Annotated in this window: 56 protein-coding genes (1 of these 56 running past the window's edge); 36 read left to right on the forward strand and 20 right to left on the reverse strand. The window is 64.5% G+C overall.

What is annotated here, in order from left to right:
• The coding region (locus KTQ37_RS06025) for a hypothetical protein (RefSeq protein WP_218629596.1) at window positions 1-246 on the forward strand (246 nt) is incomplete at its 5' end.
• A gap of 91 nt (window positions 247-337) precedes the next feature.
• On the opposite strand, the gene KTQ37_RS06030 is transcribed toward KTQ37_RS06025, so the two are convergent.
• Both KTQ37_RS06030 and KTQ37_RS06035 read right to left on the reverse strand, forming a co-directional pair.
• Complete coding sequence (locus tag KTQ37_RS06030; RefSeq protein WP_218629597.1) at window positions 338-946, reverse strand: transglutaminase-like cysteine peptidase; 609 nt, start codon at window positions 944-946, stop codon at window positions 338-340.
• A 189-nt stretch (window positions 947-1135) separates the two neighbouring features.
• Window positions 1136-2572: a tetratricopeptide repeat protein gene (locus KTQ37_RS06035; RefSeq protein WP_218629598.1), complete on the reverse strand. Its 1437-nt coding sequence runs from the start codon at window positions 2570-2572 to the stop codon at window positions 1136-1138.
• A 142-nt stretch (window positions 2573-2714) separates the two neighbouring features.
• Here KTQ37_RS06035 and KTQ37_RS06040 point away from each other — a divergent pair, with 142 nt between their 5' ends.
• From KTQ37_RS06040 to KTQ37_RS06070, 7 genes are all read left to right on the forward strand, one after another.
• Window positions 2715-3704: a TraB/GumN family protein gene (locus tag KTQ37_RS06040; RefSeq protein ID WP_218629599.1), complete on the forward strand. Its 990-nt coding sequence runs from the start codon at window positions 2715-2717 to the stop codon at window positions 3702-3704.
• 78 nt (window positions 3705-3782) lie between these two features.
• Entirely contained in the window at window positions 3783-4703 is a 921-nt protein-coding gene (locus KTQ37_RS06045) for a manganese-dependent inorganic pyrophosphatase (protein ID WP_218629600.1), read from the forward strand.
• 171 nt (window positions 4704-4874) lie between these two features.
• A complete protein-coding gene (locus KTQ37_RS06050) occupies window positions 4875-5753 on the forward strand; it encodes a TIGR01459 family HAD-type hydrolase (RefSeq protein ID WP_218629601.1) in 879 nt (292 codons plus the stop codon).
• 123 nt (window positions 5754-5876) lie between these two features.
• Window positions 5877-6323 carry a MaoC family dehydratase gene (locus tag KTQ37_RS06055; RefSeq protein WP_218629602.1) on the forward strand — a complete coding sequence of 149 codons (447 nt, stop codon included), beginning with the start codon at window positions 5877-5879 and terminating at the stop codon, window positions 6321-6323.
• 29 nt (window positions 6324-6352) lie between these two features.
• Window positions 6353-7276 carry a bifunctional riboflavin kinase/FAD synthetase gene (locus KTQ37_RS06060; protein WP_218629603.1) on the forward strand — a complete coding sequence of 308 codons (924 nt, stop codon included), beginning with the start codon at window positions 6353-6355 and terminating at the stop codon, window positions 7274-7276.
• 46 nt (window positions 7277-7322) lie between these two features.
• Entirely contained in the window at window positions 7323-7772 is a 450-nt protein-coding gene (locus tag KTQ37_RS06065; RefSeq protein ID WP_218629604.1) for a YcgN family cysteine cluster protein, read from the forward strand.
• A complete protein-coding gene (locus KTQ37_RS06070) occupies window positions 7769-8818 on the forward strand; it encodes a threonine aldolase family protein (protein WP_218629605.1) in 1050 nt (349 codons plus the stop codon). Before KTQ37_RS06065 ends, KTQ37_RS06070 begins: the two co-directional genes overlap by 4 nt.
• A gap of 52 nt (window positions 8819-8870) precedes the next feature.
• Here the strand turns inward: KTQ37_RS06070 and KTQ37_RS06075 are convergent, their stop codons facing one another.
• The gene (locus tag KTQ37_RS06075; RefSeq protein ID WP_218629606.1) at window positions 8871-10073 is read right to left on the reverse strand and encodes a pyridoxal phosphate-dependent aminotransferase; all 1203 of its coding nucleotides are present in this window, start codon (window positions 10071-10073) and stop codon (window positions 8871-8873) included.
• A gap of 80 nt (window positions 10074-10153) precedes the next feature.
• On the opposite strand from KTQ37_RS06075, the gene KTQ37_RS06080 reads away from it, so the two are divergent.
• The 5 genes from KTQ37_RS06080 to KTQ37_RS06100 all read left to right on the forward strand — a co-directional run bounded on the left by KTQ37_RS06080 (window position 10154) and on the right by KTQ37_RS06100 (window position 13053).
• Window positions 10154-10534, forward strand: a complete 381-nt coding sequence (locus tag KTQ37_RS06080) for a helix-turn-helix domain-containing protein (protein ID WP_218629607.1) — start codon at window positions 10154-10156, stop codon at window positions 10532-10534.
• Window positions 10531-10812 carry an FAD assembly factor SdhE gene (locus KTQ37_RS06085; RefSeq protein WP_218629608.1) on the forward strand — a complete coding sequence of 94 codons (282 nt, stop codon included), beginning with the start codon at window positions 10531-10533 and terminating at the stop codon, window positions 10810-10812. The genes KTQ37_RS06080 and KTQ37_RS06085 overlap by 4 nt, the downstream gene beginning before the upstream one ends.
• A 60-nt stretch (window positions 10813-10872) precedes the next feature.
• Window positions 10873-11364, forward strand: coding sequence for a MarR family winged helix-turn-helix transcriptional regulator (locus KTQ37_RS06090; RefSeq protein WP_218629609.1), 492 nt, complete (start codon window positions 10873-10875; stop codon window positions 11362-11364).
• An 81-nt stretch (window positions 11365-11445) separates the two neighbouring features.
• Entirely contained in the window at window positions 11446-12606 is a 1161-nt protein-coding gene (locus KTQ37_RS06095) for a serine hydrolase domain-containing protein (RefSeq protein WP_218629610.1), read from the forward strand.
• 63 nt (window positions 12607-12669) lie between these two features.
• Window positions 12670-13053, forward strand: coding sequence for a DUF2237 family protein (locus KTQ37_RS06100; RefSeq protein ID WP_218629611.1), 384 nt, complete (start codon window positions 12670-12672; stop codon window positions 13051-13053).
• Here the strand turns inward: KTQ37_RS06100 and epmA are convergent.
• On the reverse strand, window positions 13026-14090 hold the full coding sequence (gene epmA / locus KTQ37_RS06105; RefSeq protein ID WP_218629612.1) for an EF-P lysine aminoacylase EpmA: 1065 nt from the start codon (window positions 14088-14090) through the stop codon (window positions 13026-13028). The two genes, KTQ37_RS06100 and epmA, sit on opposite strands and share 28 nt — an antisense overlap.
• 97 nt (window positions 14091-14187) lie before the next feature.
• Between epmA and efp the strand changes: the two genes are divergently transcribed.
• On the forward strand, window positions 14188-14757 hold the full coding sequence (gene efp / locus KTQ37_RS06110; protein WP_218629613.1) for an elongation factor P: 570 nt from the start codon (window positions 14188-14190) through the stop codon (window positions 14755-14757).
• 72 nt (window positions 14758-14829) lie between these two features.
• Here efp and irrA read toward each other — a convergent pair whose 3' ends face one another.
• The gene (gene irrA / locus KTQ37_RS06115; RefSeq protein WP_236021103.1) at window positions 14830-15255 is read right to left on the reverse strand and encodes an iron response transcriptional regulator IrrA; all 426 of its coding nucleotides are present in this window, start codon (window positions 15253-15255) and stop codon (window positions 14830-14832) included.
• A gap of 150 nt (window positions 15256-15405) precedes the next feature.
• Here irrA and fabA point away from each other — a divergent pair, with 150 nt between their 5' ends.
• From fabA to KTQ37_RS06135, 4 genes are all read left to right on the forward strand, one after another.
• Complete coding sequence (fabA, locus tag KTQ37_RS06120) at window positions 15406-15915, forward strand: bifunctional 3-hydroxydecanoyl-ACP dehydratase/trans-2-decenoyl-ACP isomerase (RefSeq protein ID WP_218629614.1); 510 nt, start codon at window positions 15406-15408, stop codon at window positions 15913-15915.
• Window positions 15916-15942: 27 nt separating this feature from the next.
• The gene (gene fabB / locus KTQ37_RS06125) at window positions 15943-17172 is read left to right on the forward strand and encodes a beta-ketoacyl-ACP synthase I (RefSeq protein ID WP_218629615.1); all 1230 of its coding nucleotides are present in this window, start codon (window positions 15943-15945) and stop codon (window positions 17170-17172) included.
• Window positions 17173-17176: 4 nt separating this feature from the next.
• Window positions 17177-17965 carry an enoyl-ACP reductase FabI gene (locus KTQ37_RS06130; RefSeq protein ID WP_218629616.1) on the forward strand — a complete coding sequence of 263 codons (789 nt, stop codon included), beginning with the start codon at window positions 17177-17179 and terminating at the stop codon, window positions 17963-17965.
• Between the two features lie 78 nt (window positions 17966-18043).
• Window positions 18044-18727, forward strand: coding sequence for a haloacid dehalogenase type II (locus KTQ37_RS06135; protein ID WP_218629617.1), 684 nt, complete (start codon window positions 18044-18046; stop codon window positions 18725-18727).
• Here the strand turns inward: KTQ37_RS06135 and KTQ37_RS06140 are convergent.
• Window positions 18711-19307: a hypothetical protein gene (locus KTQ37_RS06140; RefSeq protein WP_218629618.1), complete on the reverse strand. Its 597-nt coding sequence runs from the start codon at window positions 19305-19307 to the stop codon at window positions 18711-18713. The genes KTQ37_RS06135 and KTQ37_RS06140 overlap by 17 nt on opposite strands.
• A gap of 59 nt (window positions 19308-19366) precedes the next feature.
• Here KTQ37_RS06140 and KTQ37_RS06145 point away from each other — a divergent pair, with 59 nt between their 5' ends.
• Complete coding sequence (locus KTQ37_RS06145; RefSeq protein WP_218629619.1) at window positions 19367-20203, forward strand: alpha/beta fold hydrolase; 837 nt, start codon at window positions 19367-19369, stop codon at window positions 20201-20203.
• Window positions 20204-20211: 8 nt separating this feature from the next.
• Here the strand turns inward: KTQ37_RS06145 and KTQ37_RS06150 are convergent, their stop codons facing one another.
• From KTQ37_RS06150 to thyX, 3 genes are all read right to left on the reverse strand, one after another.
• Window positions 20212-20640, reverse strand: coding sequence for a DUF1810 domain-containing protein (locus KTQ37_RS06150; protein WP_218629620.1), 429 nt, complete (start codon window positions 20638-20640; stop codon window positions 20212-20214).
• A gap of 259 nt (window positions 20641-20899) precedes the next feature.
• Window positions 20900-21454, reverse strand: coding sequence for a hypothetical protein (locus tag KTQ37_RS06155; protein ID WP_218629621.1), 555 nt, complete (start codon window positions 21452-21454; stop codon window positions 20900-20902).
• A gap of 1 nt (window position 21455) precedes the next feature.
• On the reverse strand, window positions 21456-22370 hold the full coding sequence (gene thyX, locus KTQ37_RS06160) for an FAD-dependent thymidylate synthase (RefSeq protein WP_218629622.1): 915 nt from the start codon (window positions 22368-22370) through the stop codon (window positions 21456-21458).
• A gap of 44 nt (window positions 22371-22414) precedes the next feature.
• On the opposite strand from thyX, the gene KTQ37_RS06165 reads away from it, so the two are divergent.
• The 3 genes from KTQ37_RS06165 (at window position 22415) to KTQ37_RS06175 (ending at window position 25423) form a co-directional block, all read left to right on the forward strand.
• A complete protein-coding gene (locus KTQ37_RS06165; protein ID WP_218629623.1) occupies window positions 22415-23506 on the forward strand; it encodes a hypothetical protein in 1092 nt (363 codons plus the stop codon).
• A gap of 168 nt (window positions 23507-23674) precedes the next feature.
• On the forward strand, window positions 23675-24940 hold the full coding sequence (locus KTQ37_RS06170; RefSeq protein WP_218629624.1) for a tetratricopeptide repeat protein: 1266 nt from the start codon (window positions 23675-23677) through the stop codon (window positions 24938-24940).
• Between the two features lie 54 nt (window positions 24941-24994).
• The gene (locus KTQ37_RS06175) at window positions 24995-25423 is read left to right on the forward strand and encodes a VOC family protein (protein WP_218629625.1); all 429 of its coding nucleotides are present in this window, start codon (window positions 24995-24997) and stop codon (window positions 25421-25423) included.
• On the opposite strand, the gene pth is transcribed toward KTQ37_RS06175, so the two are convergent.
• Window positions 25424-26104, reverse strand: a complete 681-nt coding sequence (pth, locus tag KTQ37_RS06180) for an aminoacyl-tRNA hydrolase (RefSeq protein ID WP_218629626.1) — start codon at window positions 26102-26104, stop codon at window positions 25424-25426.
• A 111-nt stretch (window positions 26105-26215) separates the two neighbouring features.
• Window positions 26216-27223, reverse strand: coding sequence for a transcriptional regulator FtrA (gene ftrA / locus KTQ37_RS06185; protein WP_218629627.1), 1008 nt, complete (start codon window positions 27221-27223; stop codon window positions 26216-26218).
• Between the two features lie 65 nt (window positions 27224-27288).
• Between ftrA and KTQ37_RS06190 the strand changes: the two genes are divergently transcribed.
• Complete coding sequence (locus tag KTQ37_RS06190; RefSeq protein WP_218629628.1) at window positions 27289-27690, forward strand: rhodanese-like domain-containing protein; 402 nt, start codon at window positions 27289-27291, stop codon at window positions 27688-27690.
• 66 nt (window positions 27691-27756) lie between these two features.
• On the opposite strand, the gene KTQ37_RS06195 is transcribed toward KTQ37_RS06190, so the two are convergent.
• Window positions 27757-28368 carry a 50S ribosomal protein L25/general stress protein Ctc gene (locus tag KTQ37_RS06195; RefSeq protein ID WP_218629629.1) on the reverse strand — a complete coding sequence of 204 codons (612 nt, stop codon included), beginning with the start codon at window positions 28366-28368 and terminating at the stop codon, window positions 27757-27759.
• Window positions 28369-28605: 237 nt separating this feature from the next.
• Between KTQ37_RS06195 and KTQ37_RS06200 the strand changes: the two genes are divergently transcribed.
• Window positions 28606-29787 carry an MFS transporter gene (locus KTQ37_RS06200; RefSeq protein ID WP_218629630.1) on the forward strand — a complete coding sequence of 394 codons (1182 nt, stop codon included), beginning with the start codon at window positions 28606-28608 and terminating at the stop codon, window positions 29785-29787.
• On the opposite strand, the gene KTQ37_RS06205 is transcribed toward KTQ37_RS06200, so the two are convergent.
• Window positions 29778-30941, reverse strand: coding sequence for an alpha-hydroxy acid oxidase (locus KTQ37_RS06205; RefSeq protein ID WP_218629631.1), 1164 nt, complete (start codon window positions 30939-30941; stop codon window positions 29778-29780). The genes KTQ37_RS06200 and KTQ37_RS06205 overlap by 10 nt on opposite strands.
• 120 nt (window positions 30942-31061) lie before the next feature.
• On the opposite strand from KTQ37_RS06205, the gene KTQ37_RS06210 reads away from it, so the two are divergent.
• On the forward strand, window positions 31062-31832 hold the full coding sequence (locus tag KTQ37_RS06210) for a ZIP family metal transporter (protein WP_218629632.1): 771 nt from the start codon (window positions 31062-31064) through the stop codon (window positions 31830-31832).
• Between the two features lie 49 nt (window positions 31833-31881).
• Here KTQ37_RS06210 and gatB read toward each other — a convergent pair whose 3' ends face one another.
• Both gatB and pepN read right to left on the reverse strand, forming a co-directional pair.
• Complete coding sequence (gatB, locus tag KTQ37_RS06215) at window positions 31882-33399, reverse strand: Asp-tRNA(Asn)/Glu-tRNA(Gln) amidotransferase subunit GatB (protein ID WP_218629633.1); 1518 nt, start codon at window positions 33397-33399, stop codon at window positions 31882-31884.
• Between the two features lie 233 nt (window positions 33400-33632).
• Window positions 33633-36179 (reverse strand): aminopeptidase N, encoded by a 2547-nt coding sequence (gene pepN / locus KTQ37_RS06220; protein ID WP_218629634.1) that lies wholly within the window; start codon window positions 36177-36179, stop codon window positions 33633-33635.
• A 259-nt stretch (window positions 36180-36438) separates the two neighbouring features.
• Here pepN and KTQ37_RS06225 point away from each other — a divergent pair, with 259 nt between their 5' ends.
• The 3 genes from KTQ37_RS06225 to KTQ37_RS06235 all read left to right on the forward strand — a co-directional run bounded on the left by KTQ37_RS06225 (window position 36439) and on the right by KTQ37_RS06235 (window position 40145).
• Complete coding sequence (locus KTQ37_RS06225) at window positions 36439-38595, forward strand: malate synthase G (protein ID WP_218629635.1); 2157 nt, start codon at window positions 36439-36441, stop codon at window positions 38593-38595.
• Between the two features lie 103 nt (window positions 38596-38698).
• Window positions 38699-39457 (forward strand): gamma-glutamyl-gamma-aminobutyrate hydrolase family protein, encoded by a 759-nt coding sequence (locus tag KTQ37_RS06230; RefSeq protein WP_218629636.1) that lies wholly within the window; start codon window positions 38699-38701, stop codon window positions 39455-39457.
• A gap of 1 nt (window position 39458) precedes the next feature.
• On the forward strand, window positions 39459-40145 hold the full coding sequence (locus KTQ37_RS06235; protein WP_218629637.1) for a D-lyxose/D-mannose family sugar isomerase: 687 nt from the start codon (window positions 39459-39461) through the stop codon (window positions 40143-40145).
• Here KTQ37_RS06235 and KTQ37_RS06240 read toward each other — a convergent pair.
• From KTQ37_RS06240 to glmU, 3 genes are read right to left on the reverse strand one after another with little or no spacing between them, the layout of a single operon-like run.
• Complete coding sequence (locus KTQ37_RS06240; RefSeq protein ID WP_218629638.1) at window positions 40124-40975, reverse strand: DNA alkylation repair protein; 852 nt, start codon at window positions 40973-40975, stop codon at window positions 40124-40126. The genes KTQ37_RS06235 and KTQ37_RS06240 overlap by 22 nt on opposite strands.
• Entirely contained in the window at window positions 40975-42789 is a 1815-nt protein-coding gene (glmS, locus tag KTQ37_RS06245) for a glutamine--fructose-6-phosphate transaminase (isomerizing) (RefSeq protein ID WP_218629639.1), read from the reverse strand. Before glmS ends, KTQ37_RS06240 begins: the two co-directional genes overlap by 1 nt.
• Window positions 42790-44136, reverse strand: coding sequence for a bifunctional UDP-N-acetylglucosamine diphosphorylase/glucosamine-1-phosphate N-acetyltransferase GlmU (gene glmU, locus KTQ37_RS06250; protein WP_218629640.1), 1347 nt, complete (start codon window positions 44134-44136; stop codon window positions 42790-42792). It abuts the gene before it with no gap.
• Window positions 44137-44239: 103 nt separating this feature from the next.
• Between glmU and KTQ37_RS06255 the strand changes: the two genes are divergently transcribed.
• A complete protein-coding gene (locus KTQ37_RS06255; protein ID WP_218629641.1) occupies window positions 44240-44908 on the forward strand; it encodes an HAD family hydrolase in 669 nt (222 codons plus the stop codon).
• 21 nt (window positions 44909-44929) lie between these two features.
• Window positions 44930-46147, forward strand: coding sequence for a TCR/Tet family MFS transporter (locus KTQ37_RS06260; RefSeq protein ID WP_218629642.1), 1218 nt, complete (start codon window positions 44930-44932; stop codon window positions 46145-46147).
• Here KTQ37_RS06260 and KTQ37_RS06265 read toward each other — a convergent pair.
• Together KTQ37_RS06265 and KTQ37_RS06270 are read right to left on the reverse strand one after the other, a co-directional pair.
• Entirely contained in the window at window positions 46144-46749 is a 606-nt protein-coding gene (locus KTQ37_RS06265) for a DNA-3-methyladenine glycosylase I (protein ID WP_218629643.1), read from the reverse strand. The two genes, KTQ37_RS06260 and KTQ37_RS06265, sit on opposite strands and share 4 nt — an antisense overlap.
• A 57-nt stretch (window positions 46750-46806) precedes the next feature.
• Window positions 46807-47265 (reverse strand): CreA family protein, encoded by a 459-nt coding sequence (locus KTQ37_RS06270; protein ID WP_218629644.1) that lies wholly within the window; start codon window positions 47263-47265, stop codon window positions 46807-46809.
• Between the two features lie 133 nt (window positions 47266-47398).
• Between KTQ37_RS06270 and KTQ37_RS06275 the strand changes: the two genes are divergently transcribed.
• From KTQ37_RS06275 to KTQ37_RS06300, 6 genes are all read left to right on the forward strand, one after another.
• On the forward strand, window positions 47399-48559 hold the full coding sequence (locus KTQ37_RS06275; protein WP_218629645.1) for an acyl-CoA dehydrogenase family protein: 1161 nt from the start codon (window positions 47399-47401) through the stop codon (window positions 48557-48559).
• Window positions 48559-49065, forward strand: coding sequence for a lysozyme inhibitor LprI family protein (locus tag KTQ37_RS06280; RefSeq protein WP_218629646.1), 507 nt, complete (start codon window positions 48559-48561; stop codon window positions 49063-49065). Before KTQ37_RS06275 ends, KTQ37_RS06280 begins: the two co-directional genes overlap by 1 nt.
• 16 nt (window positions 49066-49081) lie before the next feature.
• Window positions 49082-50686, forward strand: coding sequence for a carboxyl transferase domain-containing protein (locus KTQ37_RS06285; protein ID WP_218629647.1), 1605 nt, complete (start codon window positions 49082-49084; stop codon window positions 50684-50686).
• Window positions 50687-50815: 129 nt separating this feature from the next.
• Entirely contained in the window at window positions 50816-52741 is a 1926-nt protein-coding gene (locus KTQ37_RS06290) for an acetyl/propionyl/methylcrotonyl-CoA carboxylase subunit alpha (RefSeq protein ID WP_218629648.1), read from the forward strand.
• Entirely contained in the window at window positions 52738-53388 is a 651-nt protein-coding gene (locus KTQ37_RS06295) for a glutathione S-transferase family protein (RefSeq protein WP_218629649.1), read from the forward strand. Before KTQ37_RS06290 ends, KTQ37_RS06295 begins: the two co-directional genes overlap by 4 nt.
• Window positions 53381-53966, forward strand: partial view of a hydroxymethylglutaryl-CoA lyase gene (locus KTQ37_RS06300; protein ID WP_218629650.1) — the 5' portion only. It continues 278 nt past the right edge of the window; the window shows 586 of its 864 coding nt (coding positions 1-586); its start codon is at window positions 53381-53383; its stop codon lies beyond the right edge, outside the window. Before KTQ37_RS06295 ends, KTQ37_RS06300 begins: the two co-directional genes overlap by 8 nt.

Here is a 53966-nt window from a genome sequence, read left to right on the forward strand (position 1 = left end):
CCGACCGATCCGACCGATCCGACCGATCCGACCGATCCGACCGATCCGACCGATCCGACCGATCCGACCGATCCGACCGATCCGACTGATCCGACCGATCCGACTGATCCGACCGATCCGACTGATCCGACCGATCCGACTGATCCCCCGAAGGGCAAATGCGACAACGGCCACGGCAACGGCGGCGACGGTTGTACGCCCGGTAGGAAAGATAATCCCCGGAAGCGTCGGGATCAGGACGGCTAAAAACTGCAGAGTGTCAAGCGCCTTCGTGCCAATCCGCTTGCAAGCCGAAAGAACAAAGAAGCGCGCCGGATCGGCGCGCTTTTTCTTTGGCTTAGGCTCCGCGGAAGACGTTCATCCAGCGCGAGGGTTTGGCCGGGTCTTGCATGCGCAGGAAGAAGTAGCGCGTGCTTTTCCACGTCTTGACCTGGCTCGTGAGGTTGTCGAGCACGTAGTCGCCCTGATCCGAGCGATAGATCAGCACAGCGTGAGGGTTGCGCTTGCGGTCGAGGGCCGTGGCGATCAGCAACCGCTGCGGATCGATGCCGCGACGGATCAGCTCGTATTTCTTCAGCAGCGCGAAATCTTCGCAATCCCCGCCGCGCTTGGTGGGCAGCGCCCAGTTCTCGGCCACGCCATATTGCCGCTTATCATCGATCGAGCGGACTGCGCGGTTGACCTGGCTGTTCACCGCCTTGATCAGCCGAAACTCATCGGCGACGCGCTGCACGGGGGCCTGGCTCGTGGCGCAGGCCCAATCGTATTGCTGGCACAGTGCGCGGGCACCGGACGGGGCAGGGGCCGCGCCCCTCGATTGGAGGAAGGCGGTGCTCATGATGGCGTCGGCGCTTTGCGGTGTCAGCAGCAGCCCGAAACCCAGGCCAGCAAGGATCGCGCCCGACAGGGCTCGTCTAAGGTTCGCGCGGAAACTGGTGTCGGTCATTTTGCGCCTACTGATTATGCTCTGACAGGCGCGTAGCGGTAAACCCGGAAGGGTCGCACCGGCACGGCACGGGCAGAGCGGCCTGTCAGTCAGGCTGCGGGCCAAAATGGGCAAAACGGCGGCATGATCTGGGTAAGAGTCGGGTCATCCTGTGCCAAGGGGCGCGTTCTGCGCCCCAAGGCGGCGGGGTCAGCGCGCGAGCAGTTCGCCGATGACCTTCGGCTGCATCACGTCATTGGCGCAATCGGTGAAGTGGCGCGTCGCCTCGCAGGCGCGCCAGAGGGCGTTGATCGTGCGGCGGGTTGCCATCCCGTCGATCTTGCCTGAATAGCTTCCGTCCGCCGTCATCGCGCCTTGCAGCAGGTAGATCGCGAAGTTCGGGTTGGCTTTGTAGAGCTGCTCGCCGAACCAGTTCGATTTCAGTTCCGGACGGGCGAGGAAACGATCGCGCAGGGCAGGGTAGGCCGAGACGATGCGTACCTTCGCGGCGTCGATGCTCAGGGTGTATTGCGCGATCTCATCGGCGCTGAGAAGGGCCGCATAGCGTTCAAGATAACCCCGCGCGCGTTCGGGCTCCTTGCGGATGTTCAGGTGGTTGCCGTCGCGCACGAGCGGGATCAGGAAATGCAACGCGTCCTTGTTGCCCTCGTCCGCCGCCGCTTCCAGACCGGCTAACGTGGCCGGCCCGCTTGCGCGCATGCTGATGCCCCACATCTGACGTTCGGCTTGCAAGACAGCGATCCGGGTTTCGCCCGCCTCGACGGCCTTCTCGGCGAAATCGTCAAACTTGGCGCGCGAGCGGCCCGCGAGGTAGCCATACATCGCGCCTTCCGCCAGAGCGCTCCAAGCCGCACCCTCACCGAGTTCGCCCGCGCGTTTGAGGATGGTCTCCGAGCCCGCGCGGTCGCGCAGGCTCCACATCAGCATCGTGCCATAGTCCTTCAGCCCCGCGCCATTGCCGGTTTCGGCGGCACTTTCCGACAGCATCAGGGCACGCGCCCGGTCGCGGGGCACGCCGATACCATAGAGATAGAACGAGGCGAGGGTGACCTGCGCCTTGTCGTCGCCCTCGGCGATGGCCTCTTCCAGCAGCGCAAGACCCTGATCGACGTCGCGCTCCAGCGCCCAACCGGCAATGAGCTGTTCCCCAAGGATGCGCCGCGCGTCCGGATCACCCGCTTCGTGTGCAGTCGTCAAAAGCGACTTGGCGCGCGCGGGGTCGGCCTCGTGGCGGAACCCCCACAGGAGCGCCTCGGCCAGGGTAATCTGGGCATGGGTGCTGCCCGCTTCGGAGGCTGCTTCCAGCAGGGCAAAGGCGCGCTCAGGCTCCGGAGGGATGTAATAGCCATCAAGCAGAACCTTGCCGAGCGTGGCCTGTGCGGAGACATCGCCCGCCTCCGCGGCCTGACGCAACAAGGCGATGCCCGCGGGAATATCCTGCTTGGCACCTGAAATGCCGTATAGAAGCGCCTCGCCCAAGGTTCGGCCAGCCTCGGCATTGCCAGCCGTGGCCTCTGTGCGAAGAGCTTCCAGATCGAGGTCTTCCGCCTGCGCTATCCCGGCGGCGACCCCCAGAACTGCGGCTATGAATAGTGTCCGCAAAGGGCTGTTGCCACGGCGTCTCATCCGATCCTCCCGGTGATCAGTTCGCGCTATCCCTATTGTGCGCCCCGCGCGGGCTTGAGGCAATGACCCTGTGACATTACGTCTTGGACTTGAAGATGGCGCGTGGCACCCTCACGCCAATGATTTGATTGAAGGATGGTTCATGCGCTCCCTTGGCCTTTTTGCGTTCGTGGTTTCAACCTTTTGCGCCGGGGCGGCGGTGCAGGCGGCCTGCACCGGGCAAGACCTTTTCGCCGCCATGCCCGAGGCACGCCAGAATGCGATGCGCGAGGCTGCCCATGCTGCGCCCCACGCCCAGGGGCTTTTGTTCCGCGCGACGCGGGGCGACGAGACGGTGACCCTGCTGGGAACCTATCACCTTCCCGATCCGCGCCACGAGCCGCTGCTGGCCGAGGTGCGGCCAGCGCTCGATACCGCCGCGGCGGTTCTGGTTGAGGCCGGGCCCGTCGAGGAGGAAGCCCTGCAGGCCGAGATGGTGCGCAACCCGATGCTGATGTTCTCGGACGGCCCGACCCTGCCCGAGGTGCTGCCCGAGGAGCTGTGGCAAGAGGTGATGGCGCTTGGCTCCAGCCGCGGGGTGCCTTCGGTCCTGCTGGCCAAGATGCGGCCCGCCTTCCTTGCGACGACGCTGGCGATGCCGCCTTGCGCGACCGCCGAGATTGCTGCGGGTAAGCTTGGCCTCGACAAACAACTGATCGCCGAGGCCGAGGCGCGCAATGTCCCGGTGCAGGCGCTCGAGCCGTTCGACACGATCTTCCGCATCTTCGACCAGATCCCCGACAGCGAGACGGTCGATCTGCTGCGAAGCGCCGTCATCGGCGCCGAGCAGGCCGACGCGACCGCCGTGACCATGGGAGAGCTTTATTTCGCCCGCGAGCCGCGCCTGATCTGGGAGTTCTCGCGCGAGTTGTCGTTGCAAGGCGGCATGAGCGCGGAAACCATCGCCCGCCAGCTTGAAATGTCCGAGCGCCTGCTGATCACGCAGCGCAACCAGAACTGGGTGCCGGTGATCGAGGAGGCCCTTGCAAAAGGCCCCGTGATCGCTGCGGTCGGCGCGATGCACCTGTCAGGCGAACATGGCGTCTTGCATCTGCTTGAGGAGCGCGGCTTCACCGTCGAGCGTCTCGACTAGGCGTTAGCGCCAACTTGATGACAAGCATTGCTGCACCGCATATAAGGCGCGCGAAACCGTTCATACCCGAGGGATTCCATGACCACCAAGGTTTTCGGCCACAAGGCCCCCGACACCGACTCGACCGGCTCGCCCATCATCTGGGCCTGGTATCTGAACGAAGTCAAAGGCATCGCCGCCGAGCCGGTGCTTTTGGGGGAACCCAACACCGAGGCGGCCTTCGTGCTCAAGCACTGGGATCTGCCGAAGCCCGCGATCATCGAAAGCGTGGCCGAGGGCGAGAAAGTCGTCATCGTTGACACCAACAACCCCGCCGAACTGCCCGAGGGCATCAACAAGGCCGACATCACCGCGATCATCGACCACCACAAGCTGGTTGGCGGCCTGGAGACCAAGGGTCCGATCGACATCACGATCCGCCCGCTCGCCTGCACCGCGACCATCATGCATGACCTGATCGGCGACGATCTGGCCAAGGCGCCCCGCGGGATCAAGGGCGCGATGCTGTCGTGCATCCTGTCGGACACGCTCGAGTTCCGCTCGCCGACCACCACGGCGCATGACAAGGCCGTCTGCGAGGCGCTGGCCGCCGATCTGGGCGTCAGCATGAACGAACTGGCTACCGCGATGTTCGAAGCCAAGTCGGACGTCTCGGCCTTCTCGGATGCCGCGCTGCTGCGCATGGATTCCAAGGAATACAACGTCGATGGCACCGAACTGCGCGTCTCGGTTCTGGAAACCACCGCGCCCAAGCTGATCCTCGATCGCAAGGACAGCCTGATGGCCTCGATGGTCGATGTGGCCGAGGAAGACGGCGCCGATCAGGTGCTGCTCTTCGTCATCGATATCCTGAAGGAAGAGGCGACGTTGCTGGTCCCGAACGATCTGGTCAAGAAGATCGCCGAGGCTTCGTTCGGCTGCACGGTCTCGGGTGACAGCGTCGTTCTGCCCGGCGTCATGTCGCGCAAGAAGCAGATCATCCCCGCGCTCAAGGTCTAAGATCGCTGAAACCGGATTGAAAAGGCGGGGAATTTCCCCGCCTTTTTCATTGCGCGAAGGGGCAGGGCGCGGGCTTTGCCTTTCGTTGCCCGCGTGTCATATAACGCGGGTAGGAAACATGGCGCGGAGTTCCGCTTGGAACCACCGCCAATTCAAGAACTTGAGGCCCAGATGACCCGGATCGTCCAATCGCTTGCCGAAATCTCGGCATCCTATGATGCGTTGTTTTGTGATCTGTGGGGGTGTCTGCACAATGGCGTGGCGCCTTTCCCTGAGGCCGTCGCGGCGCTTCAGGCGTTTCGCGCCAAGGGCGGCAAGGTCGTGCTGCTGACCAACGCGCCGCGCCCGGCGAAATACGTTATCGCGACGCTTGATCGCATGGGTGTGCCCAAGGATGCCTACGATCTGGTCGTGAGTTCGGGCGATGCGGCGCAGGACGCGATGTTCGCCGGTGCCGTGGGCAGCAAGGTCTGGCAGCTCGGCCCCGAGAAGGACGACGGCTTTTTCACCGAGGTTCCGCCGGAATGGCAGGGACAGAGCAGCATCGAGCGCGTGCCCTTCGAAGAGGCCGAAGGCATCGTCTGCACGGGCCCCTTCGATGAACTGAACGAGGTGCCCGAGGACTACCGCCCGAAATTCCTGTTGGCCAAGATGCGCGGCCTGCCGATGCTCTGCGCCAACCCCGATATTGTCGTCGATCTGGGCGAACAGCGGATCTACTGCGCCGGCGCGCTTGCCGCGCTCTATGAAGAGATGGGTGGCACGGCGCTTTACTTCGGCAAGCCGCATCCGCCGATCTATGACCTTGCGCGGCGCAAGCTGGCCGCCGTTGGTCTGCCCGAAGACGCTGGCATCCTGGCGATCGGCGACGGGATCAATACCGATGTCATGGGGGCGGCAGGCGAGGGGATCGACGCGCTGTTCGTGACGGGCGGCCTTGCGGTCGATCAGTTCGGCCCCGATCGCCGCAACCCGTCGCCTGAACTGCTGACCGCCTGGCTTGCGGCGCGCCAGCAGGACCCGACATACACTATCAGCACCCTGCGCTGAGGTCGTCCGGCAACATTCTTTCGAATGACGCGCCGAATGGGCAAATAAGTTGCGTGAGCGCTTGTGTTTCGTGCTGAGCCCGTGCTATGCCGCAGTGCAACATTTCTTCTGAGGGCAGGACCGATGAGCACCGAAACCATCACCCGCGGCACGATCTATCTTGAGGATCTGGAAATCGGGATGACCCGCACGGTGTGCAAGGTCATCACCGACCGCGACATCGAGATGTTCGCCGAGGTCTCGACCGACCACAACCCGGTTCACCTGAATGACGAATATGCCGACGCGACCATGTTCAAGGGCCGGATCGCGCATGGGATGCTCAGCGCGGGCCTGATCTCGGCGGTGATCGGCGAGCAGCTTCCGGGCCATGGCACGATCTATCTGGGCCAGTCGCTCAAGTTCACCGCGCCGGTGCGTCCGGGCGAAGAGGTCTGCGCCGAGGTCAAGGTGGTCTCGATTGATCACGCTCGGCGTCGGGTGACCCTTGAAACCCGGTGTCTGGTGGGCGATACGGTGGTCATCAAGGGCGAGGCGCTGGTTCTGGCACCCTCGCGCGGCAACGACTGACCGGCGACCTCGCCGGAGAGGCGGGGACGATGCAGAAATACACCCACTGGACGGGTTTGCCGGAAACGGCCCGTGGCGCCTCTGTCGCCATGGGCAATTTCGATGGCGTCCATCTGGGGCATCAGTCGGTGATCGACCTCGCGCGCGGCAAGGGCCCGCTTGGCGTCGTGACCTTCGAACCCCATCCGCGTGAATTCTTCGCCCCCGACGCGCCGCCCTTCCGGCTGATGAATGCCGAGGCGCGCGGGCACCGCCTGCAAAAACTTGGCGTCGAGCGGCTGTTCGAACTGCCATTCCTGGGTGAGCTGTCGGGGATGGAGGCCGATGTCTTCGTGCGCGACGTGCTGGTCTCGGGTCTGGGTGTGGCCCATGTCGCGGTTGGCGGCGATTTCCGCTTCGGCAAGGGCCGCAAGGGCGATGCGCGGATGCTGGACGATCTGGGCCGCGAACACGGGTTCGATGTGACCATCGCACCACTGTTGCATATCGACGGGCTCGAGGTGTCCTCGACCGCGATCCGCAAGGCGCTGGCCGAGGGGCGCCCGGGTGACGCCGCCGCCATGCTGGGCCACCTGCACCGGATCGAGGGCGAGGTGATCCACGGCGAAAAGCGCGGTCGCGCGCTTGGCTATCCCACCGCGAACATGAGCGTGCATGGCCTGCACCTGCCGCGCCTTGGCGTTTATGCGGTCAAGGTCGATGTGCTCAGCGGCCCGCAGGCGGGCAGCTATCACGGCGCGGCCAGCCTTGGCGTACGCCCGATGTTCGGAGACAACACGCCGAACCTCGAGACCTTCATTTTCGATTTTGAAGGCGATCTTTACGGCAAGCACCTCTCTGTCGCGCTGGTCGAATACCTGCGCCCCGAGATGAAATTCGACGGGCTTGATGCGCTGATGGCGCAGATGGCCGAGGACTGCACCCGCGCCCGCGATATTCTCGCGCGGGCGTGATACGGCGCCCCTTCCCATTGGCGCGCGGTTGCGCCAATTTGCGCCGATGACCGACCTGCGCCCCGAATTCTGGACCCTGCCTCTGGCCAAGCTGACGCCCGACGAATGGGAGGCGCTTTGCGATGGCTGCGGCAAATGTTGCCTCAACAAGCTTGAATACGAGGATACGGGTGAGCTGGAGTTCACCCGCGTCTCGTGCCGCCTGCTTGATGGCGACAGCTGCCGCTGCATGTCCTACGAGAATCGCCGCGATTTCGTGCCCGAATGCGTGCAGCTGACGCCCAAGTCGATCAAGAAGATCGCCTATTGGATGCCACGCACCTGCGCCTATCGCCTGCGCTACGAAGGCAAGCCGCTGGAGCCGTGGCACTACCTCATCTCTGGGTCGCGCGAGACGATCCACGAGGCGGGCATCAGCGTGAAGGGTTGGGTCGTCTCGGAATCCGCGGTGCCCGAGGATGAGTGGGACCAATATGTGATTGAGGACCTGGGATGAACTTCGCCTCTGACAACACTTCCGGCGCGGCTCCGCAAATCATGGCGGCGCTGGCTCGTGCGAATGAAGGGCATCAGCCCTCTTACGGAAACGATCCGCTGACCCGCGCGGTCGAGGCGCGGATTCGCGAAATTTTCGAGGCGCCCGAGGCGCGCGTCTATCTGGTCGCGACCGGCACTGCCGCCAATGCGCTGTCCTGCGCGATCCTGACCGATCCTTGGGGTGCGGTTTTTTGCCACCGCAACGCCCATATCGAAGAGGACGAATGCGGTGCGCCCGAGTTCTACACCGGAGGCTCGAAGCTGATCCTGGTTGATGGCGCCCATGCCAAGATGGAGCCGCAGGCGCTGCGCCGCACCATTGCGCATACCGGGCAGGGCGGGGTCCATAACGTGCAGCGCGGAATGGTCTCGATCACCAACGCAACCGAGGCTGGGGCGGTCTATTCGCCTGCAGAGGTCAAGGCGCTCTGTGGTATCGCGCGCGATTTCCACCTGCCGGTCCATATGGATGGCGCGCGTTTCGCCAATGCGCTGGTCTCCGCCGGTTGCACGCCCGCCGAGATGACCTGGCGCGCGGGCGTCGATGTGCTTAGCTTCGGCGGCACCAAGAATGGCTGCCTGGGAGTCGAGGCGGTCGTGATCTTCGATCCCGCCCGCGCGCAGGAGTTCGAACTGCGCCGCAAGCGCGGCGGGCATCTGTTCTCGAAGCACCGCTTCCTTGCTGCGCAGATGCAGGCCTATCTTGAGGGCGACCTGTGGTTGCACCTTGCCCGCCGCGCCAATGCGATGGCGGCGAAGCTTTCCGAAGGGGTGCGCGCCGCGCCGGGGGCAAAGCTTGTGCATCCGACTGAGGCGAACGCCGTCTTTGCGGCCTTCCCGCGTGCGGCCCATGTGCGCGCGCAGGCGGGCGGAGCGGCCTATTACCTCTGGCCCTTCGATCAGCCGCTCGACGGTCCGGGCGAGGAACCGTTGGCCGCGCGACTTGTCTGTTCCTGGGCCACGACCGAGGCCGAGATCGACGCCTTCCTGTCGCTGATTTCATGAAAAAGGCGCGCAACCAACGGGTTGCGCGCCTTTTCTGTAGTTGTCTCTGAACTTACTTCAGGCCTTCGCAGAAGGTCTTGATGCGCGCACATGCCTCGGTCAGTTGCGCGTCCGAGGTCGCGTAGCTGACACGGAAGTTGGGCGAAAGGCCGAAGGCCGAGCCGAAGACGACTGCCACGCCGGTCTCTTCCAGCAGCGCCGAGGCGAAGGCCTCGTCATCGGCGATTACCGCACCGCCCGCCGATGTCTTGCCGATGCAACCCGCGATCGAGGGATAGACGTAGAACGCGCCCTCCGGCGTCGGGCAGTTGATGCCGGGGCATTCGTTCAGCGCCTTGACCACCAGATTGCGGCGACGCTCGAAGGCCACGCGGCTGTCGCGGATGTAGTCCTGAGGGCCGTTCAGCGCCTCGACCGCGGCGTACTGGCTGACCGAGCAGGGGTTCGAGGTCGATTGCGACTGCACCTTGCCGATTGCCTTGATCAGCGCCTCGGGGCCGCCGGCATAGCCGATGCGCCAGCCGGTCATCGCATAGGCTTTGGAGACGCCGTTGCAGGTCAGCGTGCGGTCGTAAAGGCCGGGCTCGACCCGCGCCGGGGTGACAAATCTGAAATCGCCGAAGACGAGGTGCTCATACATGTCGTCGGACATGATCCAGACCTGCGGATGGCGCAACAGCACGTCGGTCAGCGCCTTCAACTCATCATGGCTGTAGCCCGCGCCCGAGGGGTTCGAGGGCGAGTTGAAGATGAACCACTTGGTTTTCGGGGTGATCGCGGCTTCAAGCTGTTCGGCCGTGATCTTGTAGCCAGTCTCCATCGGACCGGTCACGAAGACCGGCGTGCCGCCCGCCAGCAGTACCATGTCGGGATAGCTGACCCAGTAGGGCGCGGGGATGATGACCTCGTCGCCGGGGTTCAGCGTGGCCACCAGCGCGTTGTAAAGCACCTGCTTGCCGCCCGAGCCCACGGTGATCTGCGAGGGAGAGTATTTCAGGCCGTTCTCGCGCTCGAACTTGTCGCAGATCGCTTTCTTCAACTCGGGAGTGCCGTCCACGGCGGTGTATTTGGTCTTGCCCGAGTTGATCGCGGCAATCGCGGCGGCCTTGATGTTGTCGGGCGTGTCGAAATCGGGCTCGCCCGCGCCAAGGCCGATCACGTCACGCCCGGCCTCCTTGAGCTCGCGCGCCTTGTTGGTCACCGCGATGGTGGGCGAGGGTTTGACGCGCGCCAGCGTGTCGGAAAGGAAAGCCATGAGGGGAACTCCGGTTTGTATCTGCCGGGTGCATGTCTTACGCTCGCGCCCGAAGCCGTTCAAGTGAAACAGGAGGCGAGATGAGCGACGATTGGTATGGGGCCGAACATGCGACCTTTGGGGATCGGCTGACCGGCGCGCGCGAAGCCGCCGGCATGAGTGTCGAGCAACTGGCCGAGAGGCTCGGGGTGCGACAGGAAACCCTGCAAAGCTGGGAGGATGACGCCGCCGATCCGCGCGCCAACCGGCTGCAGATGCTGGCGGGGATGCTGAATGTCTCGCTCATGTGGTTGCTGACCGGTAAGGGAGATGGGCTTGACGGCCCGCCCGAGGCAGTGGCACAGGCAGGTCAGGATCGCGCGCTTGTGCGCGAAATCCGGGCAATCCGCGATGTCATCGAGGAACTCGATGCGCGTCTGGGGCGGCTTGAGCGGAAACTGGTAGCGGGAGAGCTGGAATGAGCGAAACGGCAGAGGCGCGTCTCAAGCGGATGCGGATGCGGAGCTGGCGCCGCGGCACCAAGGAGATGGACCTGATCCTCGGCCCCTGGGCGGATGAGAAGCTGTCCATGATGGACGCTGACGCGCTAGATCTTTATGACGCGCTGCTCGAAGAGAACGATCAGGATCTCTATCCTTGGGTGTCGGGTGCGCAGCCTTGCCCGCCGCAATATCTCGATCTGCTGACCGAGATCGCGGGGTTCGCCAAGATGCGTCACACCCCGGCCGGGAACGCTTAACCGATCATTTGCGTTTTTCGTCCAGTCTCGGTCCAGCTTCCGAGACTGGCGGAGAAACGCATGACATTTCAGACCCCTTTGCCCGTCGCGCCGGGCCTGATGGCGGGCTACCTGGACAGCCTTGCGCTGGTCGAGCGGCTGCACCGCCTGCTGCTCGATGTGATCAAGGACGAATTCGAGCGATTGAACCTGCTGGAAATCAATCCGGTTCAGGCGCTCTTGCTGTTCAATATCGGCGATAACGAGGTGACGGCGGGCGAGTTGAAGACGCGCGGTTACTATCAGGGCTCGAACGTCTCCTATAACCTCAAGAAGCTGGTCGATGCGGGCTACATGCACCATCAGCGCAGCGAGATCGACCGCCGCTCGGTCCGGGTGCGGCTGACCGCGAAGGGGCGTGAGATGCGCGCGGCGGTGGGGGAGCTGTTTGAGCGTCACGCGACCGGGATGGAAGATCAGTCCGTCATCACCGCCGATGCCATGGCCGATATGAACCGCACCTTGCGCCGGATGGAGCGCTACTGGTCCGAGCAGATCCGCTACATCTACTAGGCCCGCGTTACCCTGCGTTTCGCTTGCCCGACGCGGCCTTGGCGTGGTTGCCTTGCGGCATAGCGCATGGGGGAGGGACGGATGCGGCGATTTCTGCGGACCGGGCTGCGGGTTTTTGTGGTCGTCGCGGCTCTGGCCGCAGCGCTCGCCGTGTGGAAGCGCGAAGAGATCGCGCGGCTGATGGCGGTGAACAGCCTGTTCGAGGCGGAGCGCATCGTCCAGAACTTCTCGCATATGGATCGGCTGTTCCATTACCGCGTGCTGGATCGCGGCGACGGGCCCGTGTCGGCGCTAGCCCCTGGCGCGCCCGAGGCTCTGCCGCCCGACGCAGGTGACTGGATTGAGCGGCGATGGGTCACCGCGCTGGTCGTTTTGCGCGACGGGCGCATGGTGCATGAAAGCTACCATCGCGGCACCGCGCCCGAGGATCTGCGGATCAGCTGGTCGATGGCGAAATCGGTGCTCTCGGCGCTGTTTGGCACCTTGCAGGCCGATGGCACGATCCCCGATCTGGATCGGCAGGTGGTGGATTACGCGCCCTCACTGAAGGGCTCGGCCTACGATGGAGCAACGATCCGCGATGTGCTGACCATGTCTTCGGGCGTGGCTTTCAACGAGGATTATCTGGACTTCAACAGCGATATCAACCGGATGGGGCGCGTTCTTGCGCTTGGCGGCTCGATGAACGAGTTCGCGGCCTCGCTGGCGGTGCGGGCCGCGGCGCCCGGCGCGCGGATGCATTACGTCTCGATCGATACGCATGTGCTGGGAATGGTGATCGCGGGGGCGACCGGGCGCGACCCGGCCGATTTGATGGCTGAACGCATCGTCCGACCGATGGGACTTGAGGCCGCGCCCGAGATGCTGACCGATGGCGAGGGAACGGCCTTCGTGTTGGGCGGACTGAACCTGCGCACGCGCGACTATGCGCGGATCGGGCAGATGTTCCTGCAAGAGGGGTTCTGGAACGCTCGGCGGATCGTGCCGGCAGACTGGGTGCGCACCTCGACCACGCATCAGGCGCCGGGCGGGGCGGGCTACGGCTATCAGTGGTGGGTGCCGGTGGATAGTGCCGCGCATGGCAACGACTACATGGCGCGCGGGATCTACGGCCAGCATATCTACGTCAATCCGGCGGCGCGCGTCGTCATCGCCGTCAATATGGCGGATCGCAACTTCGAGGAACCCGGCGTCGATGCCGAAAACCTCGCCATGTTCCGCCGCATCGCCGGGGCGAACTGAGCGTTGACTTTGCCGGGGTGGGGCGAGACGCTGGCGGGCAGTGAAGTCAGACGGGGTGCGCGCATGGAAATGGAGCCTTCGGTGAATGTGCTGGGCGGCCCGCTCGAACCCTGCTCGATGGAGCCGCGCACGGGCTTTTTCCGCGATGGCCACTGCAACACCTGCTGGGAGGATGCCGGCGCGCATACCGTCTGCGTCGTGGTGAACGCGGAGTTCCTGGCCTGGTCGAGCTATGTCGGCAATGACCTGGTCACCCCGCGCCCCGAGTTCGCCTTTCCGGGGCTGAAACCCGGCGATCGCTGGTGCCTTTGCGCGGGCCGCTTCCTTGAGGCGCATGACGAGGGCTGCGCGCCCCAGGTCGTGCTGGAGGCTACGCACCGCCGCACGCTCGAGGTCGTGCCACTGGAGGTGTTGCGGCTTTACCGGCTGCTGTCGCCCTTTGGCTGAGGCTCGGCCACCGGGGTCCAGATTACATCGTCGATCTTCGGCGCTGAGGTGGCCAGCATCGCCAGCCGGTCAAAGCCAAGCGCGATCCCGGAGGCGGGTGGCATCAGGGCCAGCGCGGCCAGGAAATCCTCGTCGATCGGATAACGCTCGCCATAGATCGCCTGTTTCTCGTCCATCTCCAGCGCGAAGCGGCGGCGTTGCTCGGCGGGGTTTGTCAGCTCGCCAAAGCCATTCGCGAGTTCCACCCCGCAGGCATACAGCTCGAACCGCTCGGCCACGCGGGCGTCATCGGGGGCAGGGCGGGCCAGTGCAGCCTCGGCGGCCGGGTATCGATCAAGCACGGTCGGGCGACCATGGCCCAGATGCGGCTCGACCTTCTCGACCAGCACCTTCGAGAGCAGGAAGGACCAAGTATCGTCGTCGCGCACCTTGATGCCCACGGCGCGGCATTGGGCGCGCAGCGCCTCGGCATCGGTCTCGGCGCCATCGCAGGTCGCCAGCAGATCGAGGCCTGCGTAACGCGAAAATGCTTCGGCCACGCTCATCCGTTCGGGTTCGGCGAAAGGGTCGCATTCGATACCGCGAAAGCGCAGGACGGTGCTGCCCGCCGCCTGCGCTGCCAGTCGCAGCATCGCCGCGCAGTCCTGCATCAGAACGGTGTAATCCTCGCCCACGCGATACCATTCGAGCATGGTGAACTCGGGGCTGTGTAGCGCGCCGCGCTCGCGGTTGCGCCAGGCATGGGCGAAGGCGAAGATGCGTTGCTCGCCCGCCGCAAGCAGCTTTTTCATCGCGAATTCGGGGCTTGTGTGCAGATACATCGGATGGGCGATGCCGTCATTGCCGATGGCGCGGGTCTCGAAGCCATGCAGATGCGCCTCGTTGCCGGGGCTGATTTGCAGCGCGACGGGATCGACCTCCAAGAAGTCCTGCTGTGCCAGCCATCCCCGGATCGCGTTCTGGATACGGTTGCGCGCCAGGAGCGCCGGTCGGCGGTCGGCGTGACGTTCGGGGCTCCACCACGGGGTCTGGCTCATGAGATCAGGCTTTTCGCTGGAAATCTGGTCCGGGATGGTTTAGGCGCTTCGCCATCCGGGCGCCAGAGCCTGTCTAATCTTATCAAGGACCCTTCCCATGGCAAAAGTGATCGCCTCCTCGATCCGCAAGGGCAACGTCATCGACATGAATGGCGTTCTCTACATCGTGCTCACCGCTGAAAACGTCCACCCGGGCAAGGGCAACTCGGTCACGCAGGTCGAGATGCGCCGCATCTCGGACGGCGTGAAGGTCCAGGAACGCTGGCGCACCGTCGACTCGGTCGAGAAGGCCCATGTGGACGAGAACGAATTCGACTTCCTCTATGAGGATGGCGAAGGCTACCACTTCATGAACCCCGAGACTTACGACCAGATCACCGTGTCGGAAGATGTCGTGGGCGACGCCAAGGTTCACCTGCGCGACGGTATCCGCGTGTGGATGCTGACCCATGAAGGCGTGGCGCTGTCGATCGAACTGCCGCAGAAGGTCACCGTCGAGGTCGAAGAGACCGAGCCGGTCGTCAAGGGTCAGACTGCCTCGTCGTCCTATAAGCCCGCCACCTGCACCGGCGGCATCCGCGTGATGGTACCGCCGCATATCGGCGTGGGCACCCGCATCGTGATCAACACGACCGACAACTCCTATGTCGAGCGCGCGAAGGACTGATCCTTCGCCGCTGCCGATAAACGAAAGGCGCCCCGAGGGCGCCTTTTTCATTTCCGGGTGTTGTCGTGTTTCTCAGGCCTTGCGGACGCGGATGATCACATCGACGCGGGTGATCTCGGCACCCTCGGGCGGGGCGGGGATGCGGGCCAGTTCGAGTTCCTCCGCCGGGGCGTCCGACAGCAGGTTCTCGTCTTCCCAGAAGAAATGCGGATGGTCGTCCATGCGCGTGTCGAAATAAGAGCGCGTGCCATCCACGGTGATCTCGTGCATCAGCCCGGCATCGCAGAAGGCGCGCAACGTATTGTAAACGGTCGCAAGCGAGACCTTCTCGCCGGACTCGAGGGCTGCGGCATAAAGACCCTCGGCGGTCACGTGCCGGTCATGGCCATCGCCCACCAGCAGCGAGGCAAGCGACAGGCGCTGCCGGGTGGGGCGCAGCCCGCCTTCGGTCAGCCATTTCTGGCCACGTTGCATCGCGATCGTTGTTATCAAGGTCATATCTCCCTTGCCGGTTTATATGTTGCCATGCGCCCTTATTTCAATGACTTTTCGTGATGTGAGCGTTATCGCTGCGCGTCCACGGCCCTTGCGCGCGCAGCTTTGCGGGTGCTAGAGGGATGAGGAAAGAGCAATGGGGGGAAAAAGCCGATGACAGGCTTTCCGACAAGCTTCGGTAAAGAAGACCTTTTGAAATGTGCGCGCGGCGAGCTGTTCGGGCCGGGCAATGCCCAGCTTCCTGCGCCGCCGATGCTGATGATGGACCGTATCACCGAGATCTCGGGCGATGGCGGTCTGCACGGCAAGGGTCACGTCGTGGCCGAATTCGACATCACCCCCGATCTGTGGTTCTTCGAGTGCCATTTCCCCGGCAACCCGATCATGCCCGGCTGCCTTGGTCTTGACGGCCTGTGGCAGCTGACCGGCTTCAACCTCGGCTGGCGCGGCTGGCAGGGGCGCGGCTATGCGCTCGGCGTGGGTGAGGTCAAGCTGACCGGCATGGTGCGCCCCGATCGCAAGATGCTGACCTACAAGGTCGATTTCACCAAAGCCATTCAGACCCGCCGCCTGACCATGGGCGTGGCCGACGGCATTGTCGAAGCCGATGGCGAGGTTATCTACCAGGTCAAGGACATGAAGGTGGCTCTCTCCGAGAGCTGATCCCTTTCTTACTACAGGAGGCCGCACATGCGCCGCGTCGTCATTACCGGGCTGGGGATCGTCTCGCCCATCGGCAACAATGCCGCCGAAGTCACCGCCAGCCTGCGTGCGGGCCGTTCGGGTATCGTCTTCGCCCCCGAATATGCCGAGCATGGCTTCCGCAGCCAGGTTCACGGCATGCCGCAGATCGTGCTGGAAGACCATATCGACAAGCGCAACCTGCGCTTCATGGGCGCTGGCGCGGCCTATAACTTCCTCGCCATGGAGCAGGCGATCGCTGACTCGGGGCTTGAGGATGGCGACATCTCGAACCCGCGCACGGGCCTCGTGATGGGCTCGGGCGGTCCCTCCACCCATAACGTCTTCGAGGCGCACCGGATCGTTCTGGAAAAGGGCAGCCCCAAGCGCATGGGTCCGTTCATGGTGACGCGCTGCATGTCCTCGACCAACTCGGCCTGCCTTGCCACGCCGTTCAAGATCAAGGGCGTGAACTACTCGATCACCTCGGCTTGCTCGACCTCGGCGCATTGCATCGGCAACGGCGCGGAACTGATCCAGATGGGCAAGCAGGACATCGTCTTTGCCGGTGGCGGCGAGGAGCTTGACTGGACGCTGTCGTGCCTGTTCGACGCGATGGGCGCCATGAGCTCGAAATACAACGATGCGCCGGCAACGGCTTCGCGCCCGTTCGATGCGACCCGCGACGGTTTCGTCATCGCGGGCGGTGCTGGTGTGGTGGTGCTGGAAGAGCTGGAGCACGCCAAGGCCCGCGGCGCCAAGATCTATGCCGAAGTGACCGGCTATGGCGCGACATCGGATGGCTACGACATGGTGGCCCCCTCGGGCGAGGGTGGCGAGCGTTCGATGCGTCTGGCGCTGTCCACGTTGCCCGAAGGTCGCAAGGTCAGCTATATCAACGCGCACGGCACCTCGACCCCCGCGGGCGACGTGACCGAAGTGCAGGCCGTCCGCCGCGTCTTCGGCGAGGGCAATGTGCCGCCGATCGCTTCGACCAAGTCGCTCACCGGGCACTCGCTCGGCGCGACTGGCGTGCATGAGGCGATCTATTCGCTGCTGATGATGGAGAACGGCTTCATCGCGGCCTCGGCCAACGTCACGCAGCTTGATCCGGCGATCAAGCCCGAAGAGATCGCCACGACGCTGCGCGAGAACGTCGAATTCGACACGGTTCTGTCGAACAGCTTCGGCTTCGGTGGCACCAATGCCACGCTCGTCATGAGCAAGCTGAAGGACTGAGCCGATGGCCGATCTGATGAAGGGCAAGCGTGGCCTGGTGATGGGCGTCGCCAATGAACGCTCGATCGCTTGGGGGATTGCCTCGGCGCTGGCCGCCGAGGGCGCTGAACTGGCGTTTTCCTACCAGGGCGAGGCCTTTGGCAAGCGCGTCGAGCCGCTGGCGGCCTCGGTCGGCTCGTCCTTCCTGGTCGATGTCGATGTGAATGATGACGCCTCGATGGATGCGGCCTTCGCGCGGATCAAGGACGAATGGGGCAGCCTCGATTTCGTGGTCCATGCCATCGCTTATTCCGACAAGAACGAACTGGCCGGGCGTTTCATCAATACCTCGCGCGACAACTTCAAGAACTCGCTGGCGATCTCGTGCTACTCGTTCATCGACGTGGCGCGGCGCGCGTCTGAGTTGATGCCCGAGGGCGGCTCGCTGATCACGCTGACCTATGGCGGGTCGAACCGGGTGACGCCGTTCTACAACGTGATGGGCGTGGCCAAGGCCGCGCTGGAAAGCGCCGTGCGCTATCTGGCGAACGATCTGGGGCCGCAGGGCATCCGCGTGAACGCGGTCTCGCCCGGTCCGATGAAGACGCTGGCAGGCGCGGCCATTGGCGGTGCGCGCAAGACCTACCGTCACACCGAAGCGAACGCGCCCCTGCGCCACAATGCGACGCTGGAATCGGTTGGTGGCGCGGCGGTGTTCCTGTCCTCGGACTATGGCGCCTGCACCACCGGCGATATCATCATGGTGGATAGCGGCTACCACGTTCTGGGCATGCCCCAGTCCGAGAACATCTGACCCGATTGTCAGGATGTACCGAAGGGGCCTTTCGAGGCCCCTTTTTTCGTGCCAGCATCAGGGCAGGGAGGAACCGCAATGACCATCAAGCTTGCCGTTTTCGACGCCTATGGAACGCTGTTCGACGTGGATGCCGCCGCGCGAGAGCTTGCCATGCGCGATCCAAGGCTGACGCCGATCTGGCCGCAGCTTGCCTTCGACTGGCGCCGCAAGCAGCTGGAATACAGCTGGCTGCGCGAGGTTATGGGCGAATATGTGGATTTCTGGCAACTCACTCGCGACGGGCTCGACTGGGCGATGGCGGCGCAAAGTGTGCAGGACCCGGACCTGGCCGAGGCGCTGTTGGCGCTTTATCGCGAGCTGCCCGCCTATAAGGAGGTGCCCGCGATGCTTGCGGCGCTCAAGGCGCGCGGGGTGGGGCGGGCGATCCTGTCGAACGGCTCGCCTGAGATGCTCGACGCCGCGGTCCATGCCGCCGGGATCGACGGGCTTATCGACGAGGTCCTCTCGGTCGCCAGCATCCGCCGGTTCAAACCCGCGCAAGCGGTCTATGACCTTGTGGAAGAGCGGATGGGCGTGCGCCCGCCTGAGGTTCTGTTTGTCTCGTCCAACGGCTGGGATGCGGCCGGCGCCGCGCGGGCCGGGTTCCGGGTGGCTTGGGTCAATCGCGCCGGATTCCCGCGCGAGCGGCTACCCTGGAAGCCTGCTGACATGCTCAGGGATCTGAGCGGGGTTCCCGACCTGCTCACTCCTCTTTCGTGACCTTGCGCAACTCGCGCCGGAAGCGGGGGGAGTTCTTCTCGAACCCTTCCGCATCGCCGAAGTCGCAGAACTCGCCGTAATAGGCATGTGCGCCCTTCACCCGGCGGGCATGCTTGATCGGGCACCAGTATTTCTCGGTCCGGGCCGAGACTTCACGCACGTAAGACACGACCCCGTTGCCGTAACCGCAATACATGCAATTGAGTTTCTGGATCGCGTTCAGATAGGCGAGGTTCTGACGGTCGATGACGATGTGATCGCGGCGGCGCACCTTCTCGATGCCGTAGACCGGGAAGCAGACCCACTGATAGATCGTCACGAACAGATCGAGCAGCGCGAAGGGGATAACGACCGCATAGATCACCGGGACGGTCAGAAAGACCAGCGGGCGCGAGCGCCGCAGGAACAGCCAAAGATGCACGCGCGCCATGCGGTGCGCTTCCCTGACGCCTTCTTCGAACTCGATCTTGCCGCGCTCTATATGATAGCGCATCTGCTCGCGTTGGGCGTCCCATTCCTGCTCAATCTGAGTTTCCAGCTCGGCCAGCCGGGCCTGTAACTTTTCCAGCGTGTCGGACATGACGACCTCCGTCTTTGCCGTTAAGGTAGCCGCAAATAGCTTGGTTCCAAGAGGGGAAAATGTCGGATATCCAATATTTTACGGCGGAAGACGGGGCGCGGATCGCCTATCGCGACGAGGGCGAGGGGCTGCCGGTTCTGGCGCTGGCGGGGTTGACCCGGACTGGGCGGGATTTTGACTACGTAGCGCCATTCCTTAAGAATTATCGTTTGATCCGAATGGATTACCGCGGGCGCGGCGAAAGCCAGTGGACCGGGGCGCAGACCTATACCGTGCCGCAGGAGGGCGCGGACGCGCTGCGGCTGCTCGATCACCTCGGGTTGGAAAAGGCCGCGATTCTTGGAACTTCGCGGGGCGGGCTGATCGGGATGTTCCTTGCCGCGGTGGCGAAGGAGCGCCTGCTAGGGGTGTGCCTCAATGATGTCGGGCCGGTTCTGGAGCGCGGCGGGCTGGAGCGGATCTTCGACTATGTGGGCCGCGATCCGATTGCCAAGTCGTTGGCGGAACTGGCAGAAAAGCTGCCGAAGGTGATGCCGGGCTTCGCCAATGTGCCCGCCAGCCGTTGGGCCGAGGAAGTCTCGCACCACTACCTGCAGACCGACCACGGGGTGAAGATCAACTACGACCCGGCGCTGCGCGAGGCCTTCCTTGCGGCTTTCCAGGGCGATGCGCTCCCCGAGGCATGGCCGCTGTTTGAAGCCTGCGCTGACCTGCCCATGTGTCTGCTTCGGGGCCAGAATTCCGACCTGCTGAGCCACGCGGCGGCGCTGGAAATGTGCGCGCGGCGGCCCGACATGGTCTTTGCCGAGGTGCCGGACCGGGCGCATGTGCCCTTCCTTGACGAGCCCGAGGCGGTCGCCGCGATCACGCGCTGGCTTGGGATAATCGCGGCCTGAGGGGCGCGTCAGCCCCCTGACCGGGCGATCTCGGCCAGGGTCAGGGGGCAGCGGGTGCCGCCGTAGAAGGTGTCGATCAGCGCGGTGAAGGGCGCGCGGGTGGCGGCGTCGGGGCTGGCGGCCTCGAACAGCGTCGCGCAGGAGCGCAGCTTGAGCGCATCGACGGGGCCCATGATCTGCTCGACGGGCGTGCCGGGATGGGAGAGGACGGCCTGAGCCGCCTCGATCAGCCGGGCACGTAGGAGCGGGTCGGCCAGATAGTCGCGCGCCTCATCCAGATCGCGCAGCCCGTATTCCACCGCCCGCGCGCTGCGCCCGAGCGAGGCCAGTTGCGGGAAGATCCACCAGATCCAATGCGTCAACTTGCGCCCCTGCCGGAGTTCGCGCAGGGCGAGCGGGAAGTCTCGGGTCTGGGGGGCGTGGAAGCGTTGGGTCATGTAGCTAGTGAAATTTCAGGGCAACCTTGAACAAAGTCTCTATCACTCAAACGCTGCCTGAGCTTGCCTTTCGCATAGTTTGTTTGGTTCCGATTTCGCACCAAACACTATTTCTTGTCTCGGGTCGTCTTTTTTCCGGAGCTTGTCGTCTGCTGACTACTGGCACCATTCTGCCTGTTAATAAATCCAGTCTTGTTGGTTGCAGTGGACTTGCTTGGCGGCTTTGAGCCGGAGTTCTTTTTATCGGACATTATGCACCTTAAAAGATGAAGAGAAGCCATGCAGGAACTAGTGCCACAGAACAGAATACCGCGAATGTTAAGTCGCGATGAGCGTACTTTATTACATCCTCATTTTGATCGAAGAATGCTTCCGACTCCGTGGCGAGCTGAGCGTAGATTTCATTTGGCTCGCGCCCTTTGATGCGCTCGTCAAGAATGAACTTTGCAGAGTGGTCGAATGTGCAGGCTTTCCAAGAAATGAGGACTCTCGCGGAGAAAAAAAGCGCAAAGAAGAAAAAACCAAACACAATCCAAACGGCGGCTCCCATTCCCAGAATGTGCGGAGGGAGGTTGTGTCCGGATAGGCCTGCTTCGCCTAAGGCCGAAGCCCCGGTAGCCGCTACAAGACCGGTGAGGGCGCTAGTTATTGCCGCTTGATTGCGGATATTCTTCAGGTCTTCTTTTTGCGCGGCTAGCTGCCTAGATGCAATTTCGAAGACCTCTCTCGAGAAGCCTTCAGTTTTCTTGGCATCTGTAATGCTACTATTTTCCCAGCGAGCAACGGGCCGACGTTTCCTCGTCTTGGATCGCATCTCACCCCCAGACCTCTACAAACTCCCGCCACTCGCCCTTGGACATGCCCGAGGTTTCCTGCGTGACGGCCTCGCCACCCAGACGGCGCTTGAGCACTTCGACGGCCTTGCCCGACAGGTTCACCCCGCCGAGGCGGTAGTCCTCGAAGGCCGCGTAGGCCTGGGGCACCCAGTCGCGGACGATGTCGCACATGGTCTCGGCATAGACGCGGATCTCGTATTGGGCGTGGCTGTCTGCGCGCAGGCGCAGGAAGTGGAAGAGGTTGTGCAGGTCGATCTTCCAGTACCACTGGGTGTAGACGTTGGCGGGCAGGTTCATGCGCGCCAACTCGCGCGCGAGGCCGAGTTTGCCGGTGTCCTCGTCGGGGGTGAGCATGTCCTCGTAATGGTCATAGCTGCGCATCGCATCCTCGCGCAGCAGGTCGAGGACGCGGGCGGCCTCGGCGCCTTCAAGCACCTGGCCGCGGCCCTGGTTGTTGACCTTCGACTGGGCGGCGAGGGCCTCGGGGGCGGGGATGTAGAACTCGCGGTCGAGGATCGAGTAGCGGGCCGAGTATTCGTTGACGTTGGCGGTGCGGTGGCGGATCCACTGGCGGGCCACGAAGACCGGGAGTTTGACGTGGAACTTGACCTCGCACATCTCAAACGGGGTCGAGTGCCAGTGCCGCATGAGGTAGCGGATCAGGCCCTTGTCGTCAGAAACGGCCTTGGTGCCCTTGCCGTAGCTGACGCGGGCGGCCTGACAAATCGCGGCGTCGTCGCCCATGTAGTCGATGACCCGTACCAGCCCGTGATCGAGTACCTCATGGGCGGTGTAGAGGCGGGCCTCCATCCCCGGCGAGGTGGCGCGCAGCGTGGTCTGGGGCTGGGCGCGCTGCGCCTCGATCTCGGCGAGCTGTTCGGGGGTAAGCGACATGAGGTTCCTCCGGCGAATAGAATCGGGACGACTATATATGCGATATGCGCTTCACGAAACCGCGAGATGATGTGGCTCGCGCGCGAGGTGTCGCAGCAGGGGCACGGCCCTCGCGCAAAAGTGTTGAAGAATTGACTTTTGAAGGCGGTTTCGGCACCCTTGCCCTCAAGGCAGGAACACAGAAAGAAAACATAATGAGCAAGCATCTTCTCTCGATCATTGCGCTTTGCGCTTTGACCGCTTGCAGCGGGGCCGCTGTTGTTGGGCCGGCTGACGGGACACCGCCGGATGGTTCTACGGATACTCCGAACGGCAGCGGCTCGCTGAACGGGGCCGATCTCAACATTCCCAGCGATCTGTTGGTGAACCTGGAATCCGTTGTCTACGATCCATCGGGCGAAACGCTGCAGGTCGAAATTGCGGGCCTTGACTCGACTCCGGCGCTCGTTCCCTATGTGCGCGACCCGGACCTCGATGTCGCTGGCTTCCAGGCCTACCGCATTCAGGAAGACGCGCTAGACCGCCTGTTCATCGCGCTTGCGAAGACCTCGACCGATGGCTCGGTGAGCGCGGTCACGGTGGCTGATGGTGGTCAGTTTAATAGGTACTTCGCTGGTGGTATTTACGCGCGCAGCGGGGATTACGATCCGCCGAGCGGGCAGGTTTCCTATGCTGGCAGATATGCGGGCTTGACCAACATTAAGGCCGATCCGAGCCTGACGACGAACAAGCTGATCGACCCGGCCGGTAGCGCTTCCGTCAATTGGCCCGATCAGCCCTCGCGCGTTGAGGGGAAGGTTTTCCTCGATGCAAACTTTAGTAAGAACCTAGTCAACGGCGCCGTTTATGATCGCTGGCTGATTGATGCGATCGACACTCCGATCGCGCTCGATGATGTGATCCTTGTCTCGACCAGCATTGCATCAGATGGTACGTTCGCAGGGACGGCTGAAGACGACACCGATCAAAAGGCCATTGGCTCATATGGTGGTGTCTTCGGTGGAGTGGGCGCAAACTCGGTTGCGGGCGCCGTTCATTTGGAAGATCACATTGAAATCTGGGAGAAGGAACAAGAACACGGGGTCTTCGTGCTTGAGCAATGTACCCCTGGGGAGCCCGGCTGCGGCACGCCCTAAGCGATGTTTCGCGATCGCTTGATATGTCTTGCTGCCGTCCTGCTCGCTTCAGCGAGCGGGGCGGTTTGCGCTGAAGAGACCGCTGGCGTCCCGATCTCCCAAGCTCCGCCGGGGCAACTGGAAATCGCAGCGGCGGCCATGGCAAGCGCGGGCCATTCAGCTGAGGCCATGTCGCTGGCCGAGGCGATCCTGCTTAGAGACCCGGACAGTGCCCTTGCGCATTACATCGTCGCGCGCGAGATGCTTGCAGCGGGAAACACCGATGTTGCGCGTCAGGCGGCCTCCAGAAGCTTCTCGGGGGCGGGGACCGATCGCCAGCATTATGAGGCGGCGATATTGGCCGCCAAGGTCGCTTTGGCGGATGAGCGCTGGATCGCCGCGCAGTATTGGGCACGGCACGCGATTCAATATGCGCCGGATGTCCCCAGCAAAGATCTTGCGGTGCAGGACTATTATCGCCTGCGCAGTGAATCGCCCTGGAACTGGCGTTTGCGTTTCGGCGTCAAGCCCTCGAGCAACGTTAACGGAGGCGCGGAGGACCGATCGAACGTCATTGACGGATACGATGCAGTCGGTGTGCTAAGCGATGATGCCCTCGCGCTGTCAGGGATTGTCGGCACCCTTAACTTCGATACAAACTACCGGATCCGCCGCACCGAAAAGAGCCAGACTTATCTCGGCGCAGAGTTGTATTTGCGTGGTGTGGAGTTGTCGGGCTCACCCAAACTGACGCCGTTCCACTTGCCGGGAACTCCTGCGCCTGCCTCGGTCGAGATACGCAACTCCGACTATTCGATGGTTGCACTGGGCATGAACCTTTCGCACCGGCAGGTGCTTGATAGGTCGACGCAGTTTACCGCGTCGCTTTCCGGGGGACAGATGTGGCAGGGCGGTGATCCGGGCTACGGCTATGCGGGAGCGAGCCTGCGCGCAGACCGTAGACTGGGCCAAGCCCCTTCGGCGACCAGGCTGAGCTTTGGCTTGGGTGTCGAGCGGCGCGACTGGAACGACTCGGCGCAGAAAGATACTCGGAGCGAATTGATTTTCGGCCTGACACGGGTTTTGTCGAGCGGGTCGCTATCCGGGACCATGGAATTGCTGGATGTGGCATCGAACAACGATCAGGCGCGCTCTTGGTCGGTTACGGGTTCACTCCGATACGAGCCGAACAAACACATTGGGCCGCTGGCCTATGCATTTTCCGCGGGCGCGATCAAAACGGTTTATCCCGACTACAGTGTCCTTTGGATGCATCCGGAGGGTGGCCGGCAGGACGAAACCGTCTATGGTGAGGTCGGTTTCTGGGCGCCGGACTATGGCTATGCCGGATTCACCCCCGAGTTTCGCCTTCAGGCGATGCAGGTGGACAGTAACATCAGTCGCTTCACCCGCTCCGAGTTTTCGCTGGCGGTGGGGTTGCGTTCTAGCTTCTAGGCCTTGCAGCATTGATCCGGCGGGTTAGGTTCGGATCAGGCGAAGGAGGCCGCGATGAAGATCAGATATCTGCACACGATGGTCCGGGTTCTCGACCTGGACAAGAGCCTGGCGTTTTACGCGCTGCTGGGGCTGAAGGAGACGCGTCGCTACGAGAGCGAGCAGGGCCGCTTTACGCTGGTTTTCATGGCGCCAGAGGGGCAGGAGAAGTGCCCGGTCGAACTGACTTGGAATTGGGATGGCGATACGGGGTTGCCCTCGGACAGCCGGCATTTCGGGCATCTGGCCTATGAGGTCGAGGATATCTACGCGATGTGCCAGCTCCTGATGGACAATGGTGTGACGATCAACCGTCCGCCGCGCGACGGGCGGATGGCCTTTGTGCGCTCGCCCGACAATGTCTCGATCGAGCTGTTGCAGGCGGGGGGGGCGCTGGCCCCGGCCGAGCCTTGGGTCAGCATGGAGAACACGGGCCACTGGTGATCAGCGTTTGAAGCGATCCGCGAGTTTCTGCAGCGGCGTCCGGGTATCTTCGGGCGCCGTTTGCGTGGCGGCGGGTTTCGGCTCGGGCGGTTTAGTGCCAGTCGAGGCGCGCGGGGGCGCGGTGCGCAGGCTGACGGCGTTCAGAAAACGTGGCCCGTCGCCTGCGGCGAGAGCGGGGGCGCCGTCCGAGATGCCGCGCAGCAGGTCGTCGAGCCAGTCCTGATCGGCCATGGCGAAATCCGACAGCACATAGGGCGCGACGCGATCCTTGTGGCCGGGGTGGCCGATGCCGAGGCGGACGCGCGCATAGGCCTCGCCCATATGCTGGTGGATCGAGCGCAGCCCGTTGTGACCCGCGTGCCCGCCGCCCGATTTGAGGCGGATCTTGCCGGGGGCGAGATCAAGCTCGTCGTGGAAGACGGTGATGGCCTCGGGCGGGATCTTGTAGAAATCGGCGGTGGCGCGCACCGATTGGCCCGAGAGGTTCATGAAAGTTTCGGGTTTGAGTAGGATGACGCGGGCCGAACCGAAGCGGCCCTCGGAGGTGAGGCCCTGGAAGGCCTTACGCCAGGGGCCGAAGCCGTGATCGGCGGCGATGCGATCGAGCGCCATGAAGCCGATATTGTGCCGGTTGGCGGCGTATTTCGCACCCGGATTCCCGAGGCCGACCCAAAGCTGCATGGCGCATCTCCTTTCGTCCGGGTTGTAGCGGCGGCGGGGGCAGGGGGCCAGCCCCCTCTTTGCGCGTGCCGCGCAAATTCACCCCCGAGGTATTTCGGCCAAGAAGAAGGGTCAGGCGCTTGAGCGGGAAAAGCGGCGGCGCCAGGCCGAGGGGGAGAGGCCGTAGCGGGAGTGGAAATGGTGGCGCAGCAGGGCGGCGGAAGAAAAGCCCGAGGCCTCGGCCACGGTGTCGATGCTGTCGGTGCCGCCCTCAAGCAGTTCGGCAGCGCGGGTCAGGCGGGCCTCGGCCAGAAAGCGGATCGGGGTGGTACCGGTGGCCTCATTGAAGCGGCGCAGGAAGGTGCGTTCGGAGAGGCCCGCGCGGGTGGCCAGCGATTTGACCGAGGGGGTTTCGGTCAGGTTGGCGCGCAGGCTTTCGATCAGGGGCGAGAGGCGCGCGGCCTCGTGATTGCGGGGCACGGGGCGGGGCAGGAACTGGGCCTGGCCGCCCTCGCGGTGGGCGGGCATGACGAGGCGGCGGGCGACGGAATTGGCGGCCTCGGCGCCGAAGTCGCGGCGGATGATATGGAGGCCAAGGTCCATGCCGGCGGCGGAGCCTGCCGAGGTCAGGATCTGGCCTTCGTCGATATAGAGCACCTCGGGGCGCAGATCGACATTCGGGTAGCGGCGGGTGAAAGCCTCGGCGTAGCGCCAGTGGGTGGTGGCGGCGCGGTGATCGAGCAGCCCCGTGGCGGCCAGAACGAAGGCGCCTGAGCATATCGAAGCGAGGCGGGCGCCGCGGGTATGGGCGGCGCGCAGGGCCTGCGTGAGTTCGGGCGGTACCGGGGCGTCGGCGCCTTTCCAGCCGGGAACGACGATCAGCCCTGCCTCGGCCAGCAGTTCCATTCCGCCGCTGGTGGTGACGCTGAGGCCGCCTTGGGCGCGCAGAGGCCCCGGCTCAATCGCCGCCGTGGCGAAGCGATACCAGTTCGGCCCCATCTCGGGGCGCGAAAGGCCGAAGATCTCCGCGACGATGCCAAATTCGAAGGTGCAAAGCCCGTCATAGGCCAGCGCCACGACCCGATTGTTGGGAATAGGCGGCAGGTCGAGGAATGGCAGAATGTTTTCGTTCGTTGTCATTCTGCCAGCTTACGCAGTTTGCGGCCCTGTGGCAAGATGGGGTCATCGAAGCAATGGAGATGCCGATGAACGCCGTCCTGAAACGCCCCGCGCCCGCCGCCGATACGATTGTCGCGCAGCTTGAGGTGCAATGCGCGCTGCATACCGATTGCTCGGATGTCCATGCCGTATTCGCGGCGGAGGGCGATCCAGGGTTCGTGTTGCTGCACACGATGGGCACGCCCGAGACCTATGCTCGCCGCCACGTGCCCCGGTCGGTCTTCCTGCCGCATCGCCTCATCACCGAAGAGCGGATGGCCGAATGGCCCGCCGAGACGCTTTTCGTCGTCTATTGCTCGGGGCCGCATTGCAACGCGGCCGAGCAGGCGGCGCTGGCGCTGGCCAAGTTGGGGCGGCCGGTGAAGATCATGCTGGGCGGCATCATGGGCTGGGAATTCGAGGGCTACGCCTTCGACCACGGCGCCTGAAGCGCGGGATGCAAAAGAAAAACGCCGGGCCAAGGCCCGGCGTTTCGCATTTCGAGGAGTAACGAATTACTCTTCCGCAGCGGCTTCTTCGTTGTCCGACGAACGCAGGCCCGAGGGTGCAGCGATGTTGGCGATGACGAAGTTGCGGTCGATGGTCGGCTTGCAGCCTTCCGGCAGGGCGATGTCGTTGATGTGGATGACGTCGCCGATCTGCTTGCCGGTCAGGTCCACGGTGATGTGGTCCGGAATGTCACCGGCCTGAACTTCCAGTTCGACTTCCGGACGAACCACGGTCAGGGTGCCGCCGCGCTTGAGGCCGGGCGCCGCTTCGTGGTTCTCGAAGGTCACGTGGATGAACAGGTTGATGCGCGAGGCGCGGTGGGTGCGCATGAAGTCGATATGCGTCGGCAGATCCTTGACCACGTCTTTCTGCACGCCGCGGCAGATCACGCGCACGTCGTCCTGACCGGCAACCTGAAGGTTGAACAGGGTCGACATGAAGCGGCCCTTGCGCAGGCGGGTCAGCAGCTTGTTGTAGTCGAGGTTGATGGCGAGCGGGTCTTTGCCGTCACCATAGACGATGCCGGGCACATAGCCCTCACGACGTGCTGCGCGAGCGGCCCCCTTGCCCGTCCCCGTGCGCACGACGGCTTCGATCGTTTCGATCTCTTTAGCCATTTTGCAATTCTCCAATTGGCGTTTCGGGCCCCCTCCAAGGGTGTGGGCCCATGAGCGTGCGCGCATACGCGCAAATGGCCTGAATGGCAAGAGGGCGCGGCGCATTTGTTGCGCGGGGCCAGGTTTCATCACGCGTTGGTAACAGCTTGCGCGGGGCTTTGCCAATCGGGCTGGGGGCGGGGCTTTCGGGGGCGTCGCGCGCGTGGTAACGCAATCGCGAGTGAGAAGAGGAAGCGGATGAGCTTTGCGGCCGAAATACGCGCAAGTCGGGCGACCGGAGCGGCGCTGGCGATGCTGGGGGCCTATTGGGGCGGGTTCGTGCCTTGGCTGCCGGAGTACAAGGCGCGCATGGGCGTCAGTGACGCCGTTCTGGGGCAGATCCTGCTGGCCTCGGCGGCCGGCGGGATGCTGGCGATGGCGCTTGCGCCGCGTGTGGGGCGCTGGCTCGAGGCGCGGCTTGGCGGGCGGGCGATGCTGCCGCTGGGGCTTCTTTTGGCACTGGCGCATCTGCTGCCGCTGACTGTTGGCGGGCCTTGGGGGATGGTCGTGGCGCTTTTGGGGATGGGGGCGGCGATGTCCTCGCTCGACATCGCGGCGAATGTGCATATCTCCGAGGCGGAGGAGCGCAAGGGGCTGCATCTGATGAACCTCAACCATGCGCTGTTCTCGCTCGCCTTCGCGGTTTCGGCGGTGGCCAACGGGCTCGCGCGCCGCGCCGGAGTGCCGCCCGAGCAGGCGCTGCCGGTCGTTGCACTTGTGCTGGCGGCGATGGCGCTCATTTTCCTTGGCCCGCGCGACGCGGTGCATCAGGCGTCTGTGGGTGAGGAGGCGCGTCCGCGCGGCGGGGTCGTTCCGCTGGCGCTGATCATCGCGGGCGGTTCGGTGCTGTTTGCGGCCTTCGTGGCCGAGAACTCGGTCGAGACCTGGGCCACGTTCCATTTCGAGCGCAACCTGGGCGCGGCACCGGGCGAGGGCGCCTTTGGCCCGGCGATGTTCGCCTTCATGATGGGGGTGGGGCGGCTGTTCGGGCAGGCACTGGCAAGGGTGCTCGGCTCGGTGCGGCTTTTGGTTCTGTCGGCGGGTCTGGGGGTCTTCGGCGCGCTGATCGTGGCGCTGAGCGGGATCTTGTGGCTCTCGATCCTTGGGGTCGCGCTGATCGGGCTGGGGGCTGCGGTTGTTGTGCCCTCAGCCTCGTCGTTGATCGGTCACGCGGCCCCGCCGCAGGCACGGGCGCGCGCGATCTCGCTGACCTGGATGGTCGGCTTCACCGGTTTCTTCATCGGCCCGGTGGTCATGGGGCTGATTGCCCAGACCGTGGGGCTGTTCTGGGGTTTTGGCCTGATCGCGGTGCTGATGGGTAGCATCGTGCTGGCGCTCGGGCCGCTGAGGCAGCCCGAGGCCCGCGCCGCTCAGCTATAGGCGTTCAGGAACCCTTGCGGGATCAGCAGGTTCTCGCGCTTGAGGTCATGCACGTTGCGCTCGCCACACAGCGCCATCGAGATGTCGAGTTCCTTCTGGATCACCTCGAGCGCCTTGGTCACGCCGGGCTCCCCCATGGCGCCAAGACCATAGACGAAGGCGCGGCCGATCATCGTACCCTTCGCACCAAGCGCCAGCGCCTTGAGCACGTCCTGACCCGAGCGGATGCCGCTATCAAGCCAGACCTCGGTCTTGTTGCCGACCGCCGAGACGATCTCGGGCAGCACGCGGATTGAGGACAGCGCGCCGTCCAGCTGCCGCCCGCCGTGGTTCGACACCACGATCGCATCGGCGCCAACAGAGGCCGCCATCTCGGCATCCTCGACGTCAAGGATACCCTTCAGGATCACCTTGCCGCCCCACATATCCATCAGCTTCTTGATCTTGTCCCAGTTCAGGGTCGGATCGAATTTCTCGGCTGTCCAGGTGGACAGCGAGGAAGGGTCCGATACGCCCTCGACATGACCCACGATATTGCCGAAAAAGCGCCGTTTGGTGCCCAGCATCTCAAGGCCCCATTGCCACTTGGTGGCCAGGTCCATCAGCACCGGCAGGGTGAATTTCGGCGGCGCGGTCAGGCCGTTCTTGAGGTCTTTGTGGCGCTGCCCGAGGATTTGCAGATCGACCGTGATCACCAGCGCCGAGCAGCCCGCCGCCCGGGCGCGGTTGAGCACGTCGCGGTTAAACTTGTCGTCGTTGAGCGTGTAGATCTGGAACCAGAAGGGAGCCTGCGTCGCCTCGGCCACGTCTTCGATCGAGCAGATCGACATGGTCGAGAGCGTGAACGGAACCCCGAACTTGGCTGCGGCGCGTGCGGCCTTGATCTCGCCATCGGCGCGCTGCATGCCCGTCAGCCCGACCGGCGCCAGCGCCACCGGCATCGCCACCTTCTGCCCCACCATCGTGCTTTCGGTCGAGCGCCCCGACATATCCACGGCCACTTTCTGGCGCAGGCGGATCTGTGCAAAATCGGACGTATTCTCGCGGAAGGTCTGTTCGGAATACGAGCCGCTCTCGGCGTAATCGTAGAACATCTTGGGGGTGCGGCGCTTATGCAGTCGTTTCAGATCGTCGATGCAGGTGATGACGGGCATGGTCCCTCCGCTGATTGGTTAGTTGTCTTTACCAATTTTGCACGTTTTAGGCAATCCTGAACTTTAGCATCTTGCACTTTGTCAGCGGCTCGGGTGCATTGCGGCCGAAGGGAGCGCGTAATGGACAGTGTTCTTTACGGGTTGATGGGCGGTCTTGTTGCGGCTGCGGCAACCACGGCAGGGGCAATTCCGGCGCTGATCGGCAAGTCGATGTCGCAGCGCACAGCGGACACGATGCTGGGTTTCGCAGCGGGCGTGATGCTTTCGGCCTCCTATTTCTCGCTGATCCTGCCCGGAATCGCGGTGGCCGAAGAGATGTTCGGCGTGGTCTGGATCGCGGCCGGTGTCGCGGCGGTGGGGATCGCGCTTGGCGCGGGGTTCGTGGCCTGGCTCAACCATATCCTGCCGCATGAGCATTTCACCTCGGGGCGCGAGGGGGCGGATGCGGCGCGACTGGCACGGATCTGGCTCTTCGTGCTGGCGATCACCATCCATAACTTCCCCGAGGGCCTGTCGATCGGCGTGGCCTTCGGTGCAGATCGCGCCAAGGGCCTTTCGGTGATGACCGGGATCTCGCTACAAGATATCCCCGAGGGGCTGGCTGTCGCGGTTGCGCTGGTGGGGCAGGGCTACACCCGCACGCGCGCCTTCTTCGTCACCATGCTGACGGGGTTGGTCGAACCGGTTGGCTCGGTGATTGGGGCGGCAGCGGTGTCGATCTCGGGGGCGTTGCTGCCTTGGGGGCTGACTTTCGCGGCAGGTGCGATGCTCTACATCATCAGCCATGAGATCCTGCCCGAAACGCACCGCAACGGCCATCAGAACCGCGCGACGGCGGGGTTGCTGTTCGGCCTGATCCTGATGATGTTCCTGGATGTGACACTGGGCTGAGGCCCGGCGGAAATGAAAAAGGGCGCCGCACGGCGCCCTTTCCTTTGGCTCAGAGGCCGAGTTTCTTTGCGACGATCTCGTTCACCGCCGCCGGGTTGGCCTTGCCGCCCGAGGCCTTGATGACCTGCCCGGTGAACCAGCCCGCCAGCTTCGGATTCTGCTTGGCCTTCTCGACCTGCGCGGGGTTGGCGGCGATGATCTCATCCACCGCGGTCTCGATCGCGCCGAGGTCGGTGACCTGCTTCATGCCGCGCGCCTCGACGATCTGGGCCGGGTCGCCGCCTTCGGTGTAGACGATCTCGAACACATCCTTGGCGATCTTGCCCGAGATGTCGCCCGCCTTGATCAGCTTGATGATGCCGCCAAGCTGCACCGGGTTGACCGGGCTGTCGGTGATCTCATGGCCTTCCTTCTTGAGGCGACCGAAAAGCTCGTTGATGACCCAGTTGGCCGCGAGCTTGCCGTCGCCGGCCTCGGCCACCACGGCCTCGAAGTAATCCGCGTTCTCGACCTCGGCGGTCAGCACCGAGGCGTCGTATTCCGACAGGCCCAGATCGGTGACGAAGCGCGCCTTCTTCTCGTCGGGCAATTCCGGCATGGTTGCGGCGATGTCGTCTACCCAGCCCTGCTCGATTTCCAGCGGCAGCAGGTCGGGGCAGGGGAAGTAGCGATAGTCATGCGCCTCTTCCTTCGAGCGCATCGAGCGCGTCTCGCCCTTGTCCGGGTCATACAGGCGGGTTTCCTGCACGATCTTGCCGCCATCCTCGATGATCGCGATCTGGCGGCGCGCCTCGAATTCGATGGCCTGCTGAATGAAGCGCATCGAGTTCATGTTCTTGATCTCGCAGCGGGTGCCGAGATGCGAGAAATCGCCGCTTTCCTGGAATTTCTCATAGGCGCCCGGCTTGCAGACCGAGACGTTCACGTCGCAGCGCAGGTTGCCGTTTTGCATGTTGCCGTCGCAGGTGCCCAGGTAGCGCAGGATCTGGCGCAGCTTGCCGACATAGGCGGCAGCTTCCTCGGGGCCACGAATGTCGGGGCGCGAGACGATCTCCATCAGCGCGACGCCGGTGCGGTTGAGATCGACGAAGGACATGTTCGGATCCATGTCGTGGATCGACTTGCCCGCGTCCTGCTCGAGGTGGATGCGCTCGATGCGCACGCGGCGGGCAACGCCCGGCCCCATGTCGACGATGATCTCACCCTCGCCCACGATGGGGTGATAAAGCTGGCTGATCTGGTAGCCCTGCGGCAGGTCGGGGTAGAAGTAGTTCTTGCGGTCGAAGGCGGAACGCAGGTTGATCTCTGCCTTCAGGCCAAGCCCGGTGCGCACGGCCTGAGCAACGCAGAACTCGTTGATCACCGGCAGCATCCCCGGCATGGCCGCGTCCACGAAGGCCACGTTCGAGTTGGGCTCCGCCCCGAAGGTGGTCGAGGCGCCGGAGAAGAGCTTGGCGTTCGAGCTGACCTGGGCGTGAACCTCAAGGCCGATCACCAGCTCCCAGTCGGATTTCGCGCCGGCAATGACTTTGGGTTCGGGGGCTTTATAGGAAAGGTGGTCGAGCATGGTCCGCTTCCGTCATCCGTAGGTTACCTGCCTTCTAGGACAGGGCCGCGCGAGGGGCAAGCCTTGCTGCACTGGCGGGCGAGGCAGAAGGGGGCGCTGCCCCCTCTTTCGGGCGTGCGCCCGCAATTCACCCCCGAGGTATTTGGACCAAGAAGAATATGCATCTCTCCGTGTGAAAATACCTCGGGGGTGAGGCCCGGAGGGCCGAGGGGGCGGCGCCCCCTTCTTGTCCCTTATCCCAACAGTCGTGCGGTCATTTCGGACAGGCCTCGGCTGAGGTCGTCGGTTGCAGCGATGCGTTCGAGCTCGGCGCGGATCAGGGCTTGGCGCGTCTTGTCATAGCGCAGCCAGGTTTCGAAGGCCGTCGACATGCGCGCTGCAGTTTGCGGGTTGAGAGGATCGAGGCGGATCAGCCAATCCGCGTAGAAGCGATAGCCCGCGCCGTCTGCCCGATGGAAGCCCGCGTGGTTGGCGGAGAAGGCACCGAGCAGGCTACGGAATCGGTTCGGGTTCTTCCATTCGAAAGCCGGGTCGGCAGCGAGGGTGGTGACACGTTCGGCGGCGGTTTTCGGCGGGCAGAGCGAGGCTTGGACTAGGAACCATTTGTCCATCACCAAGCGCACGTCTTTCCAGCGGCTGCGGAACTGCGCGAGCGCGCCTTCGGCCTTGCCTGCGGTCATCAGGTTGGACAGGGCGCTCAGGCTTTCGGTCATGTTGTCGGCCGAGGCAAAGAGGGCCTCTGCCCGTCTGGCGCCGTCGATTTGTGACAGGAGCGCGAGAGCCGCGAGGCGCAGGGAGCGGCAACCTGCGGGGGCGGCGTCGGGCGTATAGGCGCCGGGGACGGCCATGGACTCATAGGTTGCACTCAGCGCGACCTCATGGCGTTGGGCGAGGATCGTCATTAGTGCGCCTCGGGCGGTGTGGATCGCCTCGGGGTCGGGGGTCGTGCCGCTGGCGTGGAGGGCCTGAGCGATCTCATCCTCGCCGGGTAGGCGCAGGATCAACGCGCGGAAGGCCGGATCGGCGGTGTCGTCGGCCAGCAGACGGCCGATGGCGTCGATATATTCGGCTGCAGGCGGGGCGCCCTTGGTCATATCCATAAGGGTCTGGCGGGCGAGGCTGCGGGCAGCCTCCCACCGGTTGAACGGATCGGTGTCATGCGCCAGCAGGAAGGCCTGTTCGGCGGCGCTTGTGGCGCGCTCCAGCACCACGGGGGCCGAGAAATTGCGCAGAATCGAGGGCACCGGGCGCGTGGAAAGACCCGTAAATGTGAAGCTCTGCCGCGCCTCGGTCATCTCAAGGACGGTCGTCGGCACCACCTCGTTACCGTTGGGCGACAGCAGCCCCACGGCGATCGGCATGTGGCGGGGCGCTTTGTGCGGCTGGCCGGGGGTGGGGGGCGTGTGCTGCTCGAAGGTCAGGGTGTAGGTGTCATCGGCGTAATCGTCGGTCACGCGCAGGCGCGGAGTGCCCGCATCGGTGTACCAGCGCTTGAACTGGCCCAAATCGCGGCCCGAGCTATCCTCGAATACCTTAATCCAGTCTTCTATGGTGCAGGCCTGCCCGTCGTGGCGTTCGAAATAGAGGTCGAGCGCCTTGCGGTAGCCTTCATCGCCCACCAGCGTGCGCAGCATACCCACAACTTCGGCGCCCTTCTCATAGACCGTGGCGGTGTAGAAGTTGTTGATCTCACGGTAATGATCGGGGCGCGGGGGATGGGCGAGGGGCCCCTGATCCTCGCGGAACTGCCGGGCGCGCAGGGCGATTACATCCTCGATCCGCTTGACGGGGCCAAGGCGCATGTCGGCGGTGAAGGACTGGTCGCGGAACACGGTCAGCCCCTCTTTCAGGCAGAGCTGGAACCAGTCGCGGCAGGTGATGCGGTTGCCGGTCCAGTTGTGGAAATACTCATGCGCGATGACCGCCTCGATGCGCTCGTAATCGGTGTCGGTCGCGGTCTCGGGCGAGGCGAGCACGAGCTTGGAGTTGAAGATGTTCAGCCCCTTGTTCTCCATCGCGCCCATGTTGAAGTCATCGACCGCGACGATGTTGAAGATGTCGAGGTCGTATTCGCGCCCGTAGGCCTCTTCGTCCCATTTCATAGAGCGTTGCAGCGCGCCAAGGGCGAAGGCGCAGCGGTCCTCGTCCCCCGGACGGACATAGATGTTCAGCGCGACCTCGCGGCCTGAGGTGGTGGTGAAGCTGCCCGAATGTGCCACCAGATCGCCCGCGACGAGCGCGAAGAGATAGGCGGGCTTGGGCCAGGGGTCGTCCCACTCGGCCCAGCCGGGACCGGAGGCGACCGGGTTGCCGTTCGACAGAAGGACGGGCAGATCGCCTTCGATCCGCACGCGGAAGGGGGCCATTACGTCGGGGCGGTCGGGGTAGTAGGTGATCTTGCGGAAGCCCTCGGCCTCGCATTGGGTGCAATACATGCCGTTGGACATGTAGAGGCCCTCAAGCGCGGTGTTACCCTCGGGGGCGATCTCGACTTCGGTTTCCAGGGTGAAGGGTGCCTCGGGCAGGGCGGCGGGGTGGATTGTCATGCCGCTAGGGGTGATCAGGTAGTCAGAGGGCGTCAGCGCCACGCCGTCGATCGCTGCCGAGATCAGGCGCAGTTGCTCGCCATCAAGTCGCAGCGCGGCGCCGGGCGAGAGCGGAGTCATGGCAATGTGCGCCTGAACGCGGGTCGCATGGGGCGCCAGCCGAAAACGCAGCGAGACCTTGTCGATGCTGAACGGGTAGGGGGTGTAATCGGCCAGATAGGTCGTGCCGTCCATGACTGCTCCTGCGAAACTGTTTTCGGGCGGAGCCTAGGGCGCGGCTCGGCGGGGTTCAAGCCAATGGCGGATCACAGCTTGCGGCGTGCGCGGGAAGGCAAGCGCGTGCCGGTTCCTCGGGACGTGTTGGGCCGAAAATCGCTCAAATCGCCCGAATTGGTTAGGGTAGTTCACCAAAATAGGGTCTAGATAATGGAAATCTCTGGACAGCGCCCGGTCGCTGCACAAGATTAGGTCCGCATGTCAGGGGAGGCAGAAGATGGAACGAGTGGAGCGCGAAGGTCTTGAGGTTGCAGCCGAACTGGCGGCCTTCATCGAAGAGCGGGCGCTGCCGGGCACCGGTGTCGATCCCGCGAAGTTCTGGAAAGGGCTCTCGGGTCTGCTGCACGATCTGGGGCCGAAGAACCGGGCGCTTCTTGACAAGCGCGAGGCCATTCAGGCGCGGATCGACGACTGGCATCTGCATAACCGTGGCAAGGGCCATGACCCGGTCGCCTACAAGGAATTCCTGGTCGAGATCGGCTATCTGCTGCCAGAGGGGCCGGATTTCGACATCGAGACCCCCGCCACCGACCCGGAATTCGCCGATGTGTGCGGGCCGCAGCTGGTCGTGCCGATCACCAATGCGCGCTACGCGCTGAACGCGGCCAATGCGCGATGGGGCAGCCTTTACGATGCGCTTTACGGGACCGATGCACTGGGTGACCGCGCCGAGGGGGCGGGGTTTGACGCGGCACGCGGTGCGCGGGTGATCGCGCGGGCGAAGGCGTTTCTGGACGAGGCCGCGCCGCTGGTGGGCGGCAGCTGGGCCTCGGTCACGCGGCTTTGGGTGCAGGATGGCGGGCTGTTCGCGGATGGCGACGAGGAAACCGGGCTGCGCGATCCCGCGCAATTCGTGGGCTATACGGGCGCGGCGAGTGCGCCGACCTCGGTCGTGCTGACAAACAACGGGCTGCATGTGATCGTCGAGATTGACCCCGAGCACCCCATCGGCTGCGGCGATCCGGCGGGGATCAGCGATGTGCGCCTCGAATCCGCGCTCTCGTCGATCATGGATTGCGAGGACTCGGTTGCCTGCGTTGATGCGGCTGACAAGGTGCAGGCCTATTCCAACTGGCTTGGCCTGATGCGCGGCGATCTGACCGAGGTGGTCAGCAAGGGCGAGCGCAGCTTTGTGCGCGCGCTGAACCCGGACCTGAGCTTCACCGCCCCCGAGGGCGGCGAGGTCACGCTCAAGGGCCGCGCGCTGATGCTGGTGCGCAATGTGGGCCATCTGATGACCAACCCCGCGATCCTGACGCGCGACGGCGACGAGGTTTTCGAGGGGCTGATGGATGCGATGATCACCACGCTCTGCGCGCTGCACGATCTGCAAAAGGACGCCGGTGCGCGCAACTCTGTCACCGGCTCGGTCTATGTGGTAAAGCCCAAGATGCATGGTCCCGAAGAGGTCGCCTTTGCCTGCGAGATCTTCGACCGGGTCGAGCACTGCCTCGGTCTGCCGCGCCACACCGTGAAGCTGGGCATCATGGATGAGGAGCGCCGGACCTCGGTCAACCTCAAGGAATGCATCCGCGCGGCCAGGCACCGCGTGGCCTTCATCAACACGGGCTTCCTCGACCGAACGGGCGACGAGATCCACAGCTCGATGGAGGCCGGGCCGATGCTGCGCAAGGGCGAGATGAAATCTCAGCCCTGGATCCAGGCCTATGAGGATCGCAACGTCGATATCGGCCTGAAATGCGGGCTGGCGGGCAAGGCGCAGATCGGCAAGGGGATGTGGGCGATGCCTGATCGCATGGCCGACATGCTGGAGCAGAAGCTGGCGCATCCGATGGCCGGGGCGAACTGCGCCTGGGTTCCCAGCCCCACGGCGGCCACGCTTCACGCCACGCATTACCATCAGGTCGACGTCAAGGCCCGCCAGCGCGAGATCGCGGCGATGAAGCGCCCCTCGCGCCTCGATGATCTGCTGACGATCCCGCTGGCTGCGGGGCGCAACTATTCGGATGCCGATATCACCGCCGAGATCGAGAACAACGCGCAGGGCATTCTTGGGTATGTTGTGCGGTGGGTCGATCAGGGGGTCGGGTGCTCGACCGTGCCCGATATTCATGACGTGGGCCTTATGGAGGACCGCGCGACCTGCCGTATCAGCTCGCAGGCGCTGGCGAACTGGCTGCATCACGGCGTGGTCAGCGAAGGCCGCGTGATGGAGGCGCTGCGCAAGATGGCCAAGGTGGTGGATCGCCAGAACGCGAGCGACCCAAGTTATACGCCGATGGCGCCGGGCTATGACGGGCTTGCCTTCCAGGCCGCCTGCGATCTGGTGTTTTTGGGCCGGGTGCAACCCTCGGGTTACACCGAGCCGGTTCTGCATCAGCGGCGGGCACAGGTGAAGGCGCTGGCTCGCTAAGCGCTCAACGCGCGGGCGGGCGCAGCCCTGCACAGGGGCTGCGCATTCTTCGAGCTTTTCAACACGATGGCAGAGGGTTAGCTTGATCCGAAAGGAGCGCGCAATGACCAGACCCGTCGTAGGTATCATCGGCAACCGCGGATTGGTGAACGACCGCTATCCCGTCCATGAGGGCGGGCAGATGAACTCCTGCGCGGTCAGCCATGTCGCGGGCTGCATTCCCCTGCTGATCCCCGCCGACCCGGACTTTCTGTCGATTGAGGAGTTGATGGAGGTTTGCGACGGTTTCCTGCTGACCGGCGGGCGCCCGAACGTGCATCCCGAGGAATACGGCGAGATCGAGACCGACAAGCACGGCACCTTTGATCGGGCGCGCGACGCGATCACCCTGCCGCTGGTGCGGGCCTGCGTCGAGCGTGGCCAGCCCTTCTTCGGGATCTGCCGCGGCTTTCAGGAGGTCAACGTCGCCATGGGCGGTACGCTGCACCCCGAGATCCGCGAATTGCCCGGTCGCATGAATCACCGCATGCCCCCCGAAGGCACGCTGGAAGAGGCCTTCGCCCTGCGTCACAAGGTGCTCTTGCAGCCCGGCGGGCGGTTCGCCGCGCTTTTCGGCGCCGAAGAGGTGGTGACCAACACGCTGCACGGGCAGGGGATCGCCACGCCGGGCGAGCGTATCGTGATCGAGGGCCGCGCCGAGGACGGCACGCCCGAGGCGATCTACGTCAAGGACGCGCCTGGCTTTACGCTGTCGGTGCAGTGGCATCCCGAATGGAATGCTGAAGACGACCCGGTCTCGCGCCCGCTGTTCCGCGCCTTCGGCGATGCGGTCCGGCAATGGGCAGCGGCGAAGGTGGCTTGAGATGAAACGCTCGCGCGTCAACACGATCATGGCTGAAGCCGAGGAGATGATCGCGCAGTTCGGCTTCCGCCTGCCGCCCTTCGCATGGTGGAGCGTGGATGAGTTCCGCGCGGCTATGCCTGAGGCGCGGCGTGTCGTCTCGGCGCGCATGGGGTGGGACATCACCGATTACGGGCAGGGAGACTTCGACCGGCTGGGGCTGTTCCTGTTCACCCTGCGCAATGGCGAACTGACGGATCTGCGAACGGGCGGAGGCATGGCCTATGCCGAAAAGCTGCTGATCTCACGCCGCGATCAGATCAGCCCGATGCACCGCCATATCGTCAAGGCCGAGGACATCATCAACCGCGGTGGCGCAGGGCTGGCGGTGCAGCTTTATGGCTCGGATCCGAGCGGGGCATTCGATGAAACCGCAGGCGGGATCGTGTTTTGCGACGGTATCCCGCGCGTCTTCACCCCGGGCGAGATCATCGTGTTACCCCCCGGCGAAAGCATCACCCTGCGCCCCGGCGATTGGCACGCCTTTTGGGGCGAGGGCGGCGATGTGCTGATCGGCGAGGTTTCGACCGTCAATGACGATCTGAGCGACAATATCTTCCGCGACCCGATCGGGCGCTTTGCCGAAATCGAGGAGGACGAGGCCCCGCGCCACCTTCTGGTCAGCGATTACGACGCCTGGCTCGGCTGAAGGAATTTTGCGGCTTCCTTGCGCGCGAAGGGTTTGAGCGCGCCGCCATGCGCCTCCAGCCAGTCGCGCACGGCTTGGGCGTCGTGCTTGGAAAGCTCGCGCAGCCACCAGGCGATGGCCTTCTGGATGAACCAGTCGCGGTCTTCGGAAAGGCGCACGCACCAGCCCAACACACGTGCGCGGATCGCGGCTTCCTCGGCGGTGGGGTGGTTTTGCTTGGTCCAGGGCAGGGTGATCACCAGCGCCGCGCGGCGGGTCCACATATTGTCGGCCTCAAGCCAGGTTTCGACCTGATCGACGCGGGTCGGGTCGGCCACCAGGCGCCGGCTGCCCGCGTTGCAGGCGTGATCGGCAACCGCCCAGGCATTGAGCCCCGGCACCCAGGAGGCGATCAGATCCCAGGCAGCGTCATCGGGGCGCATCCTTGCCTGCGTCAGTAGCTTGGTCGCGGCGATCATCGCCTCGTGGATGCCGCTGTCCCACAGGCCCGCGGCCAGCGCGATGCGTTCTTCAAGCGAACACTGAGCCCGCCAAAGCCGGGCCATATCCTCGATCAGCGGCACGGCCACACCCAGGTAACGGCGCGGGACTTTGTGATAGGCTTCGGCCCCGGCGGCCTTCTCCGCGTCTCCGCAGATCTCCAGCGCGGCGATGGCATCGGCAACCGAGGGCGGGGCGCCCAGATCGTCGTCTTCCTCGCCCTCGTGATACTGCTCATAGGCCGCGTCCGAGGCCGCATAGGCCCGCGCCTCGGCGTCCAACTGCGCCTCTTCCTCGGTCAGCGGGCGGTCCTCGGCGGAGATAGTGCGGGGTTTGCGCGTGCGGCCCATTACTCGACCGTCACAGACTTGGCGAGGTTGCGCGGCTGGTCTACATCGGTGCCCTTGGCAACGGCGGTGTAATAGGCCAGCAGCTGCGCGGGCACGGCATAAAGGATCGGCGCCCAGGGTTCAGCCACGGAGGGCATCTTGAGCGTGGCCCAAGTGCCGTCGGAGGCCGCCGCAAGCCCCTTGCCGTCCGAGATCAGAAGCACCTCGCCATGGCGCGCCATGACCTCTTGCATGTTCGACACGGTCTTGTCGAAAAGCCGGTCATGCGGCGCCAGCACGATCACTGGAACCGAGCGGTCGATCAGTGCAATCGGCCCGTGCTTGAGTTCACCTGATGCATAACCTTCGGCGTGGATATAGCTGATTTCCTTGAGTTTCAGCGCGCCTTCCAGTGCCAGCGGGAACATCGGGCCGCGGCCAAGGAAAAGGATGTCCTGTGCCTCGGCCAGACGTTCGGCCAGCTTTTCGATCTGTTCCGAACAGCCAAGCGCGGTGTTCATCAGCCCCGGCAGCGCGCGCAGCGTGGTCAGGTGCTCGTCCAGATCCGCAGGCGCGATATGACCCCGGTCCACCCCGGCCTTGAGCGCCATCGCCGCCAGAACCAGAAGCTGGCAGCTGAAGGCCTTGGTCGAGGCGACACCCACCTCGACCCCGGCCAGGATCGGCAGGGCGATGTCGCATTCGCGCGCGATGGAAGAGGTGGGCACGTTCACCACGGCCACGGTCTTGGCAACCTTCTCGTGGCAGTAGCGCAGCGCGGCCAGCGTGTCGGCGGTCTCGCCCGACTGGCTGACGAAGATGGCGAAGCTGCGCTTGGGCAGCGGCGGCTCGCGGTAGCGGAACTCAGAGGCCACGTCGATCTCGCAGGGCAGGCCGGCGAGTTGCTCGAACCAGTATTTCGCGACCGAGCAGGCATAGAAGGCGGTGCCGCAGGCAACCAGCGTCAGACGGTCGAGATCGGCGAAATCGAGGCCCTCGGGCAGGTTCAACTGGCCGTTCGGCAGGTAGTGGCGCAGGGCGTCGCCCAAGACCACCGGCTGCTCGGCGATTTCCTTGGCCATGAAGTGCTTGTAGCCCGCCTTCTCGACGCGCGCCGCGCCCAGGTCAATGCGCTGCTCGTCGCGGTTTGCACGGCGACCCTCGGCGTCGAAAATCTCGGCGCCCGCGCGGGTGACGAAGGCATAGTCGCCCTCGGCGAGGTAGGTGATCCGGTCGGTCATCGGCGCCAGCGCGATCGCGTCGGAGCCCACGAACATCTCGCCCTCGCCATGGCCGATGGCCAGCGGCGAGCCCTTGCGGGCGGCGATCATCAGGTCATCCTCGCCGTCAAACAGCCACAGAAGCGCGAAGGCCCCGTCGAGTTTCTTCAGCGTCGCCAGAGCGGCCTCGCGCGGGGACATGCCGCGATCCATGAACGCGCGGGTTAGCAGGGCGACCGTTTCGGTATCGGTCTGGGTCTGCGGGGCGATCCCGGCCTCGGCCAGTTCGGCGCGCAGCTCACGGAAGTTCTCGATGATGCCGTTATGGACCACGGCGACCTTGCCCGACATATGCGGGTGGGCGTTGACGGTCGTCGCGGCGCCATGGGTGGCCCAACGGGTGTGACCGATGCCTGACTTGCCCGCCAGCGGTTCGTGTACCAGCAGGTCGGACAGGTTCACCAGCTTGCCGACAGCGCGGCGTCGATCCAGCTGGCCGTTGTTAATCGTCGCGATCCCGGCCGAGTCATAGCCGCGATATTCCAGCCGCTTGAGGCTTTCCACAAGCAGGGGCGCGACTTCATGGTTTCCAAGAACCCCAATAATCCCGCACATTTACGAACCCTTTTTCATGTTTGCCTTCTTGGCCCGCAGCATCTCAAAAAGCTTTGTCGCAAGACCCGGTCGGTTCATCTGCTTGGCGCGGCCCAGGGCGATGGCGCCCGCTGGAACATTCTCGGTGATGACCGAACCAGAGCCGGTCAGCGCGCCGTCGCCCACCGTGACCGGCGCCACCAGCATCGTATCCGAGCCGATGAACGCGTTCGCACCCACGGTGGTGCGGTGCTTGAAAACGCCATCATAGTTGCAGGTCACCGTGCCCGCGCCGATGTTGGTGCCCTCGCCAATGTCGGCGTCGCCCAGATAGGTCAGGTGGCCGACCTTGACGCCCTCGGCCAGGATCGAATTCTTCACCTCGACGAAATTGCCGATATGCACATCCTCGGCCAGTTCGGCGCCGGGGCGCAGGCGTGCAAACGGCCCGACGGTCGCCCCGCGCGAGATATGGCAGCCCTCAAGATGGCAAAACGCCTCGATCTGCGCGCCGCTTTCGATGGTGACATCGGGGCCAAAGACCACGTTCGGCCCGATTACCACGTCGCGCCCGATATAGGTGTCCAGCGCGAACCAGACGGTGTCCGGGTCCACCATGGTCACGCCGTTCTCCATCGCCTCGGCGCGCATTCGGGCCTGAAAGAGGGCCTCGGCGCGGGCCAGCTCGGCGCGGGTATTGATGCCGAGGGTTTCTTCCTCGGGGCAGGTCACGACCTCGGCGCTGAGGCCCTTGGCGCGGGCGGCGGCGACGATGTCGGTCAGGTAGTACTCGCCCGCCGCGTTGTCGTTCTTCAGCCCCGCGACCAACTCGGTCAGCAGCACGGCATCGCAGGCGATAACGCCGGAATTGCAAAGCATTATGGCGCGTTCTTCGTCGGATGCGTCCTTGAATTCGACGATCCGGTCAAGAGCGTTGCCCTTCGCGATCAGCCGCCCGTAGCGGCCCGGATCGGCGGCCTCAAAGCCCAGAACGGTGACCGCGGCGGTGCTTTCGGCCAGCCGCTCCAGCGTCTCGGGGCGGATGAAGGGCGTGTCGCCGTAAAGCATGATCACACGGCCGTCGAACCCCTCCAGCGCGGGCAGCGCCTGCGCTACGGCATGGCCGGTGCCAAGCTGTTCGGCTTGCAGTACCACCTTGGCCTCGGGGTCGATCTTGCCGACGGCCTTGGTAACGGCCTCGGCGCCATGGCCCGCGACGACGATCACCTGTTCGGGCTCCAGCGCGCGCCCTGCGGCCAAAGCATGGGCCACAAGCGGTGCAGCGCCGATGCGGTGCAGCACCTTGGGGAGGTCCGAATTCATGCGGGTGCCTTGGCCAGCGGCCAGAACAATCAACGCGATCGTCATGGGAATGCCTTTTCTTCTGCTCGGACCCGTTTTACCCATACCATATCTGGCCGCAAGGGGCGCGCATTCACGCTATCTTTCGGGTTCGTAACAGGGGGATTCCATGCGCACGGTGGTGTTTGATCTCGACGGCACGCTGGCCGATACCTCGGCCGACCTGATCGCCGCGGCGAACGCCTGCTTCGAGGCGCGTGGTCTGGGGCGCCCTCTGGACCCGGTCGGCGATGCGCTGATCGCCTTTCACGGCGGGCGCGCGATGCTGCGCGCGGGCTACGCGCGGCTCAACGAGGCGCGGGCAGAGGACCTGATCGAGGCCGATTACCGCCCGCTGCTTGACCATTACGCCGCGCATATCTGTGTCGAGACACGGCTTTACCCCGGTGCCGCCGAGGCGGTCGAGGCGCTGCGCGGGCAGGGCTACGCGACCGCCATCTGCACCAATAAGCCCGAGTATTTGGCGCGTGATCTGGTCGCCCAACTGGGCGTGGCCGGGCTGTTCGGCGCGCTGATCGGGGCCGACACGCTTCCGGTGCGCAAGCCCGACCCCGCGCCCTACCGGGCCGCCGTGGCGGGGGTAGGGGGCGATGCCGCGCGCTCGATCCTGATCGGCGACACGGTGACTGACCGAGAGACGGCGCGCGCCGCCGGTGTGCCCTGTGCGCTGGTAACCTTCGGCCCCGAGGGGCGGGGGATCGAGCGCCTTGCGCCCGAGGCCCTGTTGGAGCATTACGGTGATCTTCCCGAGTTGGCGGGACGTTTTCTGCCCGACTGATTTAACCCCGCGGTTTTCCCGATGACCAAAGCCCCCGGCCGCCACGCGGTGAGCTTCGTCCTGCTTCTCGTCTTTCTCGACATGGTCGGACTTGGGCTGATCCTGCCCGTGCTGCCCAAGCTGATCGAGACCGTAGGTGATATGGATCTGGCCGAAGCCTCGCGCATCGGGGGCGGCATGTTCGCGGCCTTCAGCCTCGCGCAGTTCGTCTTTTCGCCGCTGGCCGGAGCGCTGTCGGACCGGTTCGGGCGGCGGCCCTTGCTGCTTCTGGCGATCGCGGGGCTTGGGGTGGATTACATCTTTCACGCGCTCGCGCCCTCGGTGCTGTGGCTTTTCGTGGGGCGGATCGTGGCGGGGGCCTGCGGGTCGTCTTACGTCATCGCCAACGCCTTCCTGGCCGATGTGACCGCGCCCGAGGCGCGCGCCAAGGCCTTCGGGATGCTCGGAGCCGCCTTCGGCATGGGCTTCGTTCTTGGGCCTGCCATCGGCGGGCTGTTGGGCGAGCTTGGCCCGCGCGTGCCCTTCTGGGTGGCGGCGGCGATTTCGTTCGCGAACCTCGTCTATGGCTATTTCGTCCTGCCCGAAACCCTGCCGCCCGAAAAACGCCGCGCCTTCCGCTGGCGCGAGGCGAACCCGCTAGGCGTGCTGGCGGTGTTTGCCCGTCACAAGGGCGTTCTGCCGCTTGGCGCGGTGTTGGCGGTCTACTTCTTCGGCTCGGCTGTCTATCCGGCGATCTGGTCGTTCTGGGGGATCGCCAAGTTCGGCTGGTCCGAGGCGATGGTGGGCATCTCGCTGGCGGCCTTCGGTATCGTCTGGGCGGTGTTCCAAGGCGTGCTGACCGGCCCCGCCGTGCGGCTCTGGGGCGAGTGGCGGGTGGCGATGGTCGGTCTGATCATCGCGGTTCTGGCCTGCGCGGGCTATGGCTTTGCCAATGGTATCATCGCGGTCGTGGCGCTTTTGGTCTTCCACGGCCCCGAGGGTTTCGTGAACCCGATGCTGGCCGCGCTGATGTCGCGCGCCGTGCCCGAGGACGAGCAGGGCGCGCTGCAAGGTGGGATCTCGGCGGCGATGAACCTTGCGATGCTTCTGGGCACGCTGTTTTTCACCCAGGTCTTCGGCTACTTCCTGTCGGATGCGGCGCCCTTCCGCAGCCCCGACATGGCCTATTTTGTCGCCGCCGTGACGCTGCTTGTGGCGCTGGCGATGTTCTGGCCGCAGTTTCGGCGCGCACGCGGCTAGGGGCGGGGGAAACGTGCGCGAGCGGCTTCGGCCTCGGGGCGCAGCGCGCAGCCCTCGGCATGGTCGTTGATCAGCCCCATCGCCTGCATGAAGGCATAGACCGTGGTCGGCCCAACGAATTTCCAGCCGCGTTTCCTCAACTCCTTCGATAGCGCGACCGAGGCGGCCGAAGTCGAGGCGCTTTGCGGCGTTGCCAGATCCTCGGGGCGGGGTTCATAGCGCCAGATGAAGGCGGCCAGCGAGCCCTCGGCCGCGACCATCTCGCAGGCGCGGGCGGCGTTGTTGATCACGGCCTCGATCTTGCCGCGATGGCGCACGATGGAGGCATCGGCCAGCAGGCGCTCGACATCCTCGGGGCCGAAGGCCGCGACCTTGTGAAAGTCGAACCCCGCGAAGGCCGCGCGAAATCCCTCGCGCTTGGCCAGAATGGTTCGCCAACTCAGCCCCGACTGGAAACTTTCCAGGCAAAGCTTCTCGAACAGGCGGATGTCGTCACCCACCGGAAAGCCCCATTCCTGGTCGTGATAGTCGAAAAACTCCGGCGCCGCCGCGCACCAAGCGCAGCGCGGGCGCCCGTCCGGGCCCTCGATGGTCTTGCTCATGTGCACCTCCCTTTGGTCCATGATGCACGGGGAAGGGCGGGCGGTCAGCCCCCGATCTTACTCGGAACCATATAGCGGCACGGTCGAGATCGACATTTTGGCCGAGCCCTCGGTGAGTTCGGTCGCATGGGTCAGATAGATCAGGGTCTGGTGCGCCTCGTCGAAGATCCGGGTGACCTTGAGCGACTTGAAGATCAGCGAGCGGCTTTCGGAAAAGACCTTCTCGCCACCTGGGCCACGGTCGATATCGCCGATCTTGATCGGTCCCGTCTGGCGGCAGGCGATGGAGGCGTTCGAGGGGTCTTCGAACCAGTTACCCTGCGTGATCCGATCAAAAAACGAGCGGTCGAAATATGCAATATGGCAGGTAACGCCCTGCACCTTGGGGTCTTCGATCGCCTCGATAAGGATGTCGTTTCCGACCCAATCGACGCCGACCTCGCCAACCTGCTCGGCGCCCGCGGCGGCTGACAGAAGCGGTGCGGCGATCAGGGCTGCGGTCATAATTCTGCGCATGAATGCCTCCTGTAATCTGTCGATCAACATGGGTATCGCCGCCGTTCATGCAAGAGTTTTGCGAACAGGGCTTGACGCGAATCGGACATCGGCGCAATAAATGAACGAGCGTTCAATAACGGGGAGGAAAGTTATGTTCGCGGGTTCTATGACGTTCGATCTGGGCGAGGATGTGAATGCGCTGCGCGATATGGTGCACGCCTGGGCGCAGGAGCGGGTCAAGCCGATCGCGGCGCAGGTGGATCGCGACAACATCTTTCCGCATGAGCTGTGGGCGGAGATGGGCGAGCTGGGTCTGCTTGGCGTCACCGTTGCCGAAGAATACGGCGGCTCGGGCATGGGCTATCTGGCGCATGTGATCGCCACCGAAGAGATTGCGCGGGCTTCGGCCTCGATCTCGCTCAGCTACGGGGCGCATTCCAACCTCTGTGTCAACCAGCTCAAGCTGAACGGCAGTGCGGCGCAGAAAGCCAAGTATCTGCCCGATCTCGTGTCGGGGGCAAAGGTCGGTGCGCTGGCCATGTCGGAATCCGGTGCGGGTTCGGACGTGGTGGGCATGAAGCTGCGCGCCGAGAAGAAGGACGGCTATTACGTCCTGAACGGCCATAAATACTGGATCACCAACGGCCCCGACGCCGATACGCTGGTCGTCTATGCCAAGACCGACCCGGAGGCGGGCTCGCGGGGTATCACGGCCTTCATCATCGAGAAATCGTTCAAGGGCTTCTCGACCAGCCAGCATTTCGACAAGCTCGGTATGCGCGGCTCGAACACGGCGCAGCTGTTCTTCGACAATTGCGAAGTGCCCGAGGAGAACGTGCTGGGCGCCGAAGGCAAGGGCGTGCGCGTCCTGATGTCGGGTCTGGACTACGAGCGCGTGGTGCTCTCGGGGATCGGCACCGGTATCATGGCGGCCTGCCTCGACGAGGTTGTGCCCTACTCGCAGGAGCGTCAGCAGTTCGGCCAGCCGATCGGGAATTTCCAGCTGATGCAGGCCAAGATCGCCGACATGTATGTCGCTATGAACACGGCCCGCGCCTATACCTACGAGGTTGCCAAGGCCTGCGATCGCGGCGCGGTGACGCGTCAGGATGCGGCCGCAACGGTGCTCTATGCCTCGGAACAGGCGATGGTGCAGGCGCATCAGGCGGTTCAGGCGCTTGGCGGTGCGGGCTTCCTGCAAGACAGCGTGGTCTCGCGCCTCTTCCGTGACGCCAAGCTGATGGAGATCGGCGCGGGCACCTCGGAGATCCGCCGGATGCTGATCGGTCGCGAACTGCTGGCGGGCGCGTGATGCGCGCGCTGGCCCTCGCGCTGTTGCTACCTGCGCCGGTTCTGGCGCAGGGCGCACTGCCGGTGGACTATGACGCATCGGTGATCGAGGCCTGCTTGGGCGCGAAATCGACCGAGGCGCGCAAAGAGTGCATCGGTGTCGGCGCGGCTCATTGCATGCTCACCAGCGATGGGGGCAGCACGAACGCGGGCATGGGCTTCTGCTTTGGCGCCGAACGCGCCGACTGGGATGCCCGGCTGAACGCTGCCTATCAGGAGCTGATGGCGGCCGAGACGGCGGCGGATGCCGAGATGGCGGAAATCGGAAGTGCCGCGGCGCCGATGGCACCCGCGCTTCAGCAGATGCAGCGCGCCTGGATCGCCTTCCGCGACGCAGCTTGCGAATATGAGATGACGCAATGGGGCGGGGGCTCTGGGGCGGGGCCGGCAGGATCGGCCTGCACCATGCGCATGACTGCCCTTCAGGCGCTGGAACTGATGGCACGACTTGAAGACAAGGCTCGGTAAGGGACGGAGATCACACATGAAACTCGTATCATCCTTTGTCTCCGGCTCGGATGCGGCACGGCAGAATCGCGAGGCGCATCTGGCTATGCTGGCGACCGTGCGCGAGGCAGCTGATCGCGCCGTGGCCGGTGGCGGCCCCGAGGCCTCCGCGCGCCACGTGGCCCGTGGCAAGATGGCCCCGCGCGAGCGCGTGGCAGGTCTGCTCGACCCCGGATCGCCCTTCCTTGAGGTCGGCGCGACGGCAGCGCATGGCATGTATGACGGCGCGGCACCCTGTGCGGGCGTGATCGCCGGGATCGGCCGTGTGCACGGGCAAGAGGTGATGGTCGTCGCCAACGACGCCACCGTGAAGGGCGGCACCTATTACCCGATGACGGTGAAAAAGCACCTGCGCGCCCAGGAGATCGCCGAGGAATGTGCGCTTCCCTGCATCTATCTGGTGGACTCGGGCGGTGCGAACCTGCCTAACCAGGATGAGGTCTTCCCCGACCGCGATCACTTCGGCCGCATCTTCTTCAACCAGGCGCGGATGAGCGCCAAGGGCATTCCCCAGATCGCCGTTGTGATGGGATCATGTACCGCTGGCGGCGCCTATGTGCCCGCGATGTCGGATGTGACGATCATCGTAAAAGAGCAGGGGACGATCTTCCTTGCCGGTCCGCCGCTGGTGAAGGCCGCCACGGGTGAGGTCGTCACCGCAGAGGATCTTGGCGGTGGCGATGTGCACACCCGCCTCTCCGGCGTCGCCGATTACCTGGCCGAGGATGACGCCCACGCGCTCGCGCTTGCCCGCCGCGCGGTCAGCCATCTTAACCGCGCGAAGCCTGCGTCGGTGCAGTGGCAATCGCCCGAAGACCCGGCCTATGACCCCGAGGAAATCCTCGGCGTCGTTCCCGCCGATCTGCGTACCCCTTATGATATCCGCGAGGTGATCGCCCGCCTCGTCGATGGCTCGCGCTTCGATGAGTTCAAGCCGCGCTTCGGTGAGACGATCGTAACGGGCTTTGCACATGTCATGGGCTGCCCCGTCGGGATCGTCGCCAACAACGGCGTGCTCTTCTCCGAGGCCGCGCAAAAGGCCGCGCATTTCATCGAGCTTTGCTCGCAGCGCTCTATCCCGTTGGTGTTCTTGCAAAACATCACCGGTTTCATGGTGGGCAGAAAGTACGAGAACGAAGGTATCGCACGCCACGGCGCCAAGATGGTGACTGCAGTCGCGACAACCTCGGTGCCCAAGATCACCATGCTGGTCGGCGGCTCGTTTGGGGCTGGCAACTACGGCATGGCGGGTCGCGCCTATTCGCCGCGCTTCCTCTGGACCTGGCCCAACTCGCGCATCTCTGTGATGGGCGGCGAGCAGGCAGCGGGCGTTCTGGCGACCGTGCGCCGCGAGGGGATCGAGCGCAAGGGCGGCAACTGGTCCGCTGCGGAAGAGGCGGAGTTCAAGCGCCCGACAATCGAGATGTTCGAGCGCCAGAGCCATCCGCTCTACGCATCAGCGCGGCTTTGGGATGATGGCGTGATCGACCCGCGCCACTCGCGGCAGGTGCTGGCGCTTTCGCTGTCGGCAAGTCTCTGCGCGCCGATCGAACCGACACGCTTCGGCGTGTTCCGTATGTAAACTTCTTGCCTCCGGCGGAGGTATTTGGACCAAGAAGAACGCATAGCTTCTTCTTGGCGAAAATACCTCGGGGGGCTCCGCAGGAGCGGGGGCAGCGCCCCCTCTGACATTGGACACAGGGAGGAGCCCATGTTCCGCAAGATCCTGATCGCCAACCGTGGCGAAATCGCCTGCCGTGTGATCGACTCCGCACGCCGCATGGGAGTGGCGACGGTGGCGGTCTATTCTGACGCCGATCTGGGCGCGCGCCATGTCGCCATGGCCGATGAGGCAGTCCTGATCGGTGGCCCGGCGCCGAAGGACAGCTATCTCCGCGGCGACGCGATTATCGCCGCGGCGCTTGCGACGGGAGCCGAGGCCATTCACCCAGGCTACGGCTTTCTGTCCGAGAACCCGGAGTTCGTGGATGCCGTTGAGGCCGCGGGCCTTGTGTTCATCGGTCCTTCGGGTCGCGCGATCCGCGCGATGGGTCTGAAGGATGCGGCGAAGGCGCTGATGACCGAGGCTGGCGTTCCCGTTGTGCCCGGCTATCACGGCGAAAATCAGGACCCCGAGCATCTGGCCGGTGCGGCCGAGGCCGTGGGCTATCCTGTGCTGATCAAGGCCGTTGCCGGTGGTGGCGGCAAGGGGATGCGCAAGGTAGACCGGGCGCAGGATTTTGCGGCGGCGCTTGCCTCGGCGCAGGGTGAGGCCCAAACCGCTTTTGGCAACCCCGCCGTACTGATCGAGAAATACGTCGAAAAGCCCCGCCATATCGAAGTGCAGGTCTTTGGCGATGGCACCCATGCGGTGCACCTGTTCGAGCGCGACTGCTCGCTCCAACGACGCCACCAGAAAGTGATCGAGGAAGCCCCGGCCCCCGGCATGACCGCGGAAATGCGGCAGGCGATGGGGCAGGCGGCCGTCCGCGCGGCCGAGGCGATCAATTACAAGGGCGCGGGCACGATCGAATTCATCGTGGATGCCTCGGAAGGGCTGCGCCCTGACCGCTTCTGGTTTATGGAAATGAACACCCGCCTTCAGGTCGAGCATCCGGTGACCGAGGCGATCACCGGCGTCGATCTGGTCGAGTGGCAATTGCGTGTGGCAGCGGGCGAGGCTTTGCCTGCGCGGCAGGAGGATCTGGCGATCCGCGGTCATGCCTTCGAGGCGCGGCTTTATGCCGAGGACGTCCCTGCGGGCTTCTTGCCGGCGACGGGCACTCTGGCCCATCTGCGCTTCGCGACCGGTGCACGGATCGAAACCGGGGTGCGACCGGGCGACACCATCAGCCCTTGGTATGATCCGATGATTGCCAAGGTCGTGGTGCATGGCCCGACGCGCGCCGTGGCGCTGGCAAGCCTTGCCCGCGCGCTTGAGCAGACCGAGGTTGCGGGAACCACGACGAACCTCGCCTTCCTGGGTGCGCTTGCGCGGCATCGCGGCTTTGCAGCGGGCGATGTCGATACCGGCCTGATCGGGCGCGATCTCGATGCGCTGGTGCATGAGGCCGAGGCGCCTCTGGCGGCGCGGGCGCTGGCGGCGCTGGCGGCGGCGGGGCTCGAAACGGGGCAGGGGACGGGTTTTGCGCTTTGGGGGGCGTTGCGGCGGTCGATCGCCTTTGATCCCCCGGCCTATCTGCGGGTCGAAGGCTCGGGCCGTGTGGCGGTCGAGATCGAGGGCGCCGAGCATATCTGCGAGTTGCGCACCGATGGCTGGTGGGTCGATGGGGCGAAGACGGGCGCGCGGTTCCATCTGGGCGGGGACGAAATCACCGTCTTCCTGCACGGTGCGCATCGCTTTGCGCGCCCCGATCCGCTGGCCCGCGCTTCGCAGGGGCCGACCTCGGATCTGACACTGGCGCCGATGCCGGGGTTGGTGAAGGCGGTTTTCGTTCGGCCTGGGCAGCAGGTGGCGGAAGGCGACAGACTGGCCATCCTTGAGGCGATGAAGATGGAGCATACCATGCTGGCCGCACGCGCGGGCACCGTGGCTGAGGTGCTCGTATCGGAAGGTTCGCAGGTCGAGGCCGGAGCGGCATTGATCCGTCTGGCCGAGGAAGAGGAGGCCGCATGATCCGGCTGCACCACGTTCCCGGCTCGCGCTCGTTCCGGGTGCTTTGGCTGCTTGAGGAACTGGGCGAAGCGGCCGAACTGCGGCTGTGGTCGCTGACCGACGGCAGCCTGCGCAGCCCCGAGTTTCGGGCTCTCAGCCCGGCCGGGCGCATCCCCGCGCTTGAGGTGGACGGGCAGGTGGTCTTCGAGTCGGGTGCAATCGTGCAATACCTGACCGAGACGCGCGGGCGGCTTGCACCCAAGCCGGGAGAGGCCGAGCGCGCACAGTTCCTTGAATGGGTCAGTTTTGCGGAAACACAGGCCAGCATCCTGCAGAACCTCAATATTCATCATATCTTCCTGCGGCCCGAAAGCGCCCGGTCGGCCGCGCTGACCAAGCTCGACACCAAGCGGCTTGAGGTCACTGTTCGCGCGCTGGAAGGCTATTTGCAGGGGCGCGAGTGGTTGCTGAGCGATTTCTCGGCCGCAGACTGCATGATGGGTTTCAACGTCGAGGCGATGTTCCGTTTCGTGCGGCCCGATGCCTACCCGGCGCTTGCCGCCTATTGCGCGCGCGCCATGGCGCGTCCGGCCTATCAGCGTGCCGCCGCTAAGAGCGGCTCCAGCGCGATCTACACCCAGGACTTCTACGAGTTGCCCAATGCCTGAGACCGTTGAAATCTTTGAGATGGCGCCCCGCGACGGGCTGCAGAACGAAAAGCGCATGATCCCCACGGCGCAGAAGATCGCGCTGGTGGACTGGCTCAGCAAGGCCGGGTTCCGGCGGATCGAGGTTGCCTCCTTCGTCAGCCCGAAATGGGTGCCGCAGATGGCCGACAGCGGCGATGTGCTGGCCGGGATCAGTCGCGCGCCGGGCGTGCGCTATGCCGCGCTCACACCGAACCTGAAGGGTTACGAGGCCGCCCGCGCGGCCCGCGCCGATGAGGTGGCGATCTTCGCATCAGCCTCGGAAGGGTTTTCGCGCGCCAATCTCAATTGTTCGATAACTGAAAGTCTTGAACGCTTCGCGCCCGTTATCGAGGCTGCAAAGGTCGATAATATGCCGGTGCGCGGCTATGTCTCGGTGGTGACAGACTGCCCTTATGACGGGGCGATCGCACCGGAGGCCGTTGCGCGGGTGGTGGCCGCACTGCGCGATCTAGGCTGCTATGAAGTCAGCCTGGGCGACACGATCGGGCAGGGGCGCCCCGAGACGATCAGCGCCATGCTGGAGGCGGTGCTGAACG

The sequence above is a fragment of the Sedimentimonas flavescens genome, assembly GCF_019264375.1.
Lineage (GTDB): Bacteria > Pseudomonadota > Alphaproteobacteria > Rhodobacterales > Rhodobacteraceae > Rhodobacter > Rhodobacter flavescens.

Excerpts from the sequence above, each read along its gene's own strand:
- fabA (WP_218629614.1), top strand. The coding sequence starts at position 15,406 with ATGACAGGCTTTCCGACAAGCTTCGGTAAAGAAGACCTTTTGAAATGT.
- KTQ37_RS06035 (WP_218629598.1), bottom strand. The coding sequence starts at position 2,572 with ATGAGACGCCGTGGCAACAGCCCTTTGCGGACACTATTCATAGCCGCA.
- KTQ37_RS06240 (WP_218629638.1), bottom strand. The coding sequence starts at position 40,975 with ATGGGCCGCACGCGCAAACCCCGCACTATCTCCGCCGAGGACCGCCCG.
- KTQ37_RS06055 (WP_218629602.1), top strand. The coding sequence starts at position 5,877 with ATGAGCACCGAAACCATCACCCGCGGCACGATCTATCTTGAGGATCTG.
- KTQ37_RS06225 (WP_218629635.1), top strand. The coding sequence starts at position 36,439 with ATGGAACGAGTGGAGCGCGAAGGTCTTGAGGTTGCAGCCGAACTGGCG.
- KTQ37_RS06085 (WP_218629608.1), top strand. The coding sequence starts at position 10,531 with ATGAGCGAAACGGCAGAGGCGCGTCTCAAGCGGATGCGGATGCGGAGC.
- KTQ37_RS06070 (WP_218629605.1), top strand. The coding sequence starts at position 7,769 with ATGAACTTCGCCTCTGACAACACTTCCGGCGCGGCTCCGCAAATCATG.
- KTQ37_RS06090 (WP_218629609.1), top strand. The coding sequence starts at position 10,873 with ATGACATTTCAGACCCCTTTGCCCGTCGCGCCGGGCCTGATGGCGGGC.
- KTQ37_RS06060 (WP_218629603.1), top strand. The coding sequence starts at position 6,353 with ATGCAGAAATACACCCACTGGACGGGTTTGCCGGAAACGGCCCGTGGC.
- KTQ37_RS06290 (WP_218629648.1), top strand. The coding sequence starts at position 50,816 with ATGTTCCGCAAGATCCTGATCGCCAACCGTGGCGAAATCGCCTGCCGT.
- KTQ37_RS06170 (WP_218629624.1), top strand. The coding sequence starts at position 23,675 with ATGTCGCTGGCCGAGGCGATCCTGCTTAGAGACCCGGACAGTGCCCTT.
- KTQ37_RS06280 (WP_218629646.1), top strand. The coding sequence starts at position 48,559 with ATGCGCGCGCTGGCCCTCGCGCTGTTGCTACCTGCGCCGGTTCTGGCG.
- KTQ37_RS06190 (WP_218629628.1), top strand. The coding sequence starts at position 27,289 with ATGAACGCCGTCCTGAAACGCCCCGCGCCCGCCGCCGATACGATTGTC.
- KTQ37_RS06175 (WP_218629625.1), top strand. The coding sequence starts at position 24,995 with ATGAAGATCAGATATCTGCACACGATGGTCCGGGTTCTCGACCTGGAC.
- pepN (WP_218629634.1), bottom strand. The coding sequence starts at position 36,179 with ATGGACGGCACGACCTATCTGGCCGATTACACCCCCTACCCGTTCAGC.
- KTQ37_RS06230 (WP_218629636.1), top strand. The coding sequence starts at position 38,699 with ATGACCAGACCCGTCGTAGGTATCATCGGCAACCGCGGATTGGTGAAC.
- glmU (WP_218629640.1), bottom strand. The coding sequence starts at position 44,136 with ATGACGATCGCGTTGATTGTTCTGGCCGCTGGCCAAGGCACCCGCATG.
- KTQ37_RS06030 (WP_218629597.1), bottom strand. The coding sequence starts at position 946 with ATGACCGACACCAGTTTCCGCGCGAACCTTAGACGAGCCCTGTCGGGC.
- KTQ37_RS06295 (WP_218629649.1), top strand. The coding sequence starts at position 52,738 with ATGATCCGGCTGCACCACGTTCCCGGCTCGCGCTCGTTCCGGGTGCTT.
- pth (WP_218629626.1), bottom strand. The coding sequence starts at position 26,104 with ATGCAGCTTTGGGTCGGCCTCGGGAATCCGGGTGCGAAATACGCCGCC.
- KTQ37_RS06205 (WP_218629631.1), bottom strand. The coding sequence starts at position 30,941 with ATGCCCGTCATCACCTGCATCGACGATCTGAAACGACTGCATAAGCGC.
- KTQ37_RS06140 (WP_218629618.1), bottom strand. The coding sequence starts at position 19,307 with ATGTCCGACACGCTGGAAAAGTTACAGGCCCGGCTGGCCGAGCTGGAA.
- KTQ37_RS06045 (WP_218629600.1), top strand. The coding sequence starts at position 3,783 with ATGACCACCAAGGTTTTCGGCCACAAGGCCCCCGACACCGACTCGACC.
- KTQ37_RS06095 (WP_218629610.1), top strand. The coding sequence starts at position 11,446 with ATGCGGCGATTTCTGCGGACCGGGCTGCGGGTTTTTGTGGTCGTCGCG.
- KTQ37_RS06200 (WP_218629630.1), top strand. The coding sequence starts at position 28,606 with ATGAGCTTTGCGGCCGAAATACGCGCAAGTCGGGCGACCGGAGCGGCG.
- KTQ37_RS06080 (WP_218629607.1), top strand. The coding sequence starts at position 10,154 with ATGAGCGACGATTGGTATGGGGCCGAACATGCGACCTTTGGGGATCGG.
- glmS (WP_218629639.1), bottom strand. The coding sequence starts at position 42,789 with ATGTGCGGGATTATTGGGGTTCTTGGAAACCATGAAGTCGCGCCCCTG.
- efp (WP_218629613.1), top strand. The coding sequence starts at position 14,188 with ATGGCAAAAGTGATCGCCTCCTCGATCCGCAAGGGCAACGTCATCGAC.
- KTQ37_RS06260 (WP_218629642.1), top strand. The coding sequence starts at position 44,930 with ATGACCAAAGCCCCCGGCCGCCACGCGGTGAGCTTCGTCCTGCTTCTC.
- epmA (WP_218629612.1), bottom strand. The coding sequence starts at position 14,090 with ATGAGCCAGACCCCGTGGTGGAGCCCCGAACGTCACGCCGACCGCCGA.
- KTQ37_RS06265 (WP_218629643.1), bottom strand. The coding sequence starts at position 46,749 with ATGAGCAAGACCATCGAGGGCCCGGACGGGCGCCCGCGCTGCGCTTGG.
- KTQ37_RS06100 (WP_218629611.1), top strand. The coding sequence starts at position 12,670 with ATGGAAATGGAGCCTTCGGTGAATGTGCTGGGCGGCCCGCTCGAACCC.
- KTQ37_RS06235 (WP_218629637.1), top strand. The coding sequence starts at position 39,459 with ATGAAACGCTCGCGCGTCAACACGATCATGGCTGAAGCCGAGGAGATG.
- KTQ37_RS06135 (WP_218629617.1), top strand. The coding sequence starts at position 18,044 with ATGACCATCAAGCTTGCCGTTTTCGACGCCTATGGAACGCTGTTCGAC.
- KTQ37_RS06040 (WP_218629599.1), top strand. The coding sequence starts at position 2,715 with ATGCGCTCCCTTGGCCTTTTTGCGTTCGTGGTTTCAACCTTTTGCGCC.
- KTQ37_RS06075 (WP_218629606.1), bottom strand. The coding sequence starts at position 10,073 with ATGGCTTTCCTTTCCGACACGCTGGCGCGCGTCAAACCCTCGCCCACC.
- KTQ37_RS06065 (WP_218629604.1), top strand. The coding sequence starts at position 7,323 with ATGACCGACCTGCGCCCCGAATTCTGGACCCTGCCTCTGGCCAAGCTG.
- KTQ37_RS06145 (WP_218629619.1), top strand. The coding sequence starts at position 19,367 with ATGTCGGATATCCAATATTTTACGGCGGAAGACGGGGCGCGGATCGCC.
- KTQ37_RS06150 (WP_218629620.1), bottom strand. The coding sequence starts at position 20,640 with ATGACCCAACGCTTCCACGCCCCCCAGACCCGAGACTTCCCGCTCGCC.
- KTQ37_RS06285 (WP_218629647.1), top strand. The coding sequence starts at position 49,082 with ATGAAACTCGTATCATCCTTTGTCTCCGGCTCGGATGCGGCACGGCAG.
- KTQ37_RS06270 (WP_218629644.1), bottom strand. The coding sequence starts at position 47,265 with ATGCGCAGAATTATGACCGCAGCCCTGATCGCCGCACCGCTTCTGTCA.
- ftrA (WP_218629627.1), bottom strand. The coding sequence starts at position 27,223 with ATGACAACGAACGAAAACATTCTGCCATTCCTCGACCTGCCGCCTATT.
- gatB (WP_218629633.1), bottom strand. The coding sequence starts at position 33,399 with ATGCTCGACCACCTTTCCTATAAAGCCCCCGAACCCAAAGTCATTGCC.
- KTQ37_RS06210 (WP_218629632.1), top strand. The coding sequence starts at position 31,062 with ATGGACAGTGTTCTTTACGGGTTGATGGGCGGTCTTGTTGCGGCTGCG.
- KTQ37_RS06130 (WP_218629616.1), top strand. The coding sequence starts at position 17,177 with ATGGCCGATCTGATGAAGGGCAAGCGTGGCCTGGTGATGGGCGTCGCC.
- KTQ37_RS06155 (WP_218629621.1), bottom strand. The coding sequence starts at position 21,454 with ATGCGATCCAAGACGAGGAAACGTCGGCCCGTTGCTCGCTGGGAAAAT.
- KTQ37_RS06165 (WP_218629623.1), top strand. The coding sequence starts at position 22,415 with ATGCGCTTCACGAAACCGCGAGATGATGTGGCTCGCGCGCGAGGTGTC.
- fabB (WP_218629615.1), top strand. The coding sequence starts at position 15,943 with ATGCGCCGCGTCGTCATTACCGGGCTGGGGATCGTCTCGCCCATCGGC.
- irrA (WP_236021103.1), bottom strand. The coding sequence starts at position 15,255 with ATGACCTTGATAACAACGATCGCGATGCAACGTGGCCAGAAATGGCTG.
- KTQ37_RS06275 (WP_218629645.1), top strand. The coding sequence starts at position 47,399 with ATGTTCGCGGGTTCTATGACGTTCGATCTGGGCGAGGATGTGAATGCG.
- thyX (WP_218629622.1), bottom strand. The coding sequence starts at position 22,370 with ATGTCGCTTACCCCCGAACAGCTCGCCGAGATCGAGGCGCAGCGCGCC.
- KTQ37_RS06195 (WP_218629629.1), bottom strand. The coding sequence starts at position 28,368 with ATGGCTAAAGAGATCGAAACGATCGAAGCCGTCGTGCGCACGGGGACG.
- KTQ37_RS06255 (WP_218629641.1), top strand. The coding sequence starts at position 44,240 with ATGCGCACGGTGGTGTTTGATCTCGACGGCACGCTGGCCGATACCTCG.
- KTQ37_RS06050 (WP_218629601.1), top strand. The coding sequence starts at position 4,875 with ATGACCCGGATCGTCCAATCGCTTGCCGAAATCTCGGCATCCTATGAT.